The sequence below is a fragment of the Methylobacterium sp. Leaf106 genome (assembly GCF_001422895.1).
In the GTDB taxonomy this organism is placed as follows: domain Bacteria; phylum Pseudomonadota; class Alphaproteobacteria; order Rhizobiales; family Beijerinckiaceae; genus Methylobacterium; species Methylobacterium bullatum.
Map to the genome: position 1 here is coordinate 1 of NZ_LMNB01000006.1, position 54370 is coordinate 54370.

Annotated in this window: 43 protein-coding genes and 1 tRNA gene; 21 read left to right on the forward strand and 23 right to left on the reverse strand. The window is 68.1% G+C overall.

The features are described from left to right. Positions 1-140 precede the first annotated feature (140 nt). Positions 141-217 (forward strand) — tRNA-Met (locus ASF34_RS06500). A gap of 179 nt (positions 218-396) precedes the next feature. Here ASF34_RS06500 and ASF34_RS06505 read toward each other — a convergent pair. Next, positions 397-561, reverse strand: coding sequence for a YqaE/Pmp3 family membrane protein (locus ASF34_RS06505; RefSeq protein ID WP_026175630.1), 165 nt, complete (start codon positions 559-561; stop codon positions 397-399). Positions 562-668: 107 nt separating this feature from the next. On the opposite strand from ASF34_RS06505, the gene ASF34_RS06510 reads away from it, so the two are divergent. Next, entirely contained in the window at positions 669-1457 is a 789-nt protein-coding gene (locus ASF34_RS06510; protein WP_056159885.1) for a hypothetical protein, read from the forward strand. 68 nt (positions 1458-1525) lie between these two features. Here the strand turns inward: ASF34_RS06510 and ASF34_RS06515 are convergent, their stop codons facing one another. The 5 genes from ASF34_RS06515 to ASF34_RS06535 form a co-directional block, all read right to left on the reverse strand. Next, entirely contained in the window at positions 1526-2833 is a 1308-nt protein-coding gene (locus ASF34_RS06515; protein ID WP_056159887.1) for a DUF4167 domain-containing protein, read from the reverse strand. 402 nt (positions 2834-3235) lie between these two features. After that, a complete protein-coding gene (gene prmC / locus ASF34_RS06520) occupies positions 3236-4198 on the reverse strand; it encodes a peptide chain release factor N(5)-glutamine methyltransferase (protein WP_443136524.1) in 963 nt (320 codons plus the stop codon). Positions 4199-4224: 26 nt separating this feature from the next. Beyond that, positions 4225-5310: a peptide chain release factor 1 gene (gene prfA / locus ASF34_RS06525; protein ID WP_018042072.1), complete on the reverse strand. Its 1086-nt coding sequence runs from the start codon at positions 5308-5310 to the stop codon at positions 4225-4227. A 99-nt stretch (positions 5311-5409) separates the two neighbouring features. Beyond that, positions 5410-7674 carry a phosphoenolpyruvate--protein phosphotransferase gene (gene ptsP, locus ASF34_RS06530; protein ID WP_018042073.1) on the reverse strand — a complete coding sequence of 755 codons (2265 nt, stop codon included), beginning with the start codon at positions 7672-7674 and terminating at the stop codon, positions 5410-5412. Positions 7675-7747: 73 nt separating this feature from the next. Further along, complete coding sequence (locus ASF34_RS06535) at positions 7748-8983, reverse strand: aspartate kinase (RefSeq protein WP_026175632.1); 1236 nt, start codon at positions 8981-8983, stop codon at positions 7748-7750. A gap of 190 nt (positions 8984-9173) precedes the next feature. On the opposite strand from ASF34_RS06535, the gene ubiG reads away from it, so the two are divergent. The 3 genes from ubiG to ASF34_RS06550 all read left to right on the forward strand — a co-directional run bounded on the left by ubiG (position 9174) and on the right by ASF34_RS06550 (position 11593). After that, positions 9174-9920 (forward strand): bifunctional 2-polyprenyl-6-hydroxyphenol methylase/3-demethylubiquinol 3-O-methyltransferase UbiG, encoded by a 747-nt coding sequence (gene ubiG / locus ASF34_RS06540; RefSeq protein WP_056159890.1) that lies wholly within the window; start codon positions 9174-9176, stop codon positions 9918-9920. Between the two features lie 49 nt (positions 9921-9969). Further along, positions 9970-10539: a YbhB/YbcL family Raf kinase inhibitor-like protein gene (locus ASF34_RS06545; RefSeq protein ID WP_056159893.1), complete on the forward strand. Its 570-nt coding sequence runs from the start codon at positions 9970-9972 to the stop codon at positions 10537-10539. A gap of 79 nt (positions 10540-10618) precedes the next feature. After that, on the forward strand, positions 10619-11593 hold the full coding sequence (locus ASF34_RS06550; protein ID WP_056159896.1) for an NADPH:quinone oxidoreductase family protein: 975 nt from the start codon (positions 10619-10621) through the stop codon (positions 11591-11593). A 198-nt stretch (positions 11594-11791) separates the two neighbouring features. Here ASF34_RS06550 and ASF34_RS06555 read toward each other — a convergent pair whose 3' ends face one another. The 3 genes from ASF34_RS06555 to ASF34_RS06565 all read right to left on the reverse strand — a co-directional run bounded on the left by ASF34_RS06555 (position 11792) and on the right by ASF34_RS06565 (position 17598). Continuing rightward, complete coding sequence (locus tag ASF34_RS06555) at positions 11792-15088, reverse strand: error-prone DNA polymerase (RefSeq protein ID WP_056159900.1); 3297 nt, start codon at positions 15086-15088, stop codon at positions 11792-11794. 244 nt (positions 15089-15332) lie between these two features. Further along, complete coding sequence (locus tag ASF34_RS06560; protein ID WP_056159903.1) at positions 15333-16904, reverse strand: Y-family DNA polymerase; 1572 nt, start codon at positions 16902-16904, stop codon at positions 15333-15335. Continuing rightward, the gene (locus ASF34_RS06565; protein WP_056159905.1) at positions 16828-17598 is read right to left on the reverse strand and encodes an ImuA family protein; all 771 of its coding nucleotides are present in this window, start codon (positions 17596-17598) and stop codon (positions 16828-16830) included. Before ASF34_RS06565 ends, ASF34_RS06560 begins: the two co-directional genes overlap by 77 nt. A gap of 261 nt (positions 17599-17859) precedes the next feature. On the opposite strand from ASF34_RS06565, the gene ASF34_RS06570 reads away from it, so the two are divergent. Then, positions 17860-18792, forward strand: coding sequence for a collagen-like protein (locus ASF34_RS06570; RefSeq protein WP_056159908.1), 933 nt, complete (start codon positions 17860-17862; stop codon positions 18790-18792). Here ASF34_RS06570 and ASF34_RS06575 read toward each other — a convergent pair. The 3 genes from ASF34_RS06575 to ASF34_RS06585 form a co-directional block, all read right to left on the reverse strand. Further along, complete coding sequence (locus ASF34_RS06575; protein ID WP_056159911.1) at positions 18787-20022, reverse strand: TIGR03862 family flavoprotein; 1236 nt, start codon at positions 20020-20022, stop codon at positions 18787-18789. The two genes, ASF34_RS06570 and ASF34_RS06575, sit on opposite strands and share 6 nt — an antisense overlap. Positions 20023-20080: 58 nt before the next feature. Then, positions 20081-20845 carry a ComF family protein gene (locus ASF34_RS06580; RefSeq protein WP_056159914.1) on the reverse strand — a complete coding sequence of 255 codons (765 nt, stop codon included), beginning with the start codon at positions 20843-20845 and terminating at the stop codon, positions 20081-20083. A gap of 116 nt (positions 20846-20961) precedes the next feature. Further along, entirely contained in the window at positions 20962-21189 is a 228-nt protein-coding gene (locus ASF34_RS06585) for a hypothetical protein (protein ID WP_056159916.1), read from the reverse strand. 101 nt (positions 21190-21290) lie between these two features. Here ASF34_RS06585 and ASF34_RS06590 point away from each other — a divergent pair, with 101 nt between their 5' ends. Both ASF34_RS06590 and ASF34_RS06595 read left to right on the forward strand, forming a co-directional pair. Then, on the forward strand, positions 21291-22202 hold the full coding sequence (locus ASF34_RS06590) for a methyltransferase domain-containing protein (RefSeq protein ID WP_056159971.1): 912 nt from the start codon (positions 21291-21293) through the stop codon (positions 22200-22202). Positions 22203-22212: 10 nt separating this feature from the next. Further along, entirely contained in the window at positions 22213-22572 is a 360-nt protein-coding gene (locus ASF34_RS06595; protein WP_056159919.1) for a DUF427 domain-containing protein, read from the forward strand. A gap of 18 nt (positions 22573-22590) precedes the next feature. Here the strand turns inward: ASF34_RS06595 and ASF34_RS06600 are convergent, their stop codons facing one another. Genes ASF34_RS06600 through argJ form a run of 4 tightly spaced genes read right to left on the reverse strand, consistent with a single transcriptional unit; the run spans position 22591 to position 26591 of the window. Then, entirely contained in the window at positions 22591-24126 is a 1536-nt protein-coding gene (locus ASF34_RS06600; protein WP_056159923.1) for a DUF6880 family protein, read from the reverse strand. A 52-nt stretch (positions 24127-24178) separates the two neighbouring features. Next, on the reverse strand, positions 24179-24616 hold the full coding sequence (gene mutT, locus ASF34_RS06605) for an 8-oxo-dGTP diphosphatase MutT (protein ID WP_244478919.1): 438 nt from the start codon (positions 24614-24616) through the stop codon (positions 24179-24181). Continuing rightward, the gene (locus tag ASF34_RS06610) at positions 24613-25344 is read right to left on the reverse strand and encodes an SIMPL domain-containing protein (RefSeq protein ID WP_056159929.1); all 732 of its coding nucleotides are present in this window, start codon (positions 25342-25344) and stop codon (positions 24613-24615) included. The genes mutT and ASF34_RS06610 overlap by 4 nt, the downstream gene beginning before the upstream one ends. After that, complete coding sequence (argJ, locus tag ASF34_RS06615) at positions 25341-26591, reverse strand: bifunctional glutamate N-acetyltransferase/amino-acid acetyltransferase ArgJ (protein WP_056159932.1); 1251 nt, start codon at positions 26589-26591, stop codon at positions 25341-25343. The genes ASF34_RS06610 and argJ overlap by 4 nt, the downstream gene beginning before the upstream one ends. Before the next feature lie 287 nt (positions 26592-26878). Between argJ and ASF34_RS06620 the strand changes: the two genes are divergently transcribed. Further along, positions 26879-27283: a hypothetical protein gene (locus tag ASF34_RS06620; RefSeq protein ID WP_018042091.1), complete on the forward strand. Its 405-nt coding sequence runs from the start codon at positions 26879-26881 to the stop codon at positions 27281-27283. 110 nt (positions 27284-27393) lie between these two features. Here the strand turns inward: ASF34_RS06620 and ASF34_RS06625 are convergent, their stop codons facing one another. Then, on the reverse strand, positions 27394-27924 hold the full coding sequence (locus ASF34_RS06625; RefSeq protein WP_018042092.1) for a PRC-barrel domain-containing protein: 531 nt from the start codon (positions 27922-27924) through the stop codon (positions 27394-27396). A gap of 181 nt (positions 27925-28105) precedes the next feature. On the opposite strand from ASF34_RS06625, the gene ASF34_RS06630 reads away from it, so the two are divergent. From ASF34_RS06630 to ASF34_RS06640, 3 genes are all read left to right on the forward strand, one after another. Next, positions 28106-28663 carry a glutathione peroxidase gene (locus tag ASF34_RS06630; protein WP_018042093.1) on the forward strand — a complete coding sequence of 186 codons (558 nt, stop codon included), beginning with the start codon at positions 28106-28108 and terminating at the stop codon, positions 28661-28663. Positions 28664-29043: 380 nt separating this feature from the next. Next, the gene (locus tag ASF34_RS06635; protein WP_018042094.1) at positions 29044-29271 is read left to right on the forward strand and encodes a hypothetical protein; all 228 of its coding nucleotides are present in this window, start codon (positions 29044-29046) and stop codon (positions 29269-29271) included. Positions 29272-29359: 88 nt separating this feature from the next. Further along, the gene (locus tag ASF34_RS06640) at positions 29360-29599 is read left to right on the forward strand and encodes a hypothetical protein (protein ID WP_018042095.1); all 240 of its coding nucleotides are present in this window, start codon (positions 29360-29362) and stop codon (positions 29597-29599) included. A 245-nt stretch (positions 29600-29844) separates the two neighbouring features. Here the strand turns inward: ASF34_RS06640 and ASF34_RS06645 are convergent, their stop codons facing one another. Next, positions 29845-31152 (reverse strand): GGDEF domain-containing protein, encoded by a 1308-nt coding sequence (locus tag ASF34_RS06645; protein WP_018042096.1) that lies wholly within the window; start codon positions 31150-31152, stop codon positions 29845-29847. Between the two features lie 332 nt (positions 31153-31484). On the opposite strand from ASF34_RS06645, the gene ASF34_RS06650 reads away from it, so the two are divergent. Then, positions 31485-32111 carry a nitroreductase family protein gene (locus ASF34_RS06650; RefSeq protein ID WP_018042097.1) on the forward strand — a complete coding sequence of 209 codons (627 nt, stop codon included), beginning with the start codon at positions 31485-31487 and terminating at the stop codon, positions 32109-32111. A gap of 10 nt (positions 32112-32121) precedes the next feature. Next, positions 32122-33741 carry an AMP-binding protein gene (locus ASF34_RS06655; protein ID WP_056159934.1) on the forward strand — a complete coding sequence of 540 codons (1620 nt, stop codon included), beginning with the start codon at positions 32122-32124 and terminating at the stop codon, positions 33739-33741. 88 nt (positions 33742-33829) lie between these two features. Here the strand turns inward: ASF34_RS06655 and ASF34_RS06660 are convergent, their stop codons facing one another. Continuing rightward, positions 33830-34504 carry a hypothetical protein gene (locus tag ASF34_RS06660; RefSeq protein ID WP_056159937.1) on the reverse strand — a complete coding sequence of 225 codons (675 nt, stop codon included), beginning with the start codon at positions 34502-34504 and terminating at the stop codon, positions 33830-33832. A 149-nt stretch (positions 34505-34653) separates the two neighbouring features. Here ASF34_RS06660 and ahcY point away from each other — a divergent pair, with 149 nt between their 5' ends. The 5 genes from ahcY to addB all read left to right on the forward strand — a co-directional run bounded on the left by ahcY (position 34654) and on the right by addB (position 44892). Beyond that, positions 34654-36054 (forward strand): adenosylhomocysteinase, encoded by a 1401-nt coding sequence (gene ahcY / locus ASF34_RS06665; RefSeq protein WP_056159939.1) that lies wholly within the window; start codon positions 34654-34656, stop codon positions 36052-36054. A 312-nt stretch (positions 36055-36366) separates the two neighbouring features. Further along, on the forward strand, positions 36367-38946 hold the full coding sequence (locus ASF34_RS06670) for a sensor histidine kinase (protein WP_056159942.1): 2580 nt from the start codon (positions 36367-36369) through the stop codon (positions 38944-38946). A gap of 289 nt (positions 38947-39235) precedes the next feature. Beyond that, complete coding sequence (gene tsaE / locus ASF34_RS06675; protein WP_156465650.1) at positions 39236-40840, forward strand: tRNA (adenosine(37)-N6)-threonylcarbamoyltransferase complex ATPase subunit type 1 TsaE; 1605 nt, start codon at positions 39236-39238, stop codon at positions 40838-40840. A gap of 166 nt (positions 40841-41006) precedes the next feature. Beyond that, positions 41007-41750: a nucleotidyltransferase family protein gene (locus tag ASF34_RS06680; RefSeq protein WP_056159944.1), complete on the forward strand. Its 744-nt coding sequence runs from the start codon at positions 41007-41009 to the stop codon at positions 41748-41750. A 22-nt stretch (positions 41751-41772) separates the two neighbouring features. Next, positions 41773-44892 carry a double-strand break repair protein AddB gene (gene addB, locus ASF34_RS06685; protein ID WP_056159947.1) on the forward strand — a complete coding sequence of 1040 codons (3120 nt, stop codon included), beginning with the start codon at positions 41773-41775 and terminating at the stop codon, positions 44890-44892. Between the two features lie 136 nt (positions 44893-45028). On the opposite strand, the gene ASF34_RS06690 is transcribed toward addB, so the two are convergent. Beyond that, the gene (locus tag ASF34_RS06690; RefSeq protein WP_056159951.1) at positions 45029-46582 is read right to left on the reverse strand and encodes a calcium-binding protein; all 1554 of its coding nucleotides are present in this window, start codon (positions 46580-46582) and stop codon (positions 45029-45031) included. A gap of 535 nt (positions 46583-47117) precedes the next feature. Then, complete coding sequence (gene dmeF, locus ASF34_RS06695; protein WP_056159953.1) at positions 47118-48083, reverse strand: CDF family Co(II)/Ni(II) efflux transporter DmeF; 966 nt, start codon at positions 48081-48083, stop codon at positions 47118-47120. 103 nt (positions 48084-48186) lie between these two features. Here dmeF and addA point away from each other — a divergent pair, with 103 nt between their 5' ends. Next, a complete protein-coding gene (gene addA / locus ASF34_RS06700) occupies positions 48187-51657 on the forward strand; it encodes a double-strand break repair helicase AddA (protein ID WP_056159957.1) in 3471 nt (1156 codons plus the stop codon). Here the strand turns inward: addA and ASF34_RS06705 are convergent. Next, complete coding sequence (locus ASF34_RS06705) at positions 51647-52921, reverse strand: PQQ-dependent sugar dehydrogenase (RefSeq protein WP_056159961.1); 1275 nt, start codon at positions 52919-52921, stop codon at positions 51647-51649. The genes addA and ASF34_RS06705 overlap by 11 nt on opposite strands. 395 nt (positions 52922-53316) lie before the next feature. Between ASF34_RS06705 and trxA the strand changes: the two genes are divergently transcribed. Next, positions 53317-53637, forward strand: a complete 321-nt coding sequence (gene trxA / locus ASF34_RS06715; protein WP_018042110.1) for a thioredoxin — start codon at positions 53317-53319, stop codon at positions 53635-53637. A gap of 169 nt (positions 53638-53806) precedes the next feature. Here the strand turns inward: trxA and ASF34_RS22980 are convergent. Continuing rightward, positions 53807-54370, reverse strand: a 564-nt coding sequence (locus ASF34_RS22980; RefSeq protein WP_056159966.1) for an outer membrane protein, incomplete at its 5' end; no start/stop codon positions are given.

Sequence of the window (54370 nt, forward strand, 5' to 3'; positions counted from 1 at the left end):
CCGTTAAACACACCAGCGCCCATGGTACTGTGTCTCAAGACACGGGAGAGTCGGTCGCCGCCAGACCTGCACAGTACAGACAACATCCCCCTCAACGATCCATACCTTGCCGGCACATTCTCGCCGGCAGAACACCCTGGCGCGGGGTGGAGCAGCCCGGTAGCTCGTCAGGCTCATAACCTGAAGGTCACAGGTTCAAATCCTGTCCCCGCAACCAAACACACCAGAACACCAAACGCAAAAGCCCGCAGCGTCAAACNTAGCTCGTCAGGCTCATAACCTGAAGGTCACAGGTTCAAATCCTGTCCCCGCAACCAAACACACCAGAACACCAAACGCAAAAGCCCGCAGCGTCAAACGCCGCGGGCTTTGTCGTGTCAAATGACATATCCAAACTCAGCGGGAACGCATCACGATCCAAAGTGCGTGGATCGAACCCGGTAGATAGAATAAAATGCACAGCAGGATGTTCAAAAAGAACTGAACCCCGATCCCGACGGTCAGAAGCACCGCGATCGGCGGCAGGAAAATCGCGATGAGAATGCGAATGAGGCTGGACACAGTGTTCCCCTGATCGATCATGTGATTGGTCGCTCCGGTGAACCAAAACGGCCGCGCTTAAGTTCCCTCGGCCTCGCTGTTCCCGCAGCGCGACTGGTCGTCATCTCATGCTGATCGAAGGCCTTCACTACCTGACGACGCCGGTCCCGCGGGCGCAGCGGAAGTTGGGGTATCTGCGCGAGAGCGTCCTGTTGATGTCGCGGTCGCGGCGCTGCCGCGCGGCATGGGCGGACCATCTCGATGCGGCCCAGTCCGCCATACGGCAATCCTGCGCAGATCTGGACCGTCGTCGCACCGCCGTGGTTCTCGGGTCGGGCCTCCTGGACGACGTACCCTTGGCTCATCTGGCCCAATGTTTCGAGCGCGTGATCCTCGTGGACATGGTCCATCTCTGGCCGGCGCGCTGGGCGGCGCATCGCTATGCGAATGTCGCTCTGCAGGTCTCGGATCTGAGTGGATGCGTGAAATGGCTGAGAGGGGAGGGGGAGCGGTGTGCCGATCCTCTCTCGGTGTTCGATCGGGGTGACATCGACTTCGTCGTCTCAGCTAATTGTCTTTCGCAATTGCCGATCCTGCCACTGGATTGGTTCGAGTCGCGCAACAGGGCTCCTCCCGACGAACTCGGCCGCAGTATCGTGGCGGGTCACCTCGAAGGATTGTCACGTCTGCAGACGCGTGTCTGTCTCATCGCCGATACCGAGCAGGTGACGGACAATCGCGAAGGCCAGCTCGTCGAACGCTTCGATCTTCTGCATGGTGTCGTCTTGCCTACACCCGATCGATCCTGGATCTGGGAGATCGCACCGTTCGGTGAAGTCGAACGACACAGAAGGGAGCGCCATCGCGTCCAGGCTCATCTCGATTGGCGACCATGCGAGATTGGCAGGACGTCGTAGCGCCCGAACGAAAAAAGCCGCCCGGTCAGGGGCGGCTTCCGAATTGGTCGGGTAGCGGGTCCGATACCCTATTCCACGGTGGAGGGCGTATCGTCGGTGCTGTTGCTGCCGCCCTCGGAACTCTCCGATCCCTCGAAACGCGGACGACGCCGACGACGGGGCTTGGGGGCGGTGGGAGAGGTATCGTCCTTCGACACGTCGCCGGCGAGATCCCGCGTCGGTTCCGGCGCGACGGTCGGTTCCACGAAACGCTCAGTCACCGGCGGCGGGGCCACTGGGCGAGGAACGGCGGTCAGGAAGGCCGGAAGGGCAGCCACATCCTCGGAAGACCGCAGATCGGGCTCTTCCCGGCGACGGGAACGCCGCGGGGCCGTCTCCGAAGAACGACGGGCGTCGTTGCGGGCGGTGTCCTGACGGGGGGTATCCTGGCGAGCGGTTTCGAAGCGAACCGGTTCCTGGCGCGGACTCTCCTGACGATGAGTATCCTGCCGGGGCGCTTCCTGACGCGAGCTGTCCTGGGACGTCACATCCTGCTTCGGCTGAGCATCGCCGCCCTGAAATTCGCTGCGAGGGTTCTCGTAGCGGGAGCCGTCGTTGCGGCCTTCGTTACGGCCCTGGGCACGATTGAAATCGGCACGGGGCTGGTCCTGCCGAGCATAATCCTGGCGCGCCTGGTCAGGCCTCGCCTGCTCGTTCCGCGGCTGCTCGTACCTCGGGCTTTCTTGTCTCGTGTTTTCTTGCCTCGTATTTTCCTGCCTGTTGCCCTCGCCCCGGAAGGAATCCGGCCGGTTGTAATCCTGCCGACCACTGTCGTTGCGGTTTCCGTCGTAGCGAGAGCCCTCCTGGCGGCCGCCATCTTGCCGGTTGCCGTCTCGATTGCCCTCGAAACGCTGCGGGCGATCGTTGCGGTTCTGGAAGCGCTCCCGGCGTGGATGACGCTGATCCGACGGCGAGTCTTGCCGTGTATCTTGCCGGGGCTCGTAGGATTGCGGCTGAGGCTGTGGCTGAGGCTGTTGGGCCGGATCGCCGTATTCCTCGTTATAGCCGTTGCCGTAGCCGTTGGCGGCATAGCCCAGGCTCGCGCCCTGACCCTCATCGTCGCCGTCGTCGTCATCGTCGTAGCCGTTACGGGCATACCCACCGTTCTGCTGGCGGTTCTGCTCCTGGGCACCCGAGATGATGCGGAAATAATGCTCGCCGTGCTGGAAGTAATTCTCGGCGGCCACCGGGTCACCACTGGCTTGCGCATCGCGCGCGAGCTGGGCGTATTTGTCGGCGATGTGCTGCGCCGTCCCGCGGATTTTTACATCCGGCCCGTTGGACTCGTAGGAACGCGTCAGCGGATTGGGACCTTTGGGGCGGTTGCGACCGCGCATCCGTCTATTCTGGTTTGGTCTCATCGGTCTCGATTGACCCTCGTTCAAATCGGAGCGTCTGATGATGCGGCGGGGCTACGGGCGAAGAAGGAGAACCCGTTTCGGGCACTTCCTAGTCCTCGTAGGATCCGGTCAGTGGTTCCGCGATCGATTTTGCCGTGCTCGCCGTATGTCCGGTCAACCGATTCCTGCGCTCACAGTGCGGCGCTCATCGGTCGTCTGGCACTCAATTCATCAAGCTTCCACACGGCGTCTCGTGCGTATCAGCTTGATGGTGGGGAGATCGTCTAAAAGTATCGCGTGCTAGACGCCGCCGACACTTCTACCTCGATCCGCCTTGACGGATCGTTCGCGACCTGACTGTGACACTAGCGACTCCCCAAGCCCACAACAAGCTCTTTTTCATCTCCTGTCGTCGTTGGCTGTTGGCGGACGTCCGGCCAGCGTGACGACACGGGCGTGGCCGGCCAGATCTTGCCTCACGGACCCCCGTGCGAACCCCGCCTCGCGGCCGATCCTCAATACGTCCTCGGCCTGATCATGGCCGACCTCGAAGACGAGGGCTCCGTCCGGGGTGAGCAGGGGACGACCGTCCGTCGCCCCGCTCACTTCCCTCACGATCCGTCTGTACGCCTCGAGTCCATCCTCGCCACCGTCGAGGGCGCCGAGCGGATCGTGGCAGCGGACTTCCCTGGACAAGGTCGAGATGATCGCGCTCGCGATGTAGGGCGGGTTCGAGAGGACGACGTCGAACGGCTTGCCGAGGGCGGAGCACCAATCCCCCGCGACGAAGGCGGCCCGCCTCCCGACACCGTTGATCCGGGCATTGGTCCGGGCGCAGGCGAGCGCTTCGTGCGAGCGGTCGAGACCCACTCCGAAGGCCTGTTTCCATTCGCTCAGGAGCGAGACGAGAATGCAGCCGGACCCGGTTCCGAGATCGAGAAGGCGGAGGGGGCGGTCGCGGGCGGGGTGGAACGCCAAAGCGGCATCGACGACGGTCTCGGTATCGGGCCGTGGCACCAGGGTCGCCGCGTTGAGGATGAACGGGAGGCCCCAGAACTCCCACTCGCCGAGGATGCGCGCCACGGGCTCGCCCGCGAGCCGTCGCCGCATCGCTTCCCCAAGCCGCAGGGCACCCTGCTCACCGATGGGCTCCGCACCGGAAAGGGCGAGTTCTGTCGGCGTGATGCCGAGGACGTGGAGGAGGAGGAACTGGGCATCGCTTGCCCCACCGTCGATCCCGGCTTGGGAAAAAGCCGCAACGGCGTGGCGCAAGGCCTGCGAGCGGGACTGCCGAGGATCGATGCCGCCACTCACCGCGCCGTCTTCCGTCACGCCACGTCGCGTGCCGCCAGGCTCGTTCACGCCAGGCTCGTTCACGCCAGGTTCGTTCACGCCATGCCTTCGGCGGCCATGAGTTCCGCCTGGTGCTCGGTGATGAGGGCATCCACGAGCTCGTCGAGGGCCTCTCCCGCGAGCACCTCTTCCAGCTTGTAGAGGGTGAGATTGATGCGATGGTCGGTGACCCGCGCCTGCGGGAAATTGTACGTGCGAATGCGCTCCGAACGATCGCCGGAACCGACCTGCGACTTGCGGTCCGCGGCCCGGACGGCGTCCTTTGCCGTGCGTTCGGCATCGTAGAGCTTGGCCCGCAGGAGCGACATGGCGCGCGCCCGGTTCTTGTGCTGCGAGCGCTCTTCCTGGACGAAGATGACGATCCCGCTCGGCATGTGGGTGATGCGGATCGCCGATTCCGTCTTGTTGACGTGCTGGCCGCCGGCGCCCTGTGACCGCATCGTGTCGATCTTCAGATCGGCATCGTTGACGACGATATCCACCTCCTCGGCTTCCGGCAGCACCGCCACCGTGGCGGCGGAGGTGTGAATGCGCCCTTGAGCTTCGGTGTCGGGCACGCGCTGGACGCGGTGCGCTCCGCTTTCGAATTTCAGCTTGGCGAAGACGCCTTTGCCCTTCACCTCGGCGATGACTTCGCGATAGCCGCCGACGGTGCCCTCGCTCTCGGAAATGACGTCGACCTTCCAGCCCTTCAGGTCGGCGTATTTCGCGTACATGCGGAACAGGTCGCCGGCGAAGAGCGCGGCCTCGTCGCCGCCGGTGCCGGCGCGGATTTCGAGGATCGCGCTCTTCTCGTCGGCGGCGTCCTTGGGCAGCAGGATGACCTGGAGCGCCTTGTGGGCGGCCTCAAGTCCCGCTTCCGCATCGGGCTTCTCGGCGGCGGCGAGAGCGCGCATCTCGGCATCCCCTCCCGGCTCGTCGATGAGGGCCTCGATCTCGGCGAGGTTCGTCGCCGCGGCGCGGTAGGCGTGGATCGCCGCCACCACGCCGTCGAGTTCGGCCAGCTCCCTGGACAGCTGGACGAAGCTGTCGGAATCGGCCGAGCCTGCACTGAGCGTGGCGGTGACGATGTCGTGCCGCGTCAGGATGGCGTCGAGACGGTCTGAAGGAATAGGGGTCATCGCCCGGAGGATACTCTCAACTGTGGAAGACGCATGTCCGACGGACGTGCCGGGTCCGCGGGGGTGGTCGTGGCTCTCGGCAAGACGCCGTCACGCTCGCTAGATAGGCACGCCCTGCGCCTTGGCGAAGGCCGTGAGGACCGGCCTCAGGGAGGCGCTGTCGCCCGCCCGCTCGATCTCCGCATCGATGAGGGCGGTGACGGCGGCCGCATCGAGGGCGAGCACCATCGCCTTCACCGGGCCGATGGAGGCCGGCGACATCGACAGGTTGCGGAAGCCGAGGCCGATCAGGGCCATCGCCTCCAGGGGCTTGCCGCCGATCTCGCCGCAGATGGTGACGGGGCAGCCGGCCGCGGTCGCCCGCTCCGCGATGAGGCGGAAGGCGCGCAGGGCCGGGATGCTCAGCGTGTCGAACCGGTCGGCGACGCGGCGGTTCTCGCGGTCCACCGCGAAGAGGAACTGCATCAGGTCGTTGGAGCCCACCGACAGAAAGTCGGCGACCTTGGCGATCTCGTCGATCTGGAACAGGAGCGAGGGTACCTCGACCATCACCCCGAGCCGGCAATCGCTCGGCAGGACGTGGCCGTGGCGACGCAGATGCGCCTTCTCGCGGTCGACGATGGCCTTGGCGCGGACGAACTCGTCCACCGTGGCCACCATCGGGAACATGATCTTGAGGGGCCGGCCCGACGCGGCCCTGAGAAGCGCGCGCAGCTGCACCCGCAACAGGGCGGGGCGGTCGAGGCCGATGCGGATGGCGCGCCAGCCGAGGGCCGGGTTCTCCTCCTCGAGGGCCGGCATGTAGGGCAGGATCTTGTCGCCGCCGATATCGAGGGTGCGGATCGTCACCGGCAGGTCGCCGGTGGCCGAGAACACCGCCTCGTAGAGCGATTGCTGCTCGGCGGCGGACGGCATCCGCTGCGCCACCATGAACTGCAGCTCGGTGCGGAACAGGCCGATGCCCTCCGCCCCGGTCTCGTGGAGATGGGTCAGGTCCACCAGCAGCCCGGCATTGAGCTGCAGGCCGATGGCGACCCCGTCCGTGGTGACGGCCGGCAGGTCGCGAAGCGCCCGGTACTGTTCCTGGCGGCGCGCGCGCAGGCGGACCTGCTCGGCATAGGCCGCCTCGATCTCAGGGCCGGGCCGGACCTGGATCTCGCCGGTCACCCCGTCGACGATGATCGCATCGCCCGCGTCGCAGAGCGCCGTGGCATTGGCGATCTCGCCCACCGCCGGGATCCCGAGGGCGCGGGCGACGATGGCGATGTGGCTCGTCGGGCCGCCTTCCTCCAGCACCACGCCGCGCAGGGAGGCGCGGTCGTAGTCGAGGAGGGCCGCCGGCCCCATGGAGCGGGCGACGAGGATCGCGTTCTCGGGGAGCTCACGATGCGTGCCGTTGCCCTCCGTGCCGATCAGCGTGCGCAGGAGGCGATTGGCGAGGTCGTCGAGGTCGTGCAGCCGGTCGCGCAGATACGGATCGCTCTGTCGCATCATCCGGGCGCGGTTGTCCGATTGGACACGCTCCACGGCGGCCTCCGCCGTGAGGCCGGAATGGACCGCCTCGCGCATCCGGCGCAGCCAGCCCTTGTCGTGGGCGAACATCCGCACGGTCTCCAGCACCTCGCGGGATTCGCCGGTGCCGATGATGTCGCCGCGCTCCACGAGTTCGTCGATGGCCGAGCGGACCTCGCCGATGGCCTCCTCCAGGCGCTCGACCTCACGCTCCAGGTTCTCGGCGATGAGCTGCTTCACGATGATGCGCGGCTCGTGCAGCACCACGTGACCGAGGCCGATGCCGTCGGCGAGGGCCACGCCGCGCTGGCTCACGGCGCGGCGCGCGGCCGAGCCCGCGCCCGGTGCCAGGGATTGCAGTTCACCCGAAGCGATCATCTCGGACAGCACCATCGCCGTCGTCTGGAGCGCCTCGATCTCTTCCTCCGAATAGACCCGGTAAGTGAGGTTCTGCACCACGAGGACGCCGAGGGTGTTCCCCGCGCGCAGAAGCGGCACGCCGAGGAAGGCGTGGTAGGCCTCTTCCCCGGTCTCGGGCCGGTACGAGAAGGACGGATGCGACTGGGCGTCCGAGAGCGAGAGCGGTTCGGCGGTCTTGGCGATGAGGCCGACGAGGCCCTCGTCCGCCCGCATCCGGGTCAGGTGGACGGCCGAACGGTTCAGGCCCTCGGTGGCAAACAATTCGAGCGTGTTGTCATCGCTCAGCACATAGACCGAGCAGACCTCGGCGATGACGTTCGCCGCGATGAGGGTGACGATACGATCGAGACGTGCCTGTGGACTGACCGGCTCCGCCATCGCTTCGCGGAGGCGGCGCAGCAGCAGGCGCGGGCCTCCGGGCGCAGCAGGCATGGTCTCCTCGATCCGAATTCAGTCCCCCGAGGCCCGCCTGCGCAAGTTTCGTGCGCGGCGACGGGGGCGGCGCTCAAGCCTGATCGAGGCCGTATAGCGAGTGGAGCGTGCGCACGGCAAGCTCCGTGTAAGCCGCATCGATCAATACGGAAAACTTGATTTCCGACGTGGTGATCGCGCGGATGTTGATTCCCTTCTGCGCGAGCGCCCTGAATGCCTTGGCGGCGACGCCCGCATGGCTGCGCATGCCGACGCCGATGGCCGAAACCTTCACGACATCGGTGGCGCCCTCGATCTGGGCGAATTCGATGATGCCGCTCTGGGCGTCGAGAATCGTGCGGGCGCGGTCGTAATCGGCGGACGGGACCGTGAAGGTCATGTCCGTGGTCGACTGGTCGCCCGACACGGTTTGGATGATCATGTCGACGTTGATGTTGGCGTCCGCCAGCGGCCCGAAGATCGCCGCGGCGACGCCGGGGCTGTCCTTGACGCGCCGGAGGGTGATCTGCGCCTCGTCCTTCGAGAAGGCGATCCCGGTGATGATCTGCTGTTCCACGATGTCGTCCTCGTCGCAGATGAGGGTGCCTGTGCGGGCGTTGTCGGGCGGGTCGAAGCTGGAGCGCACCGTGGTCGGTACGCGATGGACCATGGCGAGTTCGACGGAGCGGACCTGGAGCACCTTGGCGCCGAGGGAGGCCATCTCCAGCATCTCCTCGAAGGTCACGCGCTCCATGCGCCGGGCCTTCTGCACCACGCGCGGGTCGGTGGTGTAGACGCCGTCGACGTCGGTGTAGATGTCGCAGCGCTCGGCACCGATGGCGGCGGCGATGGCCACCGCGCTGGTATCCGAGCCGCCCCGGCCGAGCGTGGTGACGCGGCCGGTCTCGGCGTGAATGCCTTGGAAGCCTGCGATCACGGCGACTTCACCGCGGGCGAAGCCGGCATCGAGATTCTTGGGGTCGATCGCCTCGATCCGTGCCGAGCCATGGGCATCGGAGGTCTCGATGGGGATCTGCCAGCCCTGCCAGGAGCGGGCCTTGATGCCGTTCTTCCGGAGCGCCGTGGCGAGGAGGCCCGCGGTGACGAGTTCGCCCGAGGCGACGACGGCGTCGTACTCGGCCTCGTCGTAGAGCGGGTTGGCGTCCTTGACCCAGGCCACGAGTTCGTTGGTCTTGCCGGACATGGCCGAGACCACGACGGCGACGTCGTAGCCGGCCTCGATCTCGCGCGCCACGTGGAGGGCCACGTTGCGGATACGGTCCACGGTCGCCACCGATGTGCCGCCGAACTTCATCACCAAACGGGGCATGTCGGGTCCGCGTCGATCCATTCCAGAGCCGGCTGTCCGCCGGGAGCACGGCGCTTTATCGGCTTCGAGCCGGAGCGGCGTCCCGCCGCTGTACCGGCCGGTGCTTCGGCGGGTACAAGGGCACTTCGGACGTGTCAACAATCGGGCATGCGGGCGGGATGACCCGCATCCGGGTCGGAAGGTCAGGCGAATGAACCCAGCGGCATCTTCTTCCATCGACGCCGAGGAAGTCGCGCGCTTCGAGGGCATCGCCGCGACGTGGTGGGCCGAGGACGGGCCGATGAAGGTGCTGCACCGGTTCAACCCGGTGCGCCTCGCCTATATCCGCGACGCGATCTGCCGGAAATTCGGCCGCGACCCGCGCATGCCCCACCCGCTGAAGGGGCTGACCATCGTCGATGTCGGATGCGGCGGCGGCGTCCTGTCCGAGCCCCTGGCGCGGCTGGGCGCCACCGTCACGGGGCTGGATCCGGCACCCACCAACATCGCCGTGGCGCGTTCCCATGCGCAGGCCGGGGGCGTGGCGGTGGATTACCGCTCTCAAACCATCGAGGAGGTGGTGGCGGCGGGCGAGCGGTTCGACGTCGTCCTGATCATGGAGGTGGTGGAGCATGTGGTCGACATGCCGGCCTTCGTCGCCAGCGCCTGCCAGGCGGTGAAGCCGGGCGGTCTCCTGTTCGCCGCCACCCTGAACCGCACGATGCGCTCCTTCGCGCTGGCCATCGTCGGAGCGGAATACGTCCTCGGCTGGCTGCCGCGCGGAACCCACGACTGGAACAAGTTCGTGAAGCCGGACGAACTGTCCCGCGCCATCGCGCGCGGCGGCCTCTCCGTCACCGATACCACCGGCGTCGTGTTCAATCCCTTCGACGGGAGCTGGCGGCCCGCCCGCGACACGGCGGTGAACTACATGGTCGCTGCCGCCCGTCCGGCCTGAACCGGGTGCGCCCCTCCTCGTTGACCACGCGAATCGACGAGGAGACATCATGCTGGAAAAGCTTCCGCACGCGGTCGGCGCGGCCCTGTCGGGCCTGAAGGCCGGGCTCGACACAACCGCCTACCACCAGGATTTCGGGAGCGTGCCCGAGACGATCTCGCTGACGAGTCCGGCCTTCGCCGACGGGGCGAGCCTTCCTGCGCGCTTCACCGCCGATGGGCCGGGCGTCTCGCCGCCGCTGTCATGGAGCGGCCTGCCGGCCGGTACGAGCCGCGTGGTGCTTCTGGTGGAGGATGCCGGCAGCCCGACTCCGAAACCCCTCGTCCATCTCATCGCCTGGAATCTCGCCGCGAGCGAAAGCCTTCCCGAAGGCGCTCTCGCCAGTGCCGCCGGTGAGGGATCGCAGCATGACCTCGGGCAGAACAGCTTTCTCAAGGACCAATGGCTGCCGCCGGACCCGCCCACCGGACATGGCCCCCACGCCTACCTGTTCCAGATCTACGCCCTGGATGCTCCGCTCGATCTGCCGGCGAGTCCGGGACGTGCCGCGCTCATCGAGGCTATGACGGGTCGAGTCCTCGCCAAAGGTTGCCTGACCGGACTCTACGAGCGCCGCTGACGCCGCCGCTTGCGCCGATGCCGCCAATCGGTGCAAGCGCGCTCAAGCAAAAGGCGCTGCGGCTCAAGGGAGGATCGGCATGAAGGCTTTGCTCTGCACCAGACTCGGCGGCCCCGAGGATCTCGCGATCGCCGAGGTGGCCGATCCGGTCGCCGGTCCGGGCGAGGCCGTGGTGCGGGTGACGCTGGCGGCGCTGAACTTCTTCGATACGCTCATCATCGCAGGGCGCTATCAGGTGAAGCCCGATCTGCCGTTCTCGCCCGGCGGCGAAGCGGTCGGAATCATCGAGGCCATCGGAGATGGCGTCGAGGGTTTCGGGATCGGCGACCGCGTCATCGTCCACCGCACCTACGGCACCTGCGCCGAGCGCATCGCGGTGGGCACCCGGCATCTCACCGCCGTCCCCGATGCGGTGAGCGACGAGCAGGCGGCCGGCCTCACCATCACCTACGGCACCTCGCTCCACGCCCTGCGGGATCGCGCGAAGCTTCAGCCCGGCGAGACGTTGGCGGTTCTCGGCGCCTCGGGCGGCGTCGGTCTCGCCGCGGTGGAGCTCGGCGTGATCATGGGCGCGAAGGTGATCGCCTGCGCCTCCTCGCCAGAGAAACTCGCGGTGGCGCAGGCGCACGGCGCCGAGTTGGGGCTCGATTACGGCGCGGACAATCTGCGCGAGGGTTTGAAGAAGCTCACCGAGGGACGGGGCGTCGACGTGATCTACGATCCCATCGGCGGCGACTACGCCGAACCTGCGCTCCGTTCGCTCGGCTGGAAGGGGCGCTACCTCGTCATCGGCTTCGCGGCCGGCGACATCCCGCGCATTCCCCTCAACCTCGCTCTCCTGAAGGGCATCGACATCCAGGGCGTGCATTGGGGGGTGTTCGTGGAGCGCGAGCCCGAGGCCCACCGGGCGAACCAGGAACAATTGTTGGCCTGGGTGGCGGAGGGGCGCCTCAAGGCCAAGATCCACGGCACCTATCCGATGAGCGACTACGAGAACGCGCTCGGCATCCTCAAGCGCCGCGAGGCCGTGGGCAAGGTGCTGCTGCGGCCGTGAGTCGGGCAAGCCCTCCTCCCCCTTGTGGGGAGGAGTTGGAGGTGGGTGTGGTGGGGTGACCCTCAGAGTGTGGAGGCTGGCGGAGCCACCCCCACTCCTGACCTCTCCCCACAAGGGGGAGAGGGACGCGCTCTGCCTGCAAAAGCAGATGTGTGAATCCGGTAGCCGCCTGCGGGGAGAGGGGATGCGCACTGCCCCTCAATGGAAGTCCCGGCTGCGGTAGACGCGCCGGTCCGGCGGCGCCCCGAAATCCGTGGTCTCCGGTGGGAGGGGGAGACCGCCCTCGCGCAGGGTCCGCAATTCCTCCGTCAGGTCGCGGAACTGCTCGGCCAGGAGATGGACCACCAGCCCCGAGCGCTGGATGCGCCCGCGCACGGCGATGAAGCGGGCGCTCATGGCGATGCGCCGGTTGGCGTCGAACACCTTCTTCCAGACGATGACGTTGCAGATGCCGGTCTCGTCCTCCAGCGTCAGGAACACCACGCCCTTGGCGGTGCCGGGGCGCTGCCGGGTGAGGACGAGGCCCGCCACCGTGACGCGGGCATTCTGGGCCCATGAAGGGTCGTGATGCGCCGCCGCCGGGATCGCGCCGATGCGGGCGAGGCGCGCCCGAAAGAACGCCACCGGATGGCCTTTGAGCGAGAGGCCGGTGGAGACGTAATCTTCCGCCACATGCTCGGAGAGCGCCATGGCGGGCAGCTCCACCGCGGGCTCTGCCCGGAACAGGCCGTCATCGGCATGGAAGGCGAAGAGCGGCATCGGCGCATCGAGGAGATGCGTGCGCCGGTCGGTGGGGACGCCCCGCGCGGCGCTGGCGTGCGTCGAGGTGCCTTCCAGTGCCCTCACCGCCCAGAGGGCGGCGCGGCGGTCGAGGTCGAGGGAGCGGAAGGCGTCGGCCTCGGCCAGGCGCTCGAGGGCGTTGCGGGGCAGTGTCAGGGCGGCCTGCAGGCCCTCGACGCTGGCATAGCCGTTCCCGCGCAGGGCCACGAGCCGGGCCATGCCGGCTTTCGGCAGGCCGCTCACCTGCCGCAGGCCGATGCGGACGGCGAAGCGGCGCTCCGGCCCACGCTGCTCCGAGGCCGGTTCCAGGGTGCAGTCCCATTCGCTGGCATTCACGTCGGGGCCACGCACCTCGACCCCATGGGCGCGGGCATCCCGCACCAGCTGGGCCGGCTGGTAGAAGCCCATGGGTTGCGAGTTCAGGATCGCGGCCAGGAAAACGTCCGGGTGCCGGCATTTCATCCAGGCCGAGGCGTAGACCAGCAGGGCGAAGCTCGCCGCGTGGCTCTCGGGAAAGCCGTAGGTGGAGAATCCCTCGATCTGCTTGAAGCAGCGCTCGGCAAAGTCGCGTGGATAGCCGCGCCCCACCATGCCCTCGATGAACTTGGTCCTGAAATTCACGATCAGCCCGTTGTGCCGGAAGGTCGCCATGGCCCGGCGCAAGCCGTCGGCTTCAGACGGGGTGAATCCGGCCGCCGTGATCGCGATCTGCATGGCGTGCTCCTGGAACAGGGGCACGCCGAAGGTCCGCTTCAACACCTCCTCGAGTTCGTCCTTCGGCCCGTGCTCGGGGGAGGGGGACGGGAAGACGACGGGCTCCTCGCCCGAGCGCCGGCGCAGGTAGGGATGGACCATGTCGCCCTGGATCGGACCGGGGCGCACGATGGCGACCTGAACCACGAGATCGTAGAATTCCTTCGGCTTCAGGCGCGGCAGCATCGACATCTGCGCCCGGCTCTCGACCTGGAACACGCCGACGGAATCGGCCTTCGACAGCATCGCGTAGACCTCCGGTTCCTCGCGCGGGAGGTCGGCCAAGGTCTCGTAGGCGATGCCGTGATCCTCGCGCAGGAAGTCGAGGCCGCGCCGGAGGCAGGTGAGCATGCCGAGCGCCAGCACGTCGACCTTGAGGAGGCCGATCGTGTCGATGTCGTCCTTGTCCCATTCGATGAAGGTACGGTCGGCCATCGCCGCGTTGCCCACCGGCACGGTCTCGTCGAGACGCCCTTTCGTCAGCACGAAGCCGCCCACATGCTGGGACAGGTGGCGTGGGAAGCCGATGAGCTGGATCGCGAGGTCCACCGCCTGCCGGATCGCCGGGTTGGCGGGGTCGAGCCCGGCCTGCGCGATATGCTGGTCCGGCAGGCCGTCGCCCCATGAGCCCCACACCGTGTCGGCCATCATGCCGGTGATGTCGGGGGTGAGGCCCAGCACCTTGCCGACCTCGCGGATCGCGCTGCGGGGCCGGTAGTGGATCACCGTGGCGCAGATCGCCGCGCGGTCCCGCCCGTAGCGGTCGTAGAGATACTGGATCACCTCCTCGCGACGCTCGTGCTCGAAATCGACGTCGATGTCGGGCGGCTCGTCCCGGCTCTCGGAGATGAAGCGGGCGAACAGGAGCCGGATCTTGGTCGGGTCCACCGCCGTGATGCCGAGGCAGTAGCAGACAACCGAATTGGCCGCCGAGCCGCGGCCCTGGCACAGGATTCCCCGGTTCCGGGCGAATTCGACGATGTCGTGGATGGTGAGGAAGTAGCGGGCGTAGTCGAGGCGGCGGATCAGGTCGAACTCGGTGCGCAGGGAGGTTTCGACCGTCTCCGGGATACCGTCCGGGTAGCGCAGTTCGGCCCTTTGCCGGGTCATGTATTCGAGATGCCCCTGGGCCGTCCGGCCAGGGGGAACGGGCTCGTCGGGATACTCGTATTTCAGCTCCTCCAGGGAGAACCCGCAGGTCTCGGCGATCTCGATTGTGCGCGCGATCGCTTCCGGGTGGTCGGCGAAGAGCCGGGCCATCTCGGCGGGCGGCTTCAGGTGACGCTCCGCATTGGCTTCCAGGCGATAGCCGGCCTCGACCAGGGTGCAGCCCTCGCGGATGCAGGCGAGCACGTCCTGCAGGGGGCGCCGGTCGGGATGGTGGTAGAGCGCGTCCGACACCGCCACCATCGGCGCGCCGAGGCGCTCCCCGAACCCGGCGAGGCGGCCGAGTCGACGCCGCTCGTCGCCGCGATAACGATGGCTCGCGCCGAGAAAAACGCGGCCGGGGGCCGTCTCCGCCAGGGCGGCGAGATGGCGGGCGAAGACGGGATCGTCCTCCTCCGGCGGGAGCGCGATGAAGACCTGCCCCCTTGCCGCCGCGAGCATGTCCGGGACACCGAACCGGCACGCGCCCTTCGCCGAGCGGCGGTTGCCGTCCGTGAGCAGCCGGCAGAGCCGTCCGTAGCCGTCTCGGTCCATCGGATAGGCGACGGCCTCGAACCCCTCCTCGGTGACGAGGCGGACCCCCGGCAGGTAACGGATCGTCGGTTCGCCCGCCTTCTCCCGGCGCTTTGCCTCGGCATGGCCGCGCACCACGCCCGACAGCGTGTTGCGATCGGCGATGCCGATGGCGTGGAGCCCGAACTCGGCGCCCTGCGCCACCATCTCCTGCGGATGCGAGGCCCCGCGCAGGAACGAGAAGTTCGTGGTGACCGCGAGTTCGGCATAGGGCGGGGTCATGCGCAGAATGATGGGCCGTTCGCGTGATCCCCTCTCCCCGCGAGCGGGGAGAGGGCCGCGACGACCCCGTCGTCGGCGCGGCGAGGCGGCAGCCGAGGGTGAGGGGGGGCGTCCGAAGGAGACTCGTCCGGAATCTCCCCCTCACCCTCGCTCCGGCTTCGCCTCCGCTCATCGCAGGCACGGCAAGGTGCCCGCGATCCTCTCCCCGCCCGGCGGGGAGAGGGGAGGGCGCTCATCTCGGCCCTCACGCGAACAATCCCTGCACGAACCAGCGCGCCGCCGTTTCAGCCGTGTGGAAGCCTTCCCGGTAGAGCCAGAGGCGCCGGCCGGATTCGTCCTCGACCACGTAGTAATCCCGGGCGGGGGCAGGGGCGTGCCACCAAGCGTCGGCGATGCGCTCGGGACCCTCGGCATGGGCGATCCGGTGCAGGCGCCGCCGCCAGCGGAAGCGCTGGGGTGGTCCGTCGGGGGCGAGCGAAAACACCTCGTCGGCCGCCTCGCTGCGAGACAGGAGGACGAGGGGACGGGGCGGCATCCCGCCCTGTGGCCGGGTGCCGACCCGCTCGGGCCACCGCATCTCGATACTCCTCACCCGCCACGGCTCCAGGGCATCGGCGCGTTCGGGGATGTGGCTCGCCCGTGGACTCACGCGGATGACCCTGGCTCCGATGCGCTGGCGCAGGGCGTCGGCGAGGCGGGCGGTCCCGCCGGTCTCGGCCTCCCGGTCGAGGCCCGTCTCGGCCAGGGCGCCCTGGCGTGCCTCCAACCGGCCGATGCCGGTCACGTCGAGCCGCACGGTCTCGAAGCCGAAGCCGGCATCGAGGGACGGCCCGAGCCGGTCGAGGCGCAGATCGAGCAACCGCCCGACCTGGGTCGGGCAGAGAGTCGGTTCCGACAGGCCGAGATCGAGGCTGCGCTCGATGCCGTCGACCCGGTAGAGGCTCAGCCGCAGGGATCGCGCGCCCAGGCCCGAGGCGGCGAGGCGGGGGGCGATCTCCTGCATCAGCCGTATGGCGGTGGCGACGATGATCGCCTGATGTCCGATCGGATCGAGAAAACCCCGACTCGCGCCGAAGGCGGCCGGCTCCCCCAGGGAGACCAGCGGCTCGGGCCTTCTCCCCAGCGCCTGGTCGAGGCGCAGGAGCAGGGTCTCGCCGAAGCGTCGGGCCAGGGGAGGGCGGGCCGCCTCGGCCAGCGCCCCAATCCGGCGCAGGCCGAGGCGGCGGAGGGATTCGGCGATGGCCGGCTCGATCCGCAGGGCACTCACGCAGAGGTCGCGCAGGGCCGGTGCATTGCCCCCCCGGGGCACGACGACGGGACGCGTCGAAGCACCGTGGCGGGCGAGCGCGAAGGCGCAGGCCGGCGTGTCGGCCAGGGCCAGCCGGGCGGGGATCGCATTGGCCGACAGGCGGGCGGCGAGGTCGCCCATCAGGGCGTCTTCCCCGCCGAACAAGTGGCTCGCCCCCTCCACGTCGAGAAAGAAGCCGTCTCCGCCTTCCCCCGGCCCGAACGGCGCCACCATGGGTGTATACCGCTTGGCCCAGAGGCAGAGACGCGCGAGGGCGGCGGCATCGGCCTCCGGGTTTGCGGGATGGACGGCGATGCCCGGCCCGATCCGGGCGCGAGCCCGTGCGAGGGGCTCGCCCGGACGCAGGCCGAGAGCCCGGGCGGCGGCGTCGACGGCCGTGATGCGCAGGCCTCCCGGCCCGATGGCGGCCACGACGGCGGGGGAGACCGCGTCATCCTGCGCGGCCCGAGCGCGCCTGAGGCGCGTCAGCGGCCACTGCTCCAGCCAGACCGAAACGATGCGCGGCATGATCCCACTCCAGAAGCCAATTCCCCGTCCGTCCGTTGCGGCAGCGGTCGAGCCGCGCCCGCCAGCATGGCCGCTCGATGCAGCCGAACCGGTCCCGCAGGGCCGCCCCCGAGCCGATCCGCCAGCGGGTCGCGGCCATGTTCGGGTTCTCCGCCTGCGGTGGCCGCAGGACGAGGAGGAGGCGGGAGGCCGCCTCGCCCGCCAGATGCAGCCGCCGGCTCTGCTTCAGCGGAAGGCCGGCATCCACCAGCCCCGCCACCGCCCTCAGCCCCTGCGAGCGCAGGGCCTCCTCCACGGCGCGGTAGGCATCCGCGTCGCTCTCGACCTCCAGGATCAGCAGGCGGCACGGATCGAGGCCGAGCCCGGCGAGCCCATGGCCGTAGGGTGTCGGGTGCCCCTTGCCGATGACGAGGAGAGCCTCCCCCTCCACCCGCGCGAGGTGTCGGGCCATGAGGGCGAGGGTGAAGCCCAACGCCGCCGCCTCGTCGCCCTCGGATTCCGGGGCGATCTCGTGCGGTCGGCCAAGGGAGAGCCCTCCGCCGGGAAGGCCGGAATCGATATGGGCGATTCCCAGAGGCAGGGCCTCGACGGACAGGACGTCGGCCTGTCCTGCCCCGTGGCCGCGCAGGGCGTCCAGAGCGATCCGCCGGCGCCGTTGAAGCCCGTTCGTCTCCGTTTCGCCGTCATCGCGCATCTTCGTCGAGCCAAATCCATCCTGTCCGTCCCATCGGCGGACAATAAGAACAAAACAAGAACAATCTCAACCGGTTTCGGGGGGATGCAAAATTCCTGAGCGGCTACAGCCGCTTCCCCTGTGGACGGCTGTGGATGAGTGTGGATGGAGGAACGGCCGCGAGACGGCGGGACGATCCGGGCCGGGCTTGACCGCATGACCGGACCCGGCATTGTCCCTCCGCCGTGCCGGACCCCCGGCGCATCAGCCTGGAAAGAACCCATGCGCCTCGACCATGCCGCCAAGTGCCCGGCCCCGACGGGCTTCATGGCCAAATCATTGATGGGATTGATGATCCTCGCCGGGCTCGCGGCCGGTCCGGCAGCGGCTCAGGCGCCCGGCCAGGGCAGTCCCGGCCAGCCCGGCGGTGGGATGAGCGCCGCCCCTGCGACGGATGCCGCCGCGGCCCCAAGGCCCAGGGCGGCCAGGCCCAAGCGGGTCGTGGCGCCGTCGCAGCCGATCCAAGTCTACGATGCGCGGATCGAGGCGGGGGATCTGCGGATCTCCGGCAGCGTGCGCAAGGCCGGCACCGTCGTGATCCTCGACGAGGACATCTCGGTGATGGCCGATTCGCGCGGCCGATTCCTGTTCCGTCTGCCCTATCGGCCCGCCACCTGCGTCGCGGCGCTGAAGGCCGGCGAGGACGAGAGGGAGGCCGTGGTGGCCAATTGCGCGCCGGCCGGTGAACCCGGCCCCAAGGGCGATGCCGGCCCTCAGGGAGAGTCCGGTCCCCAGGGCATGGCAGGGCTTGCCGGTGCGCCGGGTGTGGCGGGGCTCGCAGGCGAGGCCGGGCCGAAAGGGGAGGCGGGACCGAAGGGCGACGTGGGACTCAAGGGGGAGACAGGCCCGCAGGGGCCGGTCGGCCCCAAAGGCGACGTTGGTCCCAAGGGTGATACGGGTCCCAGGGGGCCTGCCGGTCCTCAGGGCGAACCGGGAGCGGCGGGCCTCACCGCCAGCGCCGCCAACTCCACCCTGCGTCCCGTCCGCAACGAGAATTGCTCGTCCGGTGGCTGCGAGTTGAGCTGTGACAGCGGCGAGGCCTTCGTCTCGGCCTATTGCCTGTCTTCAGGCAGTCCGTCCTTCGCCAATGGCGGCGCCAGCGCGTCCTGTCCGTCCGACGCCAAGGGCATGGTCGGCTTCTGCGCGCGTCTATAGGTCCGGGCCGGCCTCATCGAGCCAGTCCATCATCCCGGCGGCCGCCGCGCGACCGCTGGAAAAGGCACCCTGCAACAGGTAGCCGCCGGTGGGGGCTTCCCAATCCAGCATCTCGCCGGCGACGAAGACCCCCGGCCGCGCTTTCAGCATGAAACGGGTGTCGACGGCCTCGAAGGCGACGCCCCCCGCCGTGGAGATCGCCCGCTCGATCGGACGGGGAGCGAGCAGGCGCAAGGGAGCCGCCTTGATCAGGGCAGCGAGTTCGCCCGCCGAGGGTGGAAGGGCGCGGCCGGCTGCCTCGCGCAGCATTCCCGCCGCGACAGGGTCGAGCCCCGCATCCTTGCGCAGACGCGTGGCGAGGGACGCCCCCGGCTTGTACGTCGCGAGGCGTCGCATCAGCGCATCCTCGGTGAGGTCCGGCCGTAGATCGAGGACGAGACGGGCCTCACCCTTGACCTCGATCTCCTCGCGGATGAGGCGCGACAGGGCATAGACCGCCCCGCCCTCGATCCCGTCTGCGGTGACCATGGCTTCGCCGCGCACGGTCTCGTCGCCGAGCCTGAGCACGACGCGCTTCAGGGGGGTCCCGGCGAAGCGTTCGCGGAACACGTCCGACCACGGCACGCTGAAGCCGACATTGGCGGGTTTGAGGGGCGAAACCTTTATCCCGGCCCCGGTGAGAAGCGGGACCCATGCCCCGTCCGAGCCGAGCCGTGGCCAACTCGCGCCGCCAAGGGCCATCAGGGTCGCCTGGGGGGCCACCGTGACGCCCCCGTCCTGGGTCTCGAAAGCCAGGCTTCCATCCGCGTCCCAACCGAGGAAGCGATGACGGGTGAGGATGCGGACGCCGATAGTGTCGAGCCGCCCCAGCCAGGCCCGCAGGAGCGGGGAGGCCTTGAAGCTCTTCGGAAAGACCCGCCCGCTGGACCCGATGAAGGTCGGCTGGCCGAGCCCCTCGCACCAGTCCCGCAAGGCTTGCGGAGGAAACGCGTCGACCGCCTTTGCGAAGGACGGATGCACCGGGTGGTAGCGGCGGTGGAACGCCTCCAGCGGCTCGCTATGCGTGAGGTTGAGGCCGCCGCGCCCGGCGATGAGGAACTTGCGCCCCACCGAGGGCATCCGCTCGTAGAGCGTGACGCGATGACCGGCTGCCGCCAGCATTTCGGCGGCAGCGAGCCCCGCCGGGCCGCCGCCGATCACCGCGATGTCTCGTGACGTCGATCCTGTCATGGACGTTGGGAGGCCGTGACGGAGCCCGGCTGTCAAGGGCGGAGGTCGGTTTGTTGGCTCAGCCTGCCTCGGCGGCGACCAGGGCGAAGGTGAGGACGTCCACCGAAGCCGCTCCTCCCCGTAAGAGCACCCGCGAGGCGGCATTGGCGGTGGAGCCGGTGGTCGTGACATCGTCGATGAGCAGGATTCTTCGTCCCTGGAGCCTGGGCTTCGCCGAGGCGGGGACCCGGAACGCGCCCTGGAGATTCGTCGCCCGCGCCGCGCGGCTGAGCCCGACCTGCGAGCGCGTCGCCTTCACCCGTGTGAGCAGCGAGGTCTCGCAGGGCAGGGAAGCGATGCGGCCGATGCCACGGCCGAGGAGGGCGGCTTGGTTGAAACGACGGCGCCACAGGCGTGTCCAGTGCAACGGCACGGGAATGAGGCAATCGGCCTCCCGCAGCAGTTCGGCACCTGCCGATGCCATCATCCGCGCCATGGGGGCGGCGAGGTCGAGCCGGTCCTCGTATTTCAGGCGGTGGACGAGATCACGCGCCACATCGTCGTAGAGCGCGACGGCTCTCGCCCGTCCGAAGACGGGAGGATCGGCGATGGCGCGCGGGGACAACAGGGGGCCGATCCCCAGATCGACGGGAAACGGCGTGCCGAGGCGCTGGCAATAGGGCTGCTCGATGAGGCGCAGGCTCGACCAGCAACGGGGGCACAAAGCATGCGGATCCGCGGTGGCGCCGCCGCAGCCGGCGCAGGTCGGCGGATAGATCAGGCCGAGGGCGCCCGCCGAGATCGAACGGACACCCCGCCGGAGAAATTGGGCGGTGGACACCATGCCCCTTGCTTAGGCCCGGTTCGCCGCTTCGCGAAGAGCTTGCAGAGGGAAGACCTTGCGCAGGCAAAACCTTGCGCAGGATTGTCCTGGCGAAACGACGTCCGGAAAGCGGCGCCTTACTGCGCGGCGGGCTGCTGGCCCTGGTTCTGCTGCTTGTCCTTCTTGTTGGCCCTGTGGTGACCGATGGCGCATCCGGCCGCCGCTCCCATCTTGCCGTGTCCGGCCATATGGCCGGCGATGCCGCCCACGAGGGCGCCCTTGATGCAGCCCTTGGCCTCGGCGGCCCCACTCAGCGAGAAGGCAGCGAGGGTGGACAAGGCGATCGCCGCAACGAGTCGAATCATGGGTCCGGTCTCCGGTTTCCGTTATGATGCTCCAACATTCCGCCGTTCACGCCCGTTCCCCGCTGGCAAGATCACGTTTCCGCGCCAGCTATCAGGTCGAGATGACGATTCCACCGCCCCTCTTCGACACGGGTCTCGCTCGCCGGCGGCTCGCCCGCGCCATACAGGCGGGCTATGCGGATTTCCTGCTTTCACGCCTCGCCGACGATCTCGACGACAGACTCTCCGCGGTCCTGCGGGCGTTTCCGGAGGCCCTGGACCTCGGGACACCGAGTTCCGCTCCCGCCCGCCATCTTCTGCGCTCCGGCCGTGTCGGCGCCATCACCCGCGTGGCCCCTCTGGCCGAGACCGGCGATGGTCTCGCCCTCATGGTCGGCGATCCGGAGGTGCTGCCGCTGGCGGCTTCCCGTTTCGATCTCGCCCTGTCGCTGCTGGCCCTGCAGCACGTCAACGACCTGCCGGGTGCGCTGGCCCAGCTGCGGCGGGTGTTGAAGCCCGACGGGCTGTTCGTCGGCTGTCTCCTGGGTGGCCGCACCCTCACCGAACTGCGCCAGGCCTTCGGCCAAGCCGAGGTCGAGATCGAAGGCGGAATCAGTCCGCGCGTGGCGCCCTTCGCCGAGGTGCGCGAGATGGGCAGTCTGCTTCAGCGCGCCGGCTTCGCCCTGCCGGTGACGGATGTCGACACGATCACCGTGCGCTATGCCGATCCCTTCGCCCTAATGCGCGACCTGCGCGCCATGGGCCTCACCAACGTGCTGACCGAGCGCCGCCGCACGCCCCTGCGCCGCGATACCCTCATGCGGATGGCCGCGATCTATGCCGAGCGGTTCGCCGATCCCGACGGGCGTCTGAGGGCGACGTTCGAGATCCTGTGGCTCTCCGGCTGGGCGCCGCACGAGAGCCAGCAGAAGCCGCTCAAGCCCGGCAGCGCCAAGTCCCGTCTCGCCGACGCCCTCGGCGTTCCCGAGATCATACCCCGCACGATCACGCCCGGTACGACGGACGATCCTTGAGGAGACGACCATGAGAGAACCCGGCCCGGATCATCCGATCACCATCGAGACGAGCCCTCGGCGCGTCCGCGTCATCCTCGCCGGCACCGTGATCGCGGAATCCGGTGCCGCCCTCGTCCTTCGCGAGGCGAGCTACGGGCCGGTCTATTACCTGCCCCGCGCCGATGTGCGCTGGGAGCATTTCACCCCCTCGGCGCGCAGGAGCCACTGCCCCTACAAGGGCGAGGCCAGCTATTACACGCTGACGGTCGGCGATACGGTTCGGGCCGACGCGGTCTGGAGCTACGAAACACCGTATCCCGCCGTCGCCGAGATCCGGGATCATCTCGCCTTCTATCCGGACAGGGTGGACGCCATAGAGGTAAGCTGAGCTCCGTCACACGCAAAATCAGTCCTTCACCTTCTCCCAGAAGGCCGATTTCCGTCCGTGCACCTTGCGCAGGGCGTCCCGATAGGCGGCGTGGTCAGGCGTGAGGTCGCCCGGTTCGAGCCGCTGCGCCAGGGCGTCGAGGGTCAGGAGGTGGCGGGCGCCGTAACCGTAGGCGCTGGAGCGGCCCTTGCTCAGCATGTCGTCGATCATGCAGCGGTAGAGCAGGCTCGCCGCCTTCGGGCTCGCCTCTTCCAGAGCCTCCGCCGCGGGAGCGAGGATCTCATAGCGGTTGCCGTCCCATGTCGCGGCCTTGTCGATGACGAGGCGCGCAGCACGGTCGAGCTTGGGCCAGTGCACGAGGAAATGCAGGGCGCGGTAGGGGTCGGCGTGAGAGGCCGCATGGTCGAAAGCGCGCTCCAGCGCCTCTTCGTCCTCGAAGTCGGGAAGCTTGGCGACGTAGTCGCGCAGCATCTCGCGGTCGAGACGGGCTTCGAAACACGCCCAGCGCTTTGCCTGGGCGTCGTCCTTGCGGCCGAGAGCGTCGAGGATGCGGATTTCGATGGAGGCCCGCTCACGCTGAGGCGCATCCGGGTCGAAGCTTCCGGTGAGCATCTGCTCGCGGGTGACGACGACGATTCCGCGCTTCTGTGGGCGTCCGATCCAGTCGAGCGCCTCGGCAGCGCGGTTTGCCGACAGCAGACGCTCGGCCACGGCCACGATGTCCGGATGGTCGGGGGAGATCGCCTGTTCCAGGGCGATGAAAGCCTCGACGTCGCCGCGCCGGTCGGCCAGGGCCTGGCGCATCCGCAGAAGACGCATGCGCTGCATCTTCCGGTCCCAGCCCTGCGTGCTGAAGGCGGCCGATCGGGCCGCCGGTTTGCCCGATGCCTTCGGTTCCGGCGGCGTCGCCGCGGCGAGGGCCGCATCGACCGGTTCCAGTGCGGTTTCGGGCAGACCATCCACCACCGTGAGCAGCAGGGCATCGAGGATGCCGAACCCGTCCGTCTCGAGGAGCGGCACCAGTTTCACCGCCAGTTGGGCGGCGTCCGCCGAGGGGAGCTGAAGCGCCAGATCGGCGGCGGCATGCGTCGCCCGTTCGTAGACGCCCACCACCTGACCGCTCGAATCATCGACGCGCTCGAGCACGCCCTGTGCCCCGCCGATGAAACGGACCAACCGATTGAGGGCGGCGTCCACGTCGAGGGGTGCCAGTTCCGAGACGATAGTGGAGACCGTGGCGTCGAGATCCGCCGCGAAGCTGCGCCGCTTCTGCCAGTCGATAAACCCATGGGCCCGCTCCAGGGCGGTGAGCCGCCGGTCGACGAGGGCGGCGACGGCATCGGGCCCCTGCAATCCGGCGATCGCGGCGGTGACGAGCTTCTTGAAGGCGGGGTTACGCGCGGTCTCGTCGAGGACGAGGCCGATCAATCGGTCGAGCCCCAGCGGCGCCAGGGTCTCGGGCGACGGCGTGGTCTTGCGCGAGACGCGTTTCGGCTTCTCCGCCGCCACCGCGCTCGGCTTGGGGGACGTCTTTACCGCTGCCTTGCGCGCCATGCTTCCCATCTCCCGCCTGCGAGGGACAACCTGTGGCGGCGGGGGGCAACCATCAAGGTCCGAGGAGATCCACCAGGAACGGGATCAGCGGTGCATCGGCGGGCGGCATCGGCTGGTCCTTGAGGTCGCGAGGGCGCACCCATTTCAGCGCCTGCCCCTCCATGGAACGGGCCATGCCCTCCCAGCGTCGGCAGACATAGAGCGGCATCAGCAGGTGGAAATCAGGATAGGCGTGGCTCGCGAAGGTGAGGGGAGCGAGGCAGTCCTCCTTCACCTCGATCCCGATCTCCTCGCGCAATTCGCGGATCAGGGTTTCCTCCGGCCGCTCGCCCGGTTCGACCTTGCCGCCGGGGAACTCCCAGAGACCGGCGAGCTGCTTGCCCTCCGGGCGCTGGGCCAGGAGAACGCGGCCATCCGCATCCACCAGGGCGACCGCCACCACGAGGAGGATGCGGAACGGAGGCGGCGTCACGGCGGAGTCTTGTGTCACGGTAGGATCGCGAAGCTGGCCGAGACCTCGGCGCTCGTCTCGATCGTGCCTGCCGCGAGCGGAACCGGCACGCCGGAGCGCTTGGACCGCATCGGAGCCGCCGCCATCGCCATCGGCATCCCGCCGCCCTGGGGCGTCGTCTGGATCGACAGGGGCGGTCCGAGCTTCACTCCGGCGGCCTCGGCGAGGCGTCCGGCCTGCGCCATCGCATCCTTCATGGCCGCCACCTGCACGGTCGCCTCCGCCGCATTGGGATCCTTCAGGCCGAACGCCACGCCCTCGATCCGGTTGGCGCCGGCATCGAGGGCCTTGCGCATCAGTTCGCCGAGCTTGCCCATGTCGGCGAGGCGGACCCGCAGGCTGTTGGCGGCGCGGTAGCCGTCCGGCTTCTCGGTAATGCTGCCGTCGGGCTGACGCACCTCCCGCGTTCCCTGGGTGAGGGTGACCGCCGTCGTGCCGATATCGCTCTCGCCGACGCCGAACCCGGCCGACAGCGCGATGAGTGCGCGGGCGACACTGCTCGCTCCGTCGAGGGCGGCGGCGGGCGTCGCGCCCTTGGCTTCGATCCCGATCTCCACCGAGGCGAAGTCCGGCGGCGTCTCGGCGCGGGCGCGGCCCGTCACCAAGATGCGGCTCTCGTGCTTGGCCTTATCGTCGTCCGCCAAGGCGGGGATCGCGAGGGCGAGGGCGAGGCTCGCCGCCGCCGCCCGGTGGAGGAGGCGCCTCACGAGCGGTAATCCCCGTTGATCTCGATGTAGCCCTTGGTCAGGTCGCAGGTCCAAACCCGAGCCGTGCCGTCGCCGAGACCGAGGTCCACCGTCACCGAGACGTCCGATTCGCGCATGACGGCGCTCGCCGCCGCCTCGCTGTAATCCGGGTCGCGGGCGCCCTCGCGGGCGACGCGGACGTCGCCGAACCAGATCGCGAGACGATCGCGGTCGGCGGGCTCTCCGGCCTTGCCCACCGCCATCACGACGCGTCCCCAATTGGCGTCCTCGCCGGCGATGGCCGTCTTCACCAGGGGCGAATTGGCGATGGACATGGCGATACGATGCGCCGAGGCGTTGCTCGTCGCGCCCTTCACGTTGACGGTGACGAACTTGCGCGCGCCCTCGCCATCCTTGGCCACGAGCTGCGCCAGCTCGATGAGCAGATCGTCCAGCGCCGCGCGGAAGCCGGCCAGGCGTGCGTCGCCCGGATCGGTCACGGGCGCATTGCCGGCCGCTCCCGTGGCGAACAGCATCAGCGTGTCGGAGGTGGAGGTGTCGCCATCCACCGTCACGCAGTTGAAACTCGTCTGCGTGCCGGCGCTCAGAAGGGTCTGGAGCACCACCTGCGGCAGGGCCGCGTCGGTGAAGACGAAGCTCAGCATCGTCGCCATGTCGGGGGCGATCATGCCCGCGCCCTTGGCGATGCCGTTGATCGTCACCGTCGTCCCGTCGATCGTCGCCGTGCGCGTGCCGAGCTTGGGGAAGGTGTCGGTGGTCATGATCGCCTGCGCCGCCGCCGCCCAGGCTTCGGGGCCGGTCTCGGTCCGCGAGGCGCAATCCGCCAGCACGCCCTCGAATTTCGTCGCGTCGAGGGGCTCGCCGATGACGCCGGTGGAGGCGATGAAGATCTCGTCGGGCCGGCATCCCGCCGCCTCGGCGCCGATCTTTGCGGTCAGCGTCACGGCGTCCCGGCCGCGAGAGCCGGTGAAGGCGTTGGCGTTGCCGGAATTGACGATCAGCGCGCGGGCGCCTTCGCGCGCCAGCGCCTCGCGACACCAATCCACGGGGGCCGAGGGGCATTTGGAGCGGGTGAACACTCCCGCCGCCTGCGTTCCCGGCTGCATCGCGAGGTAGAGCACGTCGGTGCGCCCGGAATAGCGAATGCCGGCCTGCGCGGTGGCGATGCCGACACCGCCGATGGGGGGAAGCTCGGGCACGCTCGTCGGGGCGAGGGGCGAGACGGGGGTGGCTTTGGCTGATGACATCGGTCGGTCGGGCTCCGGCTGTCCGCCGCGAACGGTGGCGTCCCACGGCGGCGCCGTGTTGCCCCGTGCGCTGCCGCCCCGTCAACCGCCGGAGCGGAGGACACGCCGCCGATCCAGGGAACAGTCGAGCCTGAGAGGAATTCCCTTGATACAGGTCGCCTACTGGCACAGGCTCCTTGTCTTGCGAGGCCATCGCATCCTACGATGCTGCGTCGCACAGTGATCGCAGTGCCGGTGGCGGCTCGTGCCGATCCAGGCATGTCCCGACAGGAACAGGAGTTTCGATCATGGAATCGACGGCTTCCACCGGAGGAGCCTATGGCGTTCAGGTTCTGATCGCCGGACGACAGAAGCATTGGCGCGACGAGGTCGCCTCGCAGATCCGGCGCGCCGGTTACTCGGCGACGACCGTCGATTCGGGTGTCGATGCGATGACTGTCCTGGCGCTCGGCCTGCCGGTCGACGTGCTGGTGACCGATATCAGCCTCAAAGGCGAGTTGTGTTCCACCAAGCTGGTCCTGGAGGCACGCGCATTGCGGCCCGACCTGCGGATCGTCTTCGCCAACGAGCCGTCATGCGATCCTCTGCCCGACGTGATCGACGAGGGGGCCGACGATGTGTTCGTCACGAACGAAGTGAGAAACGATGCTGTCGCCAGCACCGTGCGCGAGGCTCTCTGCACGCGCAACTGAGGCGGGCTGGCCGAACCTGGGATTTGAACGAGAGAGGCGGCCGAGGCAACGATGTCTCGGCCGCCTCTCTCGTTTGATGACCGCAACCGGGATGCGCGGCGAAATCGATCTCAGGGAGACGTCTTGCTCTCCGCCGGCTTGGTCTCGGACGCCTTCGTGTCCGCCGGCTTCGTGTCGCCGGAATTGGGCTTGGCCTGGCCGAGATAGACATATTCCGGTGCGGCGCGGAGCTGGTCCTTGTTGGTGTCGATCGTCGCCTTCAGCGTCTTGTCGTCGACGCGGGTGAGCTTCAGGGCGCTGGGGTCGACGGCCACGTATTTCGTGCCGATGCCGAGGAAGCCGCCGACGCCGACCACCCAGGCCTTGATGGTGCTGCCCTCGTCGAGAACGATGTCGGCGATCTCGCCGATCGTCTCGTTGGCGCCGTTCTGGATCGTCAGGCCGATGAGCTTGGACGTGACCCGGTCCGTCGGCGTCTGGGCGACGAAGGTCGGACGCAGATCGTTGCTGAGGGTCGCGGGGGCCGCCGGCACCGGTGCCGTGCCCGCATTCTGCGGTTCCGTCGTCTGAGCAGCGGCGATCGTCGCTCCCGCGAAGACGAGGGGCGTTGCGAGGGTCGCTGCAAGCAACAGGATGCGCATAGGGCGTGTCTTTCCGCTCTGGGTTCGGGGGTCGAACTCGGTCCTCGCTCAAGCTGAGCCCTTGCGAAAGGTTCCACCGACGCCGCGCCCGATGGTGGACAGGCCGGAAGAGCGGACTAGTTTCAGCTGAGCCAGGGATGAGCCGATTCCCATCCTCGGCTCTGCAAGGGAGCGACCCTCGATGACCCTACTTCGCCGACAGGCCCTGTTTCTTCTCGGCACCGTCATCGCCACCGGCGCGCGCGCCGCGACCAGCGACGGCAATGCGGGTGCCTTCACCTTCGAGAAACCGGAGGGCGGGCTGATCGCCCTCAAGGATTTCGCCGATAAGCCGATCCTTATCGTCAACACCGCCACCGCCTGCGGCTTTGCCGGGCAGTTCTCCGGGCTTCAGGCTCTGTGGACGCGCTTCGGCGGGCGCGGCCTGACGGTGATCGCCGTGCCGTCGCCGGATTTCGGCAATCAGGAGCCCCTCGACGGCGTCGCCATCGCCGAGGCGGCCCGCAAGAATCACGGCGTCACCTTCCCGGTCGCTGCCAAGACCCATGTGCGCGGGCCGCAGGCCCATCCGTTCTATCGCTGGGCCGCCGCCGAGAAGCCCGGCTCCACGCCGAATTGGAACTTCCACAAATACCTCGTCGGCAGAAACGGAAGCCTGGTCGGCGCCTATCCCTCGTCGGTCGAACCCAACGATCCCCGTATCGTCACCGCCATCGCAGGTGAGCTGAGCCAGAGCTGACGCCCCATGGGCGCGTCATCGAGGGATGTCGCGGGGTGGGAGAAACGAATCGGCCCGCTCAGGTCTCACGGCGCGCCGCCGGACCTCCCCGCTTGGTGAGCGTTCGTAGGCGGGTTGGGCGCGCGGTGGGGCAGCCGAGGGGTAGTTCGACGCGAACGGATTGGCCGGCACGCGCTCGGGGCTGCCGAACAGGCTTCCGCCCGATTGGGCAAAGGCCGCCGGACAGGCGAGAACCGCGCAGAGGGACGCAGCAGGCAGGAGAAGGCGCATCGCCGGATCTTTCGCATTCCATTCGGTCGTTGACGCCATAGCCCGGCTTCCCACATCCGGCGAGGCCCACCGGACGGGCCGTGATCCGCCGGCCCGGAAGGAAGGCAGAGATGGACCCTCACGAATTCGAGCATGACGGCACACGTTACGAGGTGCACTTCGAGCGGGTGGCCGAGGGCTGGATCTGTAGGATTCTCCGGGAAGGCGGAGATGCCGCCCATATCATGGCGTTCCCTGACGGAATCGGCTTCGACCAGAGAGAGGTCCGAGAATCTCTGATCGCCGGTTGTGAGGCCGCCGTGGCCGTCCTGGACCCCATTCCGCCCACCCGGCACTGAGCCTGCGACGGAACCTCGGACAGGCCCGCTCCGTTCGCCATGCCGAGCACGTGGCGCAAGAACGCAGGCGCCGTGAGGAGGAACCCGCATGTCCGAGATCACCTATCGCATCGTCGAACACGATGGCGGCTTCGCCTACAAGGTGGGCGACGTCTTCTCCGAGACCTTCCCCAGCCACGACGAGGCCCTGCAGGCTGCCCAGGCCGCGGCCGCCGAGCAACAGGTGCCGGGCTCCACGGAAGGCATCCGCTACCAGGACGGCAAGGGCGACTGGCACGACGAGACCGCCCAGGGCAACGACCGTCCCACGGCGAAGGTCGTCGATTAGTCCACCCCCAGCCCGCGCCGGCCTCGTCCTTCCATCGGGAGAGTCCGGCGCGGGCTAAGGTCCGGACCGGACGAGTGGATCAGACACCGGGTACAGGGACGGTCGCGTCCGGTGTTCCAAGCACCATCCGAACCGAGATTTCCGTCTTGCGCGGGCCGGGTTCGTTGCGGATCGCGAAGAGCGGCGCCGATACTGCCTTCATCGCGTGACCTCCATGGTCGAGACCATGACGCGGGGCGTGGGGTTCATCCCGCCTTGGCGATGGGTGGTTTCTGGTTGACGCTCCAATGGGCGGCGCCCACGCGTCGTATGGGGCTTCCATCACCGTTGCCGGCCTTGCCGTTGCGACAGGTCCGGTTCCGGCCCGTGCCCTTCGCCTCGTAGAGAGCCATGTCGGCCGCCTCGACCAGTCCCCCGGCCGTGACCGCGACGCCGCAGCTCGTCGCCACCCCGATACTGACGCTGACGAAGCCGAGATCGTCGCTCCTGTTTCCGTGCAGGAGGCCCTTCTCGGCGACGCTGCGTCGGAACCGTTCCGCGAATCCAAAGGCTTCGTCGGGGTCTCTGGTGTGCATGAGGACGGCGAATTCCTCTCCGCCATAACGGCACACGAACGCCCCCGAGCCCGCGGCCGTCTTCGCCAGGAGTGTGGCGACCTCACGCAGGCAGGTGTCGCCGGCGCCGTGGCCGTAATGATCGTTGAAGAGCTTGAAGTGGTCGACGTCGATCAACATCACGGCGAAATGCCGGCCGGCCAGGCTGGCCTCCCAGAACTCCGAGAGCTCGCGGGCGAAAGCCCGGCGATTGGCGATGCCGGTGAGGGAATCGGTGGTGGAGAGGTGGGCGAGGGTGGTGTTGTCCTCGGCCAGCCGCTTGGCGCGCAGGGTCTCGCGCAGGTTGACGAGATAGTCCCGGCGGTTCGCGGCTTCGATCCTGTAGGTGGCGACGAGGCTGAAGAGGATGCCGGTCATCATGTCGAGACCGAGGACGCCCCCCACGGACGGAACGATTTCCGGCTTGAGGCACAGCCCCGCCACCACGGCCACGGCCGTGATGCCCGACAGGAAGCAGGCCCAGAAGAACCGCAGGGGCAGGGTGATGTTGGCGAAGAGGACGCTGAGCCAGATCGTTGCCGTGGTCAACGAGACCAGGGGACCCGTTCCCATCCAGAAGATCAGGATGGGGATGCCGCTGGCGGCGAGCATGCCGATTCCGCCGATGGCCTCCCGAACCGGCCCGCTGACCCGCCCCACCGCCCAGATGATGAGCAGAGCGAGCGGAGTCATCGCAAAGACGCGCAACCCGACATTGAGGAGGGCCAGGTCCGGCGTCGTCACGAAACCGGCGATGTTGTAGATGTGGAAGACCACCATGCCGAGGATGATCGTACGACGAATGTCGCGGATGCGCTTTGCGCGCGTGTCATCCTCGAAACGCGCTTCGAGATCGGAGTCGAAGGCGAGCTTCAAGCTCTGCGTGTGCAACTGCCGGTCGATGGCGTCGAGCATGCGCACGTCTTCGCAGACGCTCGAGGCATCAAGCGCTGGTTTCACGTCAATATTCAATCGGCAAATCGATTGTTCAGTCACGCGATGCGTCCACGGCTCACCGCCATTCGCCCCGAAATCACCCTGGCCCAAGCCTTGGACCGCACGATCCTAAACAGCGAAATCGCTGTTTCGTCCCATCGCCGGGTCAAGCATGACCCCAGCGTGGACGAATATACATAATGACGCTGAATTTTTCTGAAAACGATCGATCAAAATGAACCGATTTCCTACAACCGTAAATAGAATTCAGTCCGCCTTCGGGTCGGTTGCGCCGGGAAGATTTGCGCTTTGCACCCAACCTCGTGCATCTCCCGTTGAACGCTTCGCCGGCCCGAATGTGCCATGCGGATTCGTCACCCCTGGAGATTGCCTTGCCGCCTCGTCAGCCCGACCACGAGATCGATCCGCTCTTCATCGAACGCCGCTCGCCGCGCGCCTTTACAGGCGAGGCCGTGCCGGAAGCCGAGTTGCTGCGCATGTTCGAGGCGGCGCGATGGGCGCCGTCGGCGTATAATTCGCAGCCCTGGCGCTTCCTCTACGCCCTGCGCGACACGCCCGACTGGCAGGTGTTCTTCGACCTGATCGTGCCCGGCAACCAGAAATGGGTGAAGGACACCGGCGCCATCGTCATCCTGGTCTCGAACACGCAGATGAAGGTCGGCGACGAGCTGAAGCCGTCCTGGAGCCATTCCCTCGATGCCGGCGCGGCCTCGGCGAATTTCCAGCTCCAGGCCATTCGCCAGGGCTGGCACGCGCACGGGATGACCGGCTTCGACCGGGAGCGCACGATCACGGCCCTCAACGTACCGGAGACCTACCGGGTCGAGGCCGCCTATGGCGTCGGCCGCATGACCAAGGCCGCCGATCTCACGGAGGAGCAGACCGCGAAGGAGAGTCCGACCGGACGTCGTCCGATCACGGATTTCGTCTTCGCCGGCGGCTTCCGAACCGCCGGGGAGTGAGGTCTCCGTCGTGCTGAAACCGGCCTCCGATTACGATGCCCTGGTGTCGGGCTTCGCCTGGGACATCCCCGAGCGGTTCAACATCGGCGTCGATGTCTGCGACCGCTGGGCCGGGATCGAGCCGGATCGCGCCGCGATCCACGACGTCTCGTCCTCGGGGGCGGTGACGACGACGTCCTTCGGAGACCTGAGCGAGGCGTCGAACCGCCTCGCTCACGCCCTCGTCGGGCTCGGCCTGCGCCCGGGCGACCGCGTCGGGGTGCTTCTGCCCCAATCGGCCGCCGTCGTGGTTGCCCATGCCGCCGCCTACAAGCTCGGCGCCATCGCCCTGCCGCTGGCGGGCCTGTTCGGCCCGGAGGCGCTGGAATACCGCCTGTCGGATTCCGGCGCCGTCGCGCTCATCACCGATGCGGCGGGACTGGCGAAGATCGAGGGCATTCGCCACGCCCTGCCGGCCCTCGCCCATCTCGTCTGCCTCGACGGTGCCGCCGAGGGCGTGCACGCCTATGCCGACCTGATCGGCTCGGCCCAGGCCGGCTTCACGGCCATCGACAGCCGGGCGGACGATCCGGCCCTGATGATCTACACGTCAGGCACCACCGGCCTCGCCAAGGGGGCGCTCCACGCCCATCGCGTGCTCCTCGGCCATCTGCCGGGCTTTGCCATGATGCACGACTTCCCCCCCAAATCCGGCGACCTGATGTGGACGCCGTCCGACTGGGCCTGGGCGGGCGGGCTCCTCAACGCGGTCTTGCCGAGCCTGCATCACGGCGTGCCGGTGGTGGCGCGGGCCACCGCGCGGTTCGCGCCGGAGACGGCCCTGGCGCTCATCGCCGAACTCGGCATCACCACGACCTTCCTGCCACCCACCGCCCTCCGGATGCTGCGCGGCGTGCCCGACCCGCGCGGGCGGTTCGACCTCTCACGCCTGCGCAACATCGCCTCGGCCGGCGAGGCCCTGGGGCCCGAAACCTTCGAATGGGTCCGCGGCGAACTCGGCCTCACCATCGGGGAGGCCTACGGCCAGACCGAGTGCAACCTCGTCCTCGCCTCCTGCAAGGCGGCGGGGATCGCGCGCGCCGGCTCCACCGGCCGGCCGGTGCCCGGCCACCGGGTGATGATCCAGCGCGTCGACGGCAGCGAGACGGCCATCGACGAACCTGGTGAGATCTGCGTGTCCCGGCCCGACCCGGTGATGTTCCTCGGCTATTGGAACCAGCCGGAGGCGACCGCCGCGAAGTTTCGCGGGGAGTGGATGCTCACCGGGGACACCGCCCGGCGGGATGCCGACGGCTACGTTCATTTCATAGGCCGCGAGGACGACCTCATCACCTCGGCCGCCTACCGTATCGGGCCGGTGGAGATCGAGGATTGCCTCCTGCGCCATCCGGCGGTCGCCTCCGCGGCGGCGGTGGGCAAGCCGGACCCGCTCCGCACCGAGATCGTCAAGGCCTTCGTGGTCCTGCGGGAAGGGGTCGCCGCGTGCGACGCCCTGGCCGACGAGATCAAGGCCTTCGTCCGTTCGCGCCTCTCCGCGCACGAATATCCGCGCGAGATCGCGTTTCGCGAGTCCCTGCCGATGACGACCTCGGGCAAGATCATCCGGCGGCAGTTGCGGGACGAGGGCTGAGGCTCATCGACCGCTTGAGCGCACCGAGGACGGTCTCGCCGGGCGGCCGGATGCCGGGCAGGTCATCGGAAATGACTTTGGGGGCGGGTCAGGGACCGGGTGGAACGGCCCCGTCCCTGATGTCCTGCAGCCGGCGAACCCATTGCCAGAACGGGTCGTCGCTCGCCTTGGCGAAACTGTCCGGCGGCGCCGGTACGATCTCCGAGACCGTTCTGGGGATCGTCACGCCGTAGGTCGTCGTCAGCCAATCCCGGAAGGGCGGGTTGTCCACCTCCATCTCGTAATCCGGTTCGTCCTCCGGTTCCGCGTCGGGATGCGCGAGCCCGATCCCCAACTCGTTGTGCCCAATGGCCAGAAGCCGGAGGAAATCGAGGGGCGTCTGCCCGAGCACGCATAGGCCGTCGCCTTCGGATCCGAGATGGACGATGCGCTGACATCCTTCGTCATCGAGCCAGAAGGCCGCGTAGGAGCCGTCCGCACCCGTCCGGGCGAAGGGGATCAGGCGCGCGGCAGTGTCCGGGTTTCCGAACCAGCCCTCGGCGTAGGAGCGGGCCTCGTCCTCCCGCTCGACCCGGAACAGAACGACCGCGCCCCGGTAGGGCGGTTCCAGCGGCTGAAGCGTCCCGAACCTGTCGCCGGGCACGCGTTGGCTTTCGTGCAGAAGGCCCCGCTCCTCGATCCAGTCGAACAGGGAGGCGATCTCCGGCGGCAGCGTGAAGCCGGCCGGCAGGCGTGCGCGCATCTCGTCGGTGAAGTGTCCCATCCGCTCTTTCCTTCCTGTCCCGCGAACCCAATCCCAAACCGGTGCAGCCTGGAACACGTATAAAGACATCTTTATGTCTTGATTGCTTCGCGCCGGTTCGCCTGCTATAGGCCTCGCCACAACCAAGCGAGAGACGGAGAAGCGACCCCATGGCCCAGGATTACATCGTCAAGGACATCGGTCTGGCCGATTACGGCCGCAAGGAAATTTCGATCGCCGAGACCGAGATGCCGGGCCTGATGGCCACCCGCGAGGAATTTGGTCCGTCGCAGCCCCTGAAGGGCGCGAAGATCGCCGGCTCGCTGCACATGACGATCCAGACGGCCGTGCTGATCGAGACCCTGAAGGCGCTGGGCGCCGACATCCGCTGGGTCTCGTGCAACATCTACTCGACGCAGGACCACGCCGCCGCCGCCATCGCGGCCGCCGGCATCCCGGTCTTCGCCATCAAGGGCGAGACGCTCACCGAGTACTGGGACTACACCTCCAAGCTGTTCGACTGGCATGACGGCTCGATGCCGAACATGATCCTCGACGATGGCGGCGACGCCACGATGTTCGTCCATCTGGGTCTCCGCGCCGAGAACGGCGACACCGCCTTCCTCGACAAGCCCGAGTCGGAAGAGGAGGAGATCTTCTTTGCCCTCCTGAAGAAGAAGCTCGCCGAGAAGCCGAAGGGCTGGTTCGCCGGCCTCGCGGATTCGATCAAGGGCGTCTCGGAAGAGACCACCACGGGCGTGCACCGCCTCTACAATCTCGCCAAGGAGGGCAAGCTGCTCTTCCCGGCGATCAACGTGAACGACGCCGTCACCAAGTCGAAGTTCGACAACCTCTACGGCTGCCGCGAGTCCCTGGTGGACGGCATCCGCCGCGGCACCGACGTGATGATGGCCGGGAAGGTCGCCATGGTCGCCGGCTTCGGCGATGTCGGCAAGGGCTCGGCCTCGTCGCTGCGCCACGCCGGCTGCCGCGTGCTGGTCTCCGAGGTCGATCCGATCTGCGCCCTCCAGGCCGCCATGGAAGGCTACGAGGTCGTGACGATGGAAGATGCAGCGCCCCGCGCCGACATCTTCGTCACCGCCACGGGCAACAAGGACATCATCACCCTCGACCACATGCGGGCGATGAAGGACCGGGCGATCGTCTGCAACATCGGCCATTTCGACAACGAGATTCAGGTCGCCGGCCTGAAGAACATGCAGTGGTCGAACATCAAGCCGCAGGTGGACGAGATCACCTTCCCCGACGGCCACCGCATCATCCTCCTCTCGGAGGGACGCCTGGTGAACCTCGGCAACGCCACGGGCCATCCGTCCTTCGTGATGTCGGCCTCGTTCACCAACCAGACGCTCGCCCAGATCGAGCTCTGGACCAACCCGGGCAAGTACGAGCGTCAGGTCTACACCCTGCCCAAGGCCCTCGACGAGAAGGTGGCGATGCTCCATCTCGAGAAGATCGGCGTGAAGCTCTCGAAGCTCCGTCCCGATCAGGCCGCCTATATCGGCGTCTCCGAGAACGGCCCCTTCAAGCCGGACCATTACCGCTACTGATCGGACGGGCGGGAGGCGACTTTCGCCGGCCCGCGAAGACGGAATGAGAAAGGCCCGGCGTCTCGCCGGGCCTTTTTCGTCACACTCGCCGCGCCGCGGCGGTGCCGCGAGTGTGTCCTTTCTGCGCCGATGTCCGGGCAACCGGTCGGCAACATGGTGAACTTAAGCTTAACCCTCTTCCGGCAGGATTCCGGCTCGCGCTAGTGTGGGGTGATTCCTCATGTGGAGGTAACCTCGCAGCCGCCTTTCGAGGCGTGTCGCGGGTAGGGCGCAGTTGCGCCTCAGCGACGATTCGTAGGGGCGGTACGTGTCATGAGGGTCGATGAAACGGCACGCCTGTACGGGCGTGTCGCCGCTGCCGTCGTCTCTGTCGCGGTCGGTTTCGCGACGGGCATCGCGATGATGAGACAGGCCGCGGCGGCCTCCGCCGATGGAGCGACTGCGCCCGTGCCGAGTGCGTCGACGCTCGGCTCCGGCTATGCCGGCGAGCAATCATCGTGGGGCTTCGGGCTGCCGCTGCACATGCACAACGCCACCGGCCTCGCGATCCTCATCGGTCTCACGGTTTTCGCGACGATCCTGTCCCTGCTGCATTTGCGCGAGCGCGGGCGGTGGACGCGTCGCGAGCGCGCCCTCATCGCCGACCTGGATACCCTGCGCGGCTCCGAGGACCGGGCCGAGATGCTGCTCAGCTCCGAACGGCAGGTCATCGTCACGTGGTCGGGGCGCGGCGAAGCCATCATCGAAGGCGACCTCACCCTCGCCTTCGACGGCAACCGCGTGAAACCCGGCCCGGCCGGGCTCATCCTCGCTTTCGGAACCTGGCTTGTGCCGGCGGATGCGGGCGCGATCGAAGCCTCCCTCGATGCGCTGCGCGAACGCGGCGCCGGGTTCCGGATGACGGTGCGGGCGCAATCGGGGCGGATCATCGACGCGCACGGGCAGCCCCTGGCCGGCCGGGCGCTGCTGCGCCTGCGCGAGACCACCGAGGAACATCGCGAACTCGCCGAATTGCGCGAGACCCTCGACGAGACCAAGCGCGGCTTGTCCGCCCTCGCGAGCCTCCTCGACGCGATTCCCCAGCCGGTCTGGCGCCGGAACCGCGATGGCAGCCTGGCCTGGGTCAATACGGCCTATGTCGCCGCCGTCGAAGCCGGAAGCCGCGAGACGGCCATCGCCGGCGGGATCGAACTCCTGGACCGTCAGGCGCGGGACCTCATCGCCCGCAGCGATGGCGACCGGACGGCATCCGGGGGCAGGGCGGCAAAGCGCCTGTCGGCGGTGGTGGCCGGCGGCCGGCGCATCCTCGACGTCACCGAGGCCGTCATCGATTCGGGCCGCGTGGGCATCGCCGTGGACGTCTCGGAACTCGAGAGCGTCCGCGCCGACCTGCAGCGCCAGATGGACGCCAACGTCCGCACCCTCGACCAGCTTCCCACCGCCGTGGCGATGTTCGACGCGCGCCAGCGGCTGATCTTCCACAATGCCGCCTATCGCCAGCTCTGGAGCCTCGATCAGGCCTTCCTCGATTCCGGCCCCCTGGACGGCGAGATCCTCGATCATCTGCGCGCCGCCCGGAAGCTTCCCGAACAGGCCGATTTCAAGGCGTGGAAATCCGACGTGCTCGCCGCCTACCGCGCCGTGGAGGCCAGCGAGACCTGGTGGCATCCGCCCGATGGGCGCTCGCTGCGTGTGGTCGCCGATCCCAATCCCCAGGGCGGCCTGACCTACCTGTTCGACGACGTCTCCGAGAACGTGAAGCTCGAATCCCGCTACAATGCCCTGATGCGGGTGCAGGCCGAGACCCTGGACACGCTCAAGGAACCGGTGGCGGTGTTCGGCGCCGATGGCCGCCTGACTTTCGCCAATCGCGCCTTCTCGACTTTGTGGCGCCTGGAGCAGGAGACCCTCGGCGAGCGTCCGCGCGTCGATGCGGTGATCGATGTCTGCCGCAAGTTGTCGCCGGACGAGGAGCCCTGGCTCGATATCCGTGGTGCCATCACCGGCCTCGAGAGCCGGGCGGGACTCACCTGTCGTCTGGAGATCATGGACGGCACGGTGCTCGATTGCGCCGCACAGCCCCTGCCGGAGGGGGCGACGCTGCTCACCCTCATCGACGTCACCGCCAGCGTGAACGTGGAGCGGGCGCTGACCGACAAGAACGACGCCCTGGAACGGGCTTCGCAGCTGCGCGACACCTTCGTCCACCACGTCTCCTACGAACTGCGCTCGCCGCTGACCAACATCATCGGCTTCACCCAGCTTCTCGGCGACGAGACCGTGGGCGCGCTCAACGAGCGCCAGCGCGAATATTCCGATCACATCATGCGCTCCTCGGGGGCGCTCCTCGTGATGATCAACGACATTCTCGATCTCGCATCGATCGATGCCGGTTCCCTCGAACTCGCGCGCGAGGTCATCGACGTCCGGGCGACGGTGGAGGCGGCCGCCCGCGGCCTGGAGGACCGTCTGGCCGAATCCGCCATCGGCCTCGATCTCGACATGCCCGCCGACATCGGCAGTTTCGTCGCCGACGGAAAGCGCGTGCGGCAGATCCTGTTCAACCTCCTCTCCAACGCCGTGGGCTTCTCGTCACCCGGTCAGGTGGTTCGCGTCACGGCCCACCGGACGGAGACGGAGCTCACTCTGACCGTGCGCGACGAGGGCCGCGGCATGCCGGAGGACGTCGCCGCGCGGGTGTTCGACCGTTTCGAGAGCCGTACCCTCGGAACCCGCCATCGCGGCGTCGGCCTCGGCCTCTCCATCGTGCGCTCGTTCGTGGAGCTCCATGGCGGCCGGGTGGAACTCGCATCGAAGCCGGGGAGCGGCACCCGCGTGACCTGCACGTTTCCCGTGAACGTCGCGGAGCCGAAACGCGCGGCGGCGGAATGACGCCTTCGACCGACGGGCATCGAGGCCACGGCGACGAAATGTCCGCCGCGGAGCTTTCCCCGGACGTCAGACCCATTCCACCGTTGGCATCACTCCGACTTCGCCCCGCGACCTCATCGCCCCCGATCCATCCCCGGTGAAAACGATGTCGGCCCGGTTGCGCCGCTGGCCCGCACATGCGGCACCCCTTAGAGTGGTTGGCGATTTTGATTAAGGGTGCTTGCGTTAGATCGGCGGCGCGCCTCACGTCTCGGCCATTCCGTGGCCGGGCTTCGAGGTCGCAGTGCAAATGGCGCGGACGGAGGATGAGGCGGTGAGTGAGGACGGTTCGGGCGAGCCCCGGCGCGAGACCAAAGCCGCCTGGGCCTTCGTCCTTCCCGACGAGGGCGCCACGGAGGATCTCGGCCGCTTTCTCGCGGAGTTCCTGCTGCCGGGCGACATCGTCGCCCTGTCCGGCGGACTCGGCGGCGGTAAGACCACCCTTGCGCGGGCGCTGATCCGCGAACTCACGGGCGAACCTGAGCTCGAAGTCCCGAGCCCGACCTTCACCCTGATCCAGCCCTATGAGGGCAAGAACGGCCGGCAGATCGTCCATGCCGACCTGTACCGTTTGCGCGGGCCAGACGAATTGGTGGAACTCGGCTTCGACGAGATGACCGAGACCGCGATCACCCTGGTGGAATGGCCCGAGCGCCTCGGCTCGCGCGACGGGCCGATCCTGTCCGTGGACCTGTCGCTGCGGCCGGAATTCGGTGAGGGCTCGCGCTTTGCCCGCATCGACGGCCAGGGCGGCATGCGCGCCCGCATGCAGCGCGCCCGCGCCCTGCGGGCCCTGCTCGACCGCAGCGGTTGGGACGAGGCGGAGCGCATCCTCATGCAGGGCGATGCGTCCTCGCGCGCCTACGAGCGTCTGGTGAAACCCGATGGGACCAGGGCCGTGCTGATGATCTCCCCGGCGCGGCCGGACGGGCCGCCGGTGCGCAACGGCAAGCCCTACAGCGCCATCGTCAAGCTGGCCGAGAGCGTTCATGCCTTCGTCGGCGTCGACCGTGGCCTTCGCGCCCTCGGCTTCTCGGCACCCCGCATCTACGGCGAGGATCTCGACGAGGGCCTGCTCATCATCGAGGATCTCGGCTCGGAACCGGTGGTGGATGCCAATGGCCCGCGCCCCGAGCGCTATGCCGAGGCGGTGCGCCTCCTGGCCAAGCTCCATGCCACCGAACTCCCCGGGGTTCTCCCCGTCGCCGATGGGGTCGACCACGTCCTGCCGCCCTACGATCTCGAAGCGCTGCTGTTCGAGACCGAGCTCCTGCCGGACTGGTACTGCCCGTCGGTGCTCGGGACCTCCCTGCCCGCACCCGCCCGCTCCGAATTCGTGGCGCTCTGGGCCGAGGTGCTGCGCGGCGTCGAGCCGGAACGTCCGACCTGGACCCTGCGCGACTATCATTCGCCGAACCTGATCTGGATGCCCGACCGCGAAGGGCTGGAGCGCATCGGCGTCATCGACTTCCAGGACGCGGTGCTCGGCCACCCCGCCTACGATCTCGCCTCCCTGCTGCAGGATGCCCGGGTCGACGCCACGGCCGAATTCGAACTGCGCCTGCTCGGCCTCTACGTGCGTGAACGCCGCAGTCGCGAGCCGGATTTCGACATGCAGGGCTTCGCGCGGGCCTATGCGGTGATGGCCGCGCAGCGCGCCACCAAGATCCTCGGCATCTTCGCCCGGCTCGACAAGCGGGACGGCAAGCCGGCCTATCTCGCGCATCTGCCCCGGATCGAGGGCTATCTCGCCCGCAACCTCGCCCATCCGGCGCTCACCCGCATTCGCCTGTGGCACGAAGAGCATCTGCCCCATCTCGTGGCCAAGGAGGCGGCGGAGGAGGGCGAGGCCTGAGCCCGCGGAGGCGGGCGCCGGCGACCGAGGCCAGCGAGAAAGCCAGGGCAAGCGCGTCGAGCGATTGCCCTGCGGGGCCGCGCTTTCGGGCTTGACCCGAGGAGCGAGTTCCCCACGATGCCGCCGCACCCGATGCCATAGCCCTCGCCCCCGAGACGCCGACGGAATGTCCGACAGCCCCGTATCCGCCATCCAACGCGCCTTCGTCCTCGCGGCGGGCCTCGGCAAACGCATGCGGCCGATCACGGCGACCGTGCCCAAACCCCTTGTGGAAGTGGCCGGCCGCGCCCTGCTCGACCATGCCCTCGACAGGGCGGCGGAAGCCGGGATCGGGGAGGCGGTGGTCAACGTCCATTACCTCGCCGACCTGCTCGAAGGTCATCTGGCCCGTCGCAGGACGGCGCCGGCGATCCGGATCTCCGACGAGCGCGACGCCCTCCTCGAGACCGGAGGCGGCGTGAAGAAGGCCCTGCCGCTTCTGGGCACGGACCCCTTCGTCGTCCTCAACTCGGATTCGTTCTGGCTCGAAGGGCCTCAGCCCAATCTCGGCCGGCTCATCGAGACCTGGGAGCCGGAGCGGATGGACATTCTGCTCCTCGTCGCGCCCACGGCGACGAGTCTCGGCTACGAGGGCAAGGGGGATTTCGTCATGAATGCCGGTGGCGCGCTCCAGCGTCGCGGCGAGCGCGAGGTGGCGCCCTTCATCTATGCCGGTGTCGCCATCCTCAAGCCCGAACTCTTCGCCGGCACGCCGGAGGGGGCGTTCTCGCTCAACCTGCTGTTCGACCGCGCCATCGAGCGGGAACGCCTGTTCGGCCTGCGCCTCGACGGCCAATGGCTTCATGTCGGCACCCCGGAGGCGATCGAGGCCGCCGAGGCGCGTGTGAAGGCGAGCGCGCAGGTGCAGTGAACGTCAGGATCGGAACGACGACATGACGGAGTCCCGCGTCTTCACGATCCCCCCCGGCGCCTCGTTCCTGCCGACCCTCGCCGACGCGCTGATCACCGGCCGCCTCGTCGGGGACGTCGCCGGTGATCCCTTCGCCCTGGCCAGCGTCACCCTCTATCTCCCGACGCGGCGCGCGACGCGGGCCCTGTCCGCGATCCTGGCCGAGCGGCTCGGCAGCGCGCTCCTGCCGCGCCTGATCCCGCTGGGCGAGGCGGACGAGGCCGAGCTCGACGTCGCCGCCAATCCGCTCATCGAGAACGGCTCCGACCAGCTCGCCCCGGCGATGCCGCCCCTGGAGCGCCGGCTGATCCTCGCCCGCCTCGTCCAGGCCTGGGCCGAGACCGTCGACCGCAAGCTCCTCCCCATGGGCGACGACGTGCCCTTCCTCGTTCCCTCCTCGCCGGCGGACGCCGTCTATCTCGCCTCCGATCTCGAGAAGCTGATGGACGCCCTCACCGTGGAGGGCGTGGCCTGGACCGAGATCGCCAGCGCGGTGGAGGCCGAGTACTCGCATTATTTCGGCCTCACCCTCGATTTCGTGCGCATCGCCGCCGAGAACTGGCCCAAGATCCTCCACGACCGCGCCTTGAGCGATCCGGTGGCGCGCTCGCGCACGCTCATCCTCGCGGAGGCGACGCGGCTGATGCGTGACAAGCCCGGCGACCCGGTCATCATCGCCGGTTCCACCGGGTCGGTGCCCGCGACCGCAAAGCTGATCGCGGCCGTCGCCACCCTGCCGAGGGGGGCGGTGGTGCTGCCGGGCCTCGATACCGATCTCGACGAGGCCGGTTGGGACGCCATCGAGACGGGGGAGGGGGCGGATCGCGAGATCGCCCACGGCCATCCCCAGGCCATCCTGCATCGCCTTCTCGGCCCCGGCTGCCTCGCCCTCGGTCGCGAAGCGATCACGGCCCTGGGGGAGCCGACGCCTCGGGACCGGGCACGGTCGGCGCTGCTGTCGCAGGCTCTGCGCCCGGCCGAGACCACCGATGCCTGGTCGGAGCTGTCGCCCGAGGCGCGCCGCGACACTGCCGATACCGGAATGGCGGGCATCGCGGTGATCGAAGCCGCCGACGAGCGGGAGGAGGCCCTGGCCGCCGCCATCGCCCTGCGCGAGACCCTCGAGACGCCCGGCGCCACCGCCGCCCTCGTCACCCCCGACCGGAGCCTCGCCAGACGGGTGGCGGCCGAACTCGCGCGCTGGGGGATCGTCGCCGAGGATTCCGCCGGGGAGGCGCTCTCCGTCAGTCCGGCCGGGCGTCTGGCGCGCATGGCGGCCGAGATGGCGGCGGACCTGCAGCCGCATCGGGTGATCGCCCTCCTCGCCCATCCGCTGGTTCGCCTCGGCATGACGCGCGACGAGGTCCGGCGCGGTGCGGCGGCCCTCGAGATCGGGGCCTTGCGCGGGCCGGCGCCGGCTCCCGGATTCGACGGATTGCGCCGGGTGCTCGCCGACCGGCGGACGGCGAAGGGACGCATCCCCCGCGCCCAGCGCCGCCTCGCCGACATCGACTGGGATCTGGCGGCCCGGATCGTCGACCGCCTGGAACAGGCTTTCGACGGGTTCCTCCGGTCGGAGGAGGGCGGCAGGGTCGATCTCGTCGCCCTGGGGCGCAGCCACGCCGCGGTCTTCGACCGGCTGATCGCGCCCGCCGAGGGGGACGAGCCGCCGGAGGACAACGCGATCTGTGTCCTCGACACCCTGTTCGACGACCTGTCCACGTCGGAACCGGGCCTGTTGCCGGGAATGCCCCTCGATTACCCGGCCTTCTTCACGGCGCTCGCCCGCGAGCGGGTGGTGACCTGCGGCGGGATACGCCCCCATCCCCGCCTGCGGATCCTCGGCCTCCTCGAAGCCCGGTTGCTCGATGCCGACCGCATCGTGCTCGGCGGCCTCGACGAGGGCGTGTGGCCGATGAAGACGGTGACCGACGCCTTCCTCAACCGCCCCATGCGCGAACGCATCGGCCTCAATCCCCCCGAGCGGCGGATCGGGCAGACCGCCCATGATTTCGTCCAGGCGCTCGGCTGCCACGATGCCGTCATCACCCGCTCCGCCAAGCGCGAAGGCGCACCGACGGTGCCCTCGCGCTTTCTCCAGCGGCTCCAGGCCTTTGCCGGCGAGGCCTGCTGGGAGCGCGCCCGCGAGAGGGGGCGGCGCTTCCTCGGCTACGTCGCCGCCCTCGACCGAGGCGCCGGCCCGGTGCCGGCGCGCCTGACCCAGCCGAAGCCGAAGCCCGACCCGGCCCTTTTTCCCCGGACCTTGAGCGTCACCGAGGTCGAGACCCTGGTGCGCGATCCCTACGTCATCTTCGCCCGCCACGTGCTCGGGCTCGATCCGCTGGAGCCCGTCGCCGGGCGGCCCGGTGCCAGCGAGCGGGGGACGCTGATCCACGCGATCCTCGGCGACTTCGCCGAGGCCCATCCCGAGATATTGCCCGAGGACGCCGCCGAACGCCTGAACGCCCTGGCGCAGGCGGAATTCGCCGATATCGCCGACACCTTTCCCGAACTCTATGCCGAGTGGTGGCCGCGCTACGGCCGGATCGCCGCCGAATACCTGGACTGGGAGGCCGAGCGTCGTCCCGCCCTCACGCGGGTGCGGCCGGAGATGTCGGGAAGGTGGGCCCTGCCCATGGGCAAGGAGGTCTTCACCCTGCGCGGGCGGGCCGACCGGATCGAGCAGCGCCGCGACGGGACCGCCTGCATCGTCGATTTCAAGACCGGCCAGCCGCCCAGCAACAAGGAGGTCTTCGCCGGCTTCTCGCCCCAGCTCACCCTGGAGGCGGCGATGCTGAAGGCGGGCGCCTTCGAGGGCGTTCCGCGCAGCGAGGAAACGCCGGACCTGCTCTATGTCCACGCCACCGGCGGGCGGAACCCGTTCACCCCCCTCCCGGTCAAGCCGCCGCGCGGCGACCCGCGGACCCTGGACGCCATCGTCGAGGAGCACGAGCGACGCTTCCGCGGCCTCGTCGCCCGCTTCATGGCCGGCGACGCGGCCTACGTCTCCCGTCCGTACCCGAAATTCGCCAAGTCCTACGGCGACTACGACCACCTCGCCCGCGTGCTGGAATGGTCGCTGGCGGGGGAGGGCGAGGGGTGAAGGTTGTTTGGAACGGGCGGGCGCCCGTTCCGCGAGCCGTCTCACGACAAAGCCCATGAACCGGTCCGGCTGCGCGATCCGGTTCGGTCCATGGGCCGGCAATTGCCTGATGTCCTGCTCGATGCAGGCGCCGTTTCTAGAACAGGAAGTTGCCCTCGGTCAGTGATTGGTACGCGACGTCGAGCAGGATGATCTTGTCCGAAGGGGCGGAGTCACCCTCGAACGTGATCACGATGCCGGTTCCGCCCCGGTATGACCTGAAGGTCATGTCATCCATGCTGGCGGCGAGGCTGCTGACGTCCAGCTTGTCCATGGTCCGGTCGAACGTGCGGATGACGTCGCGACCGTCGCCGTCGGTGAACACGAACGTGTCCGCGCCCGCGCCGGCGAAGAGGGAGTCCCCGCCCTTCCCGCCCATCATAACGTCGTTGCCCTTCCCGCCCTGGATGCGGTCAGCGCCCGATGTGCCGACGATCAAGACACCGATGACCGACGTGTCACTCTCGGCAACGCTCTGCGAAAAAATCTTCGTGCCCGCCTCGACGCTCGACATGTCGAGCACCGCGCCGTCGCGCACATAGACCTTTTCGATGTTCTGGAACGTGGTGGTGCTCAGTTCGACGGGGCTGCCGGCATTGACGAACAGAAGGTCCGTGTCCGCCCCTCCATCCACCTTCGATGGCGAGGCGCTGATGACGAGCCGGTCGTCGCCACGCCGACCGAACAATTCGTCAGGACCGCCATTGCCGTTCAGCGTGTTAGCGTCGTCGGTTCCACTGAGGACATCTTCGGACGTACTGCCGATCAGATTCTCGAACGAACTATAAGTATCGCCCTCCGCATCGCCGCCGAAGCCGACGTCAAACAGGAGATCGACCGTTACACCCGCGCTGGATTGCTGATAGCTCAACGTGTCGTTGCCGGCGCCTCCGAACATGGAGTCGCTGCTGGCGCCCCCTTCGATGACATTGTCCCCGGTATCTCCGACGAGAATGTCGCTCCAGGCGCTGCCGAGCAAATTTTCGAACAACTGAATGTTATCTCCCGAGGCATCGCCATTGGAAGCGGTGTTCGTCGAGAGATCGATCGTTACGGCGTCGAAGGAATGTTGATAGCTCAGCGTGTCGCGGCCATCCCCCCCAGACAGGACGTCGCCAAAGCCGCCGCCTTCGATGACGTTGTTCTTGGTGTCTCCAATTATAGTATCGGTGTAATCGCTACCACGGATATTCGAGATATTGGAAAAAGTTTCAGAAAGGATTCTATTTGAGTGATCCGTGCCGATGTTGCTGGCCATGTTTACGATGACACCGTAAAAATTACCCTCGCTGTCGGCTTCGTACTCCTGGAAATGCTCATAACTCAGGGTATTCTTCCCGGTGCCTCCATCGATGTTGTTCGAGCCGAGGCCCCCCTCCAGCGTATCGTTGCCGCCACCACCGTTCAGGACGTCATTGCCCGCCCCCGTGAGAATCACATCCCCATAATCGCCCCCGGTGATCCTCGCCGTATAGGCGAAGTCGCTGGTGTCGCCGAAAATGCCGATTCGGGGCGTGGTATATCCAACTTCACCAAAGACGGTGTCCAATCCCGGCCCAGAGAAGGCATAGACTAGAGAATTACCGAAGCCTTCATATCCGGCGATGGCCGTGCCGGGGCCGAAATCGATTGCACGGACGCCGGCGGCCATCTGGGAGCTGAATATGAAGTCCGAGTTGTCCGATTTATAATCACCCTCATAGGTAAATCTAAAAAACGCCACGTCCAGCCCCTCTGCAACGAATCATATTGCGATTAAACAAGCCTAGACTGGCAGCAATAGTTTAAAAAATATTTAAAATACTCGTCTATACGACTACATCGTAAGTTAAACATCCTTTTTATAAATATATATATTAAAAAACTTGATTTACTAAGAAAAATATCAGAATAGATAGTTTTTGTCGAGTAAAATTATATAGATGACAGTCAAGTCCATGAAACCGTGATCCGCTTAATTGGACATGACACGTCTCTTGCGATTCGGCGGCGGGGGGAAGGCAAGCCTTCGACATCGCCGCACCAATCCACTGCCTGATCGAGGCCATGGCAAATGGCGCGCTACAACGGACGCCCAGCGCCGAGCGGATGCCGCCGGTACTCTCAACGCCCTTCCGTTTACTGCCGGATGCCGGGCATGTTGCCCGACGAACCCGATGAACTCCGTGGATCGCGGAGAGTGCGCCTCACCCGGGCATCCGTTCCGTCCCATGGTTCGGGCAGAGATTCGCCTCCACGGTGATGTGCGAGAGCCCGTCCAGATCGGCCAGCTTCGCCTTGTACGTCGCCGGTTCCTGCGGGTGGTCGGAGACGAGGGAGACGATCAGGCCGGTATGGCCGGGGCCGAGGCGCCAGAGGTGGAGATCGGTGATCGTGTCGCCGTTCGTTTCCAGCCGCGTCCGCACGGAGTGAGCGAGCCCCCGATCCGGCACCGCATCGAGCAGCGTCGCGCCGGCGGAGCGGATCAGGGACCAGGACCAGGCGACGATGACCGCCGCGCCCACCAGTCCCATGGCCGGATCGAGCCAGGAGATGCCGAGATAGCGACCCGCCAGCAGGGCCGCGATGGCCAGCACCGATGTCAGCGCATCGGCCAGGACGTGGACATAGGCCGCCCGCAAGTTGGTGTCCCCATGGTCGCCATGGCCGTGCCCCTCCTGATGGCCGTGCCCCTCGTGATGGGCGTGGTCGTGCCCGTCGCCGTGGAGCAGCCAGGCGCTGGCGAGGTTCACGAGGAGGCCGAGGATCGCGATCGGCAGGGCTTCGCCGAAGGCGATGGCCTGGGGGCTGTTGAGGCGCAGCACGCTTTCATAGCCGATGGCGAGCGCGATCATGGCGAGGATGATGGCGCTGGCGAAGGCCGCGAGATCGCCGAGCTTGGCGGTGCCGAAGGCGAAGCGCGGGTCGTCGGCATGCAGGCGGGCGAAGCGATAGGCCAGGGCCGCGATGCCGAGGGCGGCCGCATGGGTGGACATGTGCCATCCGTCGGCGGTGAGGGCCATCGACCCGAAGACCGTCCCGCCGACGATCTCGGCGACCATCATCGCCAGGGTCAGCCCGACGACGAGGACGGTCCGGCGCTCGTTGCGCTCATGCGCGTGTCCGAGGAAATCGTGGCGGTGCTGCCAGGTCTCGCTGCTGTGGCTGTGCATGAAGGGGGTGTCCTGAAAGAATCGTCCAGCCGAACATAGGGTGCTTTGGCGGGGCGATCATCCTTCTCTATGGAGAGAGGGAGCCAAGCCCGGAGCAGACAGGTTGCCCTTCGTCGTCGACGATCTCACCAAGGCGAGCCAGCGCCGCGCCGCCGATCCCCTGGCCTCGGCCTGGGTCTCCGCCAATGCGGGGGCGGGAAAGACGAAGGTCCTCACCGACCGGGTGGTGCGCCTGCTGCTGAACGGGGCGCCGCCCGCCCGCATCCTCTGCCTTACCTTCACCAAGGCGGCCGCCGCCAACATGTCGATCCGGGTGTTCCGGACCCTGGGTCGCTGGGTCACCCTGGACGATGCCGCGCTCACCGCCGAACTCACCGAACTGACCGGCGAGGCTCCGGCACGCCGGACCCTGAAGGCGGCACGGCGCCTGTTCGCCCGTGCCGTGGAGACACCGGGCGGCCTCAAGATCGAGACCCTGCACGCCCTCTGCGAGCGGCTCCTTCACATGTTCCCGTTCGAGGCCAACGTGCCCGCCCGCTTCCAGGTGCTCGACGAGAACCAGGCCGCCGACCTGTTCGCGGCCGAGACCGACCGGGTTCTCGCCCTGGCGATGACCGGCCGGAACCCCGATCTGCGCTCCGCCTGGGACCGGGTCGGCCCGGAGGCCACGGGCGATACGCTCCGCGCGATCCTGCGCGCGGCCATGCGGGCGCAGGCGACGTTCGACGGGACGGACGGTCTCTCCGGTCCCATCGCCGCCCTGTCTCGCTCCCTCGGCCTCTCGGCCGGCGAGACGGCCGATACGGTCCTCGACCGCATCCTCACCGGGGGGCTCGACGATTGGAGCGGCCTCGCCCAGCGCCTGCGCACGGGAAAATCCACAGACGAGGGGCTCGCCGATAGGCTGGTCGCGGCGGAGGCGACCCGTGAGGCTGCCGCCCGGCTCGACCTCTACCGGTCGGTGTTCTTCACCGAGAAGGGCACCCCGAAGGCGGACAGGAGTCTCGGCACGAAAGACGTCCCGGCGGAGGTGAAGGAGGCGCTCCTCGCCGAACGCGACCGGCTCGATCCCCTGTTCGATACCTTGCGCGCGGCCAAGGCCCTGGAGCGGACGCAGGCCCTGTTCGTCCTCGTCGCCGAGATCCACCGGCGGGTCGAGCGTCAGAAGGCGCGCCTCGGCGCCCTCGATTTCGACGACCTGATCCACAAGGCCCTCGATCTGCTCTCGCGGGTGGACGCCGCCTGGGTCCTGTACAAGCTCGACCGCGGCATCGATCACGTCCTCGTGGACGAGGCGCAGGACACCAACCCGCGCCAATGGGACATCCTGCGCCGCATCACGGCCGATTTCGCCAGCGGCGAGGGCGCTCGCGAGGGGCTGCGCACGCGCTTCGCCGTGGGTGACCCGAAGCAGTCGATCTACAGTTTCCAGGGGGCCGAGCCGCGCGAGTTCGCGACCGTGCATCGCGAATGGCGCGCGGCCTCGAAGCAGGCGGGCCTCGCCTTCGAGGACGTGACGCTGAACGTGTCGTTCCGCTCGACGAAGGGCATCCTGCGCGCGGTGGACGCCACCTTCGCCGTCCCCGAGCATTACCAGGGCCTGTCCTTCGACGACGCGGCCGTCGGCACGACGCACGAGACGGCCCGGCGGGACGCGCCGGGCGTGGTCGAGATCTGGCCCATCGAGGTTCCGGCGCAGGAGGAGGAGCCCGACGCCTGGGCGGCCCCGGTGGACGCACCGGAGGCCAACGCGCCCTCCATCGTCACGGCGCGGCGCGTGGCGCGGGCGGTGAAAACCTGGACCACCACCGGTGACGAAGGCGGGCGCGTGTGGCGTCCCGGCGACGTGCTCATCCTGGTGCGCAAGCGCTCCGCCGCCTTCGAGGAGGTGATCCGTGCCCTGAAGGTCTGCGGCGTCCCCGTGGCGGGCCAGGACCGCCTGGACATCACCGCCCATATCGCGGTGAACGACCTCGTCTCCATCGGCCGCGCCGGCCTGCTGCCCGCCGACGATCTCACCCTGGCCGGCGCCCTGAAGACGCCTCTCGTCGGGCTCGACGACGACGACCTCGTCCGCATCGCCGCCCGGCGCGAGGAGAGCGAGACCCTGGAGGACGCCCTGGCCCGCCATGCCGCGACCGGCGACCCGGCGGCGATACGCGGGCATGAGGCCCTTACCCTGTGGTCCGACCTGGCGGCCCGGCACGGGCCTTTCGGGTTCTATGCGAGCCTGCTCGGGCCGCATGAGGGGCGGATGCGGCTGGTCTCCCGCCTCGGTGGCGAGGCGGGGGATGCCATCGACGTGTTCCTGATGAAGGCCGCCGAGGCCGAGCAGGCCTCCGAGGCTCCCTCGCTGGACGGCTTCCTCACCCGCTACGACATCGCTCCGGGACGGGGCGCCAATGGTCTGACCGTCAAGCGCGATCTCGAATCCGGCCGCGACGAGGTCCGGGTGATGACGATTCACGGCGCCAAGGGGCTGGAAGCCCCCGTCGTCGTCATGATCGACGGCTGCGAACCCCTCGGGCGCAACGATCCGCATCTGCTCGCCATGCCGGGGGGGCGTGACGAGGCGATGCCGCCGGTCTGGGCCGGATCGAAGTCCCAGGATACGCAGGCCGTCGCCGCCGCCCGCGAGGCGCATCAGGCCCGCGCCCGCGAGGAACACAACCGTCTCCTCTATGTGGCGCTCACCCGTGCCGCCGATCGCCTCACCGTGGCGCCGTATCGCGGTCACGAGGAGCAGGGCGAGACCGCCTGGTGCGAGATGGTCCGGAAGGGACTGGAACAGGCGTTCGGGCCCGGCGAATCCCTCGAGGCCGCCTACGGTCCCGTGCTGCTATGGCGGGACGGGCCTGTACGACCCGCCGCCGCCGCGTCTTTCCCCGCTGCCGACGCCGTATCGTCGATCCCCGGATGGTTGAGGACATCGGCGGGGTCGGAGGTCGAGGCGGCGCCGCCGGTCAGCCCCTCCGGAGCGCTCGGCGCCGCGGATGGTCAGCGCACGGTGCCGAGGCGGCAGGCCAACCCGCAGGCCCGCCGTCGCGGCATCCTGATCCACTCACTCATCGAACATCTTCCGCGTCTCGATCCCCATCAGCGAGCGAGCGCGGCCTCCGCCTTCGTAAAGGCGCGGGCGCCGTCGCTTTCGGCGGCGGACCAGGACCGGCTGGTTTCGGATGTTCTGAACCTCGTGAACGATCCCGCCCTCGCCGTGCTCTTCGACGGCGACGCGAGGGCCGAGGTCACGATCTCGGGGCATGTCGGCGTCGGGGGCGTGTCGCGACCGGTCTTCGGACGGGTCGATCGCCTGAGTATCCGCCCCGAACGGATCGTCGTGGCGGATTTCAAGACGAGCCGGCCGCCATCCGACCGTGCTCCCATTCCCGAAGACGAGGCGGCGCAGATCGCCCTCTACGTGGCGCTCCTGCGGGACATCTATCCGGGGCGCCCTGTCGAAGCGATGCTGGTCTGGACGTCCGGTCCGGTCATCCGCCATCTTGGCGAGGCCGACATCGCGTCGGCGCTCGCCTCACTCTCCTCCCGCCCGGCTCACACCGCGATTACGGCGTGAGCTTGAGGATCTGTCCGTCCGGGCCGTCCGTCACGGCATAGACCGCGCCATCGCCGGCGACCCTCACGTCGCGGATACGGTGATCGAGGGGGATGCGCTCCTCGGTGACCACCTTGTCGCCGTCGAGCTTCAACGCGACGATGCCGCCGCTCACGAGTCCACCGACGAGGAAGGCGTCCTTCCAGGCGGGGAACAGGGTGCCGGTGTAGAGCGCCATGCCGGACGGGCCGATCACCGGATCCCAGTAATAGACCGGCTGGACCGTGCCGCCCGCCTGGGTCTTTCCCTCACCGATCTTCTCGCCGCTATATTCGATGCCGTAGGTCACTTCCGGCCAGCCGTAATTCAATCCGGGCCGGGGGCGATTGAGCTCGTCGCCGCCGCGCGGGCCGTGCTCGACGGTCCAGAGGCGCCCCTGGCCATCGAGGGCGGCGGACTGGATGTTGCGGTGCCCGTAGGACCAGATTTCGGGTTTGGCCTTCTCGCCGCCCGTGAACGGGTTGTCCTTCGGCGCATTGCCGTCGGTGTCGATGCGGAAGACCTTGCCGAGGCCGCTGGTGAGGTCCTGGGCCTGGACGCGCGGTCCCTTGTCCGAGCGCTCGCCGACGGTGACGAACAGCTTGCCGTCCGGCGCGAAGACGAGGCGTGAGCCGAAATGCTTGTCGCCCTCATAGGACGGCGTCTGGCGGAAGATGACCTTCACCTCGTCGAGACGACCGCCGTCCTTCTCCTCAATGAGCTTGGCGCGGGCGACCGTCGTGCCGTTCCCCTTGTCGCGCGGCTCGGAGTAGCTGACATAAATCAGACGGTCGGAGACGAAGCTCGGGCTCAGGGCCACGTCGAGGAGACCGCCCTGGCCCCGCGCATCCACTTTCGGCACGCCGGCGATGGGCTGGCCGACCGTGCCGTCCTTTGCGACGATGCGCAGCTTCCCGGCCTTCTCCGTGACCAGCATGCGGCCATCCGGCAGGAACTCCATGGCCCAGGGACTGTCGAGGCCCTTGGCGACCACGGTGCTCTGGACCTTGGTGGCCTCGAGGGGCTTCGGTGCACGGGTCTGGTTAGGCAGCAGGGGTTTGTAGCCCGTATTCGCGGGCGCCGTTTCGGCGGGCTCCCCGCCCGTGGCCTCGTTCTGGGGCGCCGCGAAGGACTCGCCCCCGATCCGCGGTTGAGGCGTTCCGGATTTGCCATCCTGGGCGAACGCACCGGTGCCGAGGCTCAGGGCGGCGAAGGAGGCAAGCAAGGTCGGAGAGATGCGCGTCACGTGGTGATGTCCTCCATGGCCGGCGTTGAGGGCACCGGCTCTCGGCCTGTTTCGGGGCTCGATCGCCGGATGGCGGCCGAGCCCGTTTGGCACCGGCTCGTCATGGGCATGCGTGCTGGGACGCTCGCCGCGAGGATTACCGGTCACGCTGGGAGATGGGGCGAAGCGACGGCTTTGGCGAGGGGCAACGGGAATCATGCGGGGGGGACAGGCGGCCGGGGCGGTCTCGCGTAAGCGCGGTGGATGAAGAGCGGTGGATGATGCATGCGAGAATCGAACGGCTGTCCCGCCCTTGGCATCTTACGCCTTGACCGTCCCGGTTCACGTCGCCAACTCTCGCTCTCAAGCCGGCGCAGGCCTCGTCTCGCCGACCGTGCAATGGGAAAGGGATCGCAATGGCGACGGTAAAAGTGACCGACGCGAGCTTCGAGCAGGACGTTCTTAAATCCGCCGAGCCCGTGGTCGTGGATTTCTGGGCGGAATGGTGCGGCCCCTGCCGTCAGATCGGCCCGGCCCTCGAAGAGATCTCGGCCGACATGCAGGGTCGCGTGAAGATCGCCAAGGTCAACGTGGACGAGAATCCCGGTATCGCCGCCAAATACGGCATCCGCTCGATTCCCACCCTCCTGATCTTCAAGGGCGGTGAACTCGCCAGCCAGAAGGTCGGCGCGGCACCGAAGGGCGATCTCTCCCGCTGGATCCAGGCCAGCGCCTGAACGCTGGCGATCGACCATCGTGAAAAAGCCCGGCCTCGGAAGGCCGGGCTTTTTTATGTCCGGTGGTGCGCACCGGCCGGTGCGGACCATGGTTCGGAAACGAAAAAACCCGGCCATGAGGCCGGGCTTCTCCGTTTCGAGACCTGTGTCGACGTTGCGACGTATCGGCTTAGTACGAGCCGAACTTGTAGTTCAGACCGGCGCGGACGACGGCGAACTCGCTCTCACGAGCGGTGACCGAGCGGCTGAGGACGAGCGAACCGTTCGGGTTCAGCACCGAGCGCTCCGAGGGGTTACCCTTGTTCTCGAGGTTCACGTACAGACCTTCGACCTTCAGCGTCACGGCCGACGAGCGGAAGAAGTTCAGGAACGAGTCGACGGGCATGGCGTACTCGATACCACCACCAGCGGTGTAGCCGGTGCGGAAGTCGTCGCGGCCGGTGCCGCCGTCGCCGTAGGCGAAGCCGCCGGTGCCGTAGAACAGGACGCGGTCGAAGGCGTAACCGACGCGGCCACGAACCGTGCCGAAGAAGTTCATCTCATTGCCCGGGATGCGGACAGAGGTGGGGCTGGTGAAAGCGCCGGCGGCGGGGCTGATGGTGCCCGTCACGGAGCGGCTCTTGTTGCCGAAGTCGGTGTACTGGGCGTCAGCTTCGAGACCGACGACGAGGCCCGAACCCGGGGTGAACTGGTAGTTGTAGCCGACCTGGCCACCGCCGACGAAGCCTTCGAG

What these genes read in the sequence shown, in the direction of transcription:
- ASF34_RS06510 (WP_056159885.1), top strand. Translation starts at nt 669, where the DNA reads ATGCTGATCGAAGGCCTTCACTACCTGACGACGCCGGTCCCGCGGGCG.
- ASF34_RS06515 (WP_056159887.1), bottom strand. Translation starts at nt 2,833, where the DNA reads ATGCGCGGTCGCAACCGCCCCAAAGGTCCCAATCCGCTGACGCGTTCC.
- prfA (WP_018042072.1), bottom strand. Translation starts at nt 5,310, where the DNA reads ATGACCCCTATTCCTTCAGACCGTCTCGACGCCATCCTGACGCGGCAC.
- ptsP (WP_018042073.1), bottom strand. Translation starts at nt 7,674, where the DNA reads ATGCCTGCTGCGCCCGGAGGCCCGCGCCTGCTGCTGCGCCGCCTCCGC.
- ASF34_RS06535 (WP_026175632.1), bottom strand. Translation starts at nt 8,983, where the DNA reads ATGCCCCGTTTGGTGATGAAGTTCGGCGGCACATCGGTGGCGACCGTG.
- ubiG (WP_056159890.1), top strand. Translation starts at nt 9,174, where the DNA reads ATGAACCCAGCGGCATCTTCTTCCATCGACGCCGAGGAAGTCGCGCGC.
- ASF34_RS06545 (WP_056159893.1), top strand. Translation starts at nt 9,970, where the DNA reads ATGCTGGAAAAGCTTCCGCACGCGGTCGGCGCGGCCCTGTCGGGCCTG.
- ASF34_RS06550 (WP_056159896.1), top strand. Translation starts at nt 10,619, where the DNA reads ATGAAGGCTTTGCTCTGCACCAGACTCGGCGGCCCCGAGGATCTCGCG.
- ASF34_RS06555 (WP_056159900.1), bottom strand. Translation starts at nt 15,088, where the DNA reads ATGACCCCGCCCTATGCCGAACTCGCGGTCACCACGAACTTCTCGTTC.
- ASF34_RS06560 (WP_056159903.1), bottom strand. Translation starts at nt 16,904, where the DNA reads ATGCCGCGCATCGTTTCGGTCTGGCTGGAGCAGTGGCCGCTGACGCGC.
- ASF34_RS06565 (WP_056159905.1), bottom strand. Translation starts at nt 17,598, where the DNA reads ATGCGCGATGACGGCGAAACGGAGACGAACGGGCTTCAACGGCGCCGG.
- ASF34_RS06570 (WP_056159908.1), top strand. Translation starts at nt 17,860, where the DNA reads ATGCGCCTCGACCATGCCGCCAAGTGCCCGGCCCCGACGGGCTTCATG.
- ASF34_RS06575 (WP_056159911.1), bottom strand. Translation starts at nt 20,022, where the DNA reads ATGACAGGATCGACGTCACGAGACATCGCGGTGATCGGCGGCGGCCCG.
- ASF34_RS06580 (WP_056159914.1), bottom strand. Translation starts at nt 20,845, where the DNA reads ATGGTGTCCACCGCCCAATTTCTCCGGCGGGGTGTCCGTTCGATCTCG.
- ASF34_RS06585 (WP_056159916.1), bottom strand. Translation starts at nt 21,189, where the DNA reads ATGATTCGACTCGTTGCGGCGATCGCCTTGTCCACCCTCGCTGCCTTC.
- ASF34_RS06590 (WP_056159971.1), top strand. Translation starts at nt 21,291, where the DNA reads ATGACGATTCCACCGCCCCTCTTCGACACGGGTCTCGCTCGCCGGCGG.
- ASF34_RS06595 (WP_056159919.1), top strand. Translation starts at nt 22,213, where the DNA reads ATGAGAGAACCCGGCCCGGATCATCCGATCACCATCGAGACGAGCCCT.
- ASF34_RS06600 (WP_056159923.1), bottom strand. Translation starts at nt 24,126, where the DNA reads ATGGCGCGCAAGGCAGCGGTAAAGACGTCCCCCAAGCCGAGCGCGGTG.
- argJ (WP_056159932.1), bottom strand. Translation starts at nt 26,591, where the DNA reads ATGTCATCAGCCAAAGCCACCCCCGTCTCGCCCCTCGCCCCGACGAGC.
- ASF34_RS06620 (WP_018042091.1), top strand. Translation starts at nt 26,879, where the DNA reads ATGGAATCGACGGCTTCCACCGGAGGAGCCTATGGCGTTCAGGTTCTG.
- ASF34_RS06625 (WP_018042092.1), bottom strand. Translation starts at nt 27,924, where the DNA reads ATGCGCATCCTGTTGCTTGCAGCGACCCTCGCAACGCCCCTCGTCTTC.
- ASF34_RS06630 (WP_018042093.1), top strand. Translation starts at nt 28,106, where the DNA reads ATGACCCTACTTCGCCGACAGGCCCTGTTTCTTCTCGGCACCGTCATC.
- ASF34_RS06635 (WP_018042094.1), top strand. Translation starts at nt 29,044, where the DNA reads ATGGACCCTCACGAATTCGAGCATGACGGCACACGTTACGAGGTGCAC.
- ASF34_RS06640 (WP_018042095.1), top strand. Translation starts at nt 29,360, where the DNA reads ATGTCCGAGATCACCTATCGCATCGTCGAACACGATGGCGGCTTCGCC.
- ASF34_RS06650 (WP_018042097.1), top strand. Translation starts at nt 31,485, where the DNA reads ATGTGCCATGCGGATTCGTCACCCCTGGAGATTGCCTTGCCGCCTCGT.
- ASF34_RS06660 (WP_056159937.1), bottom strand. Translation starts at nt 34,504, where the DNA reads ATGGGACACTTCACCGACGAGATGCGCGCACGCCTGCCGGCCGGCTTC.
- ahcY (WP_056159939.1), top strand. Translation starts at nt 34,654, where the DNA reads ATGGCCCAGGATTACATCGTCAAGGACATCGGTCTGGCCGATTACGGC.
- ASF34_RS06670 (WP_056159942.1), top strand. Translation starts at nt 36,367, where the DNA reads ATGAGGGTCGATGAAACGGCACGCCTGTACGGGCGTGTCGCCGCTGCC.
- tsaE (WP_156465650.1), top strand. Translation starts at nt 39,236, where the DNA reads ATGGCGCGGACGGAGGATGAGGCGGTGAGTGAGGACGGTTCGGGCGAG.
- ASF34_RS06680 (WP_056159944.1), top strand. Translation starts at nt 41,007, where the DNA reads ATGTCCGACAGCCCCGTATCCGCCATCCAACGCGCCTTCGTCCTCGCG.
- addB (WP_056159947.1), top strand. Translation starts at nt 41,773, where the DNA reads ATGACGGAGTCCCGCGTCTTCACGATCCCCCCCGGCGCCTCGTTCCTG.
- ASF34_RS06690 (WP_056159951.1), bottom strand. Translation starts at nt 46,582, where the DNA reads ATGGCCGCCGGCGTCCGTGCAATCGATTTCGGCCCCGGCACGGCCATC.
- dmeF (WP_056159953.1), bottom strand. Translation starts at nt 48,083, where the DNA reads ATGCACAGCCACAGCAGCGAGACCTGGCAGCACCGCCACGATTTCCTC.
- trxA (WP_018042110.1), top strand. Translation starts at nt 53,317, where the DNA reads ATGGCGACGGTAAAAGTGACCGACGCGAGCTTCGAGCAGGACGTTCTT.